Genomic DNA, 57671 nt, shown 5'->3' with positions numbered 1-57671 from the left:
TAGGGTGGGCAGGTTTCCTGCCCACGCGTCCAGCCAGCGTCTGCCAGCCGCAATAAAAAACGCGGCCAGGCGGCCGCGTTTTCGTTTGCCGTGCCGGAGCTTACCAGCTTAGCTTGAGCGTGTACTTGCCGGTGGAGCCGGTGGCGCCGCCGTAGTAATGCACGCGCAGGTAGAAGGCTGCCGTGGTCGTGCCCGTATTGGCGCGCGCGATCGCGTCGGTCGAACCTGCGCCGTTGGTGCTGCTTGCCAGCAGCGTGCCCGCGCTGTTGTACAGGTACAGGTCGTAGTCGGCGGTGCTGGTCCCCATCGCGAGCGTGGAACTGAGCGTCTTGCCGGCCGGGAGCTGCACCACGAAATAGTCGTCGTCGGTGGTCGAACCCATGGTGCCGTTCACCGTGGTGCCGCTGGTGGCCACCGCATTCGCGCTCGCCAGCGTGTTGTTCGGCTCGGCTTCGTTCTGGGTCGGCGTGGTGGTGGTCGAGCCGATGGCTGCCGTCACCGCGGCCGCTGCATCGACGATACCGGCGCCGCAGCCCGAACACGCGGCCGGGAAGGCGCGCGCGGTCGACTTGAGCTTGGCCTCCACGTCATCCGGGGTCAGGCTTGGATTCTTGGACAGCATCAGCGCCACGACGCCCGCCACATGCGGCGTGGCCATCGAGGTGCCCATGTAGTACGCGTAGCTGTCCGATGCCGGCGCGCGCGTGCCCGAGTTCAGCGTGGACAGGATGCCGGCGCCCGAGTCGCCGCCCGGCGCCGCCACGTCCACCAGCGTGCCGTAGTTCGAATACGAGGCCTTGCCGCCGCTGCGTCCCACCGCCGCCACCGCGATCACGCCCTGGCAGTTGGCCGGGGTCGCGTTGCTGACGTTGGTGTTCGAGTTGCCGGCCGCGACCACCACCACCGCGCCGCGCGAGCGCGCGCTGTTGATCGCGTTTTGCGTGGTGCTGTCGCAGGTGCCGCTGCCGCCCAGCGACAGGTTGAGCACGCGCGCCTTGTTGGCGTTGGCCGGCACGTTGGCCACGGCGCCGCCCGAGGTCCAGATGATGGCGTCGGCGATGTCCGAGGTGTAGCCGCCGCATTTGCCGAGCACGCGCGCAGGCACGATCTTGGCGCCGTAGGCCACGCCCGCCACGCCCACGCCATTGTTGGTGAGCGCCGCGATGGTGCCGGCCACGTGGGTGCCGTGCCAGCTCGAATTCTGGTCCTGGGCCGGCACGCCGCTGCCGCATTCGCCGGCCACGGTCCAGTCGCCCGGGTCGCTGGCATCGCTGTCGCGGCCGGTGCCGTCGTTGGCGATGGTGCTGCTGGTGATGAAGTCGTAGCCGGGCAGGATCTGGCCCTGCAGGTCGGCATGCGGACGGTAGCCGGTGTCGATCACGGCCACGTTGATGCCGGCGCCAGTCGATTTGTCCCAGGCTGCCGGCAAGCGCATGCCGGCGGTGGCTTCATACAGGTCCCACTGGTTGGTGTACTGCGGGTCGTTGGGGATGAACTGCGCGGTCAGGATGCGGTCCGGCTCGGCGTACTCCACGCTCGGGTCACGCTGCCCCAGCTCGGCCGCCAGCCTGGCGACATCCTCGAGCGCCAGCTTGCGCTCCAGCTGCATCACGTGGGCGCCGGTGCCGATCGTGTGCAACAGCTTCATCGACAAGCCGAACTGCTGGCCCGCACGGTCCAGGATGGCGCGGCGCGCGACGCTGATCGGCGCAGCCTGGGCCGGTCCCTTGCCGTTGGCGACGGAGTCCTTGTACTTGACGATCAGCCGGTCAGTCTGGGCGACGAACGGCACGCTGTGCGCGGGCGCAGCCTGCTGCGCGTGGGCCAGGCCGGCCAGCAAGCCGGTGCCGATCAGGGCAGCCGCGCAAAACTTCAACAATGACGGATGAAACCGGTTCATGAGACTCCTCGCTGTTACGTGCAGAAAACAGCGCAAAGCCTACAGCTCAATCCGCTTGCACGCGGGCAACTCAAGGTGGATTCGCGGCGATTGCAACAGAAAATTTTCCCGAGGTAACTGAACGATAACTCCGCCGCCTCGGGATTCACACGTCCGTCATGTAAACGCGACAAAATCTTTCCGTATGCCATCAGTTGTTATTCGGTAACTATATATGCATAACTATGGGCATTCGTTTCCAAAAAAATATTATTGTGCGTCACTAGACTTATTGCACAATTAACGCCTTACCAACCGGACAAAAGACCGGCCAACGGCAGTCCGTCCACCCGCGCGCCGCGCTTTCACTCAGAGGGAAAACTGCATGTCGAAGACTTTTTACAAGCTGTCGGACTCGGATTTTTTCCAGGACTGGAGCAACAGTAGCCTGATCACCACCGCCAACGACTGGAGCGGCGTCCCGTCCATCATGGGCTACCGCGGCGACGGCCTGGCATCGAGCGGCAAGGATGCGCGCCTGGTGACCGGCGACAGCACGGTGGTCAACGTGAACCCGGACCAGGCGAACCCGAACACCTACACCACGGGCGGCGTCACCGAATTTTCCAAACTGGCCGACCCCACCGTCGCGCTGCAGGGCTCGGGCACGGCGCAGGCGCCGAACCTGGTGCTGTACCTGGACGCTTCGAGCCGCCAGGACCTGCACTTCTCGGTGGACCTGCGCGACATCGACGGCAGCGGCGACAACGCCGTCCAGCAGATCGTGGTGCAGTACCGCGTGGGCGACAGCGGCGCCTGGACCAACGTCCCGGGCGGCTACGTGGCCGACGCCTCGACCGGCCCGTCGCTGGCCAACCTGGTCACCCATCTTGAGCTTGATCTGCCGGCGGCGGTGAACAACCAGTCGCAGGTCGAGATCCGTGTGCTGACGGCCGACGCGTTCGGCGCCGACGAATGGATCGGCGTGGACAACCTGAAGGTGACCAGCAAGGCGATGGCGCCCGATACGACGCCGCCGGAGCTGGCCTCCACCAGCCCGCTGGACGGCGCGATCGGCGTCGGCCCCAACGCCGACCTGGTCCTGAACTTCAACGAGCTGGTCACGCTGGGCAGCGGCAAGATCACCATCAGCGACGGCGCCGCCGACGTGCGCGTGATCGATGTGGCCGACGCCAGCCAGGTCAGCGTCAGCGGCCAGCAGCTCGTCATCAACCCGACCAGCGCGCTGAACATCGGCACCACCTACCACGTGAGCGTGGACGCCGGCGCGGTGCTCGACAAGGCCGGCAATGCCTACGGCGGCACCGGCAGCAACCCGATCGACTTTTCCACCGTCGCCGCGCTTACCCACACCTACGAAATCCAGGGCGCGGGCCACCGCTCGCCGATGGAAGGCGCGCTCGTCATCACGCGCGGCGTGGTCACCGCGATCGACCCCAGCGCCACCGCCGGCGGGTTCTGGATCCAGGACCAGCAGGGCGACGGTATCGACGCCACCTCGGACGCGCTGTTCGTGTACGCGCCGGGCAGCACCGTCCACACCGGCGACCTGGTACAGGTGTACGGCACCGTCACCGAATTCAAGGGCAAGAGCACCAACAACCTGACCATCACCGAAGTGTCGAACGTGCAGGATATCTCGGTGATCAGCAGCGGCAACGTGGTCGCCCCCACCGTCATCGGCGAAGGCGGCCGCCTGCCGCCCACGGAAGTCATCGACAGCGACAACTTCGGCGTGTTCAACCCGAGCCACGACGGCATCGACTTCTACGAATCACTCGAAGGCATGCTGGTCACGGCCAAGAACGTGCAGGTGATCGACGACACCTACCAGCAGGCGACCTACGTGGTGACCGACCTGGGCGCACACGCGACCGGCATGAACGACCGCGGCGGCATCACCCACGGCGCCACCGACGTCAACCCGGAACGCATCGAAATCTACGGCAACGGCGGCATCGCGGCGGGCGCGGACACGGCCTCGTTCGAGACCGGCGACCTGCTGGGGGACGTCACCGGCGTCATGTCCTACTACAACGGCAACTACGAGCTGATTCCCGTCGCCACCCCGACCGTGCAGTCGCGCATCGCGATCAGCAGCGAGACCACCGCGCTCAAGGGCGACACCGGCCACCTGACCGTTGGCGCCTACAATATGGCCAACATGGACCCGAACGACGCGCAGTGGAAGTTTGACGCGCTCGGCTATGACGTGGCGGTGAGCCTCGGCTCGCCGGACATCCTCGGTGTCGAGGAAGTCCAGGACAGCAACGGCACTGGCACCGGCGTGCTGTCGGCCGACGTGACCGTGGCCAAGCTGATCGACGCCATCGTCGCTGCCGGCGGCCCGCACTACGCCTGGGTGTCGGTGGACCCGACCAGCGAGAACTCGACCGGCGGCCAGGCCAACGGCAACATCCGCAACGTGATCCTGTATAACCCGGAGCACGTCAGCTACGTGGCCGGCTCGGTGCACCTGCTGTCCGATACCACGCCGGCCAATGGCGACTCGTTCGCCAACAGCCGCAAGCCGCTGGTGGCGGACTTCATGTTCCACGGCGAGGAAGTCACCTTCGTCAGCATCCACAACTACTCGCGCCTGGGCAGCGACGAGCTGTATGGCGTGGACCAGCCGCCGTACATCTCGGGCGACGCTCGCCGCACCGACCAGACCACGGCGGTGCGCGACTTCGTGCAGCAGATCCTGGCCACCAAGCCGGACGCGAACGTGGTCGTCGGCGGCGACTTCAACGGCCTGCAGTTCGAAACCTCGCTGACGCAGCTCGAGACCGGTGGGCTGACCAACCTGATCTGGAAGCTGGAGGCGACCGACCGCTACACCAGCACCTTCGAGGGCAACAACGAGCAGATCGACCACCTGCTGGTCTCGACCAACCTGTACGCCAGCGCGCAGTTCGACGACGTGCACGTCAATACCAACCTGCCGTACGACACCAGCCCGACCGACCACGACCCGGTGCTCTCGCGCCTGCTGATCAACCATGCGCCCACCACCGTTGCCGACACCAGCTACGGCACCGACGAGGACGTGGGCCTGTTGATCGACGCGCTGCACGGCGTGCTGGCCAACGACAGCGACATCAATGGCGACGCGATGAACGTGGCGCTGGTGAGCGGCCCGGCGCATGGCACGCTGGCGCTGCGCGCGGACGGCTCGTTCGAATACCACGCCGACGCCAACTACAACGGCGCCGACAGCTTCACCTACATCGCCAGCGACGCCTTCGGCGGCGCCTCGTCGGCAACCCTGGTACAGCTGGCCATCGCCTCGGTCAACGATGCGCCGGTGGCCGCCAACGACAGCGCCAGCGTGGCGGAAGACGCCGAGGTGACCATCAACGTGCTGGGCAACGACAGCGACGTGGACGGCGACGCGCTGTCGATCGTGCTGGCCGACGCCCACTCGGCGCTGGGCGCGACGCTGGTGCTGGACCACGGCCAGGTGCGCTACCTGGCCGACGCCGACGCGTTCGACCTGCTCGCCGCCGGCAAATCGGTGGTGGACAGCTTCACCTACACGGCCGACGACGGCCACGGCGGGCGCAGCGCGCCGGTCACCGTCAGCATCACGGTGACGGAAGCTGGCGACAACCAGGTCGTCAACGGCAGCAACAAGTCCGGCACCTTCACCGACACCGCCGGCCATGACACCGTGTACAACGGCGGCAACGGCGACGACGTGGCCATTGGCCTGGACGGCTCGGACTCGCTCCACGGCGGCAACGGCAAGGACGTGCTGTTCGGCGGCGCCGGCGCGGACTTCCTGTTCGGCGATAACGGCACCGACATCCTGGTCGGCGGCGCCGGCTTCGACACGCTCACCGGCGGCGAAGGCCCGGACACCTTCGTCATCACTGCCGATTCGGGCAAGGACAAGGTGCTGGACTTCAAGCCGCAGGTGGACACAATCGTGATCGGCTACGCCGGCACCGACAGCGCCACGGACGTGTCGGTGTTCATCAAGCAGGCGCACGTGGTGGACGGCTTCAGCTTCGCCGACGTGGACCTGGATGGCAACGGCAGCCTGGACGCGGTGGCAATCACGGGCGGCGCACTGGGAGGCAACACGGTGCTGCTGTCCGACTGGAGCGTCGCGACGCTGGTGGGCCAGGGCTTCCTGACCGCCGACCACCATGTGCGCGGCAACTGGCTGCTGGCTGCCGATGGTGGCGGCGGGGTGTTCTAAGCGTTAGCTTCCGAACGTCGTCCCCGCGCAGGCGGGGACCCATGCTGAGTTTGCCGGCTTGCGACACAGAGCTTGACGACGCACGGTGCCTATGGGTTCCCGCCTTCGCGGGAACGACGGTCTTAAGGGTAACGATATAAATAGTTTTCGCGGAAAGCGAAGATAAAAAAAGGCCGCGATGGAAATCGCGGCCTTTTCCATTCACGCTGTCAAAAGGCTCAGAAATTGCCCTTGAACTGCACGCCCCAGACACGCGGCTCGTTGGTGAAGCCGGTCAGGTTGTTGAAGTCGATGGCGCCGGTGATGCGGCGCTGGTCGAGGATGTTGCGGCCGAACGCTGCCACCTCGTACTTGCCAGCGTCCCAGGTGTAGCCCACGCGCAGGCCGCCTTCGGTCAGCGGCTTGCCCGAGAACTCGGCAGCCTCGTACAGGAAGAAGTTGATCTTGCTGCGGTACGCCCAGTCGGTGAACACGAAGAACTCGCCGTCGCCCATCGGGATGCCGTAACGCGCGGTGGCGTTGAGCATCCACTTCGGCGCCTGCGGCAGCGGGTTGCCGTCGATGACCACGCGGCCGGCGGCGTTGACCGGGTCCAGCACGGTGCATTGCGCGCACTTGTTGACCGACAGGCTCGGGTCGCGGATCTCGGTGAAGTTGTAGCTGCCGCCGGCAGTGACCTTCAGGCCAGTGGCGATGTTACCCTCGAAGTCGAACTCGACGCCGCGGCCACGGCTCTTGGCCGCGTTGATCAGCTTGGTGACGTTGGAATTACCGCCCACCACGGTCAGCTGCTGGTTCTTCACGTCGTAGTCGAACACCGAGAACGTGGCGCGTGCACGGCGATCGAACAGGTCGGCCTTGATGCCGCCTTCGATCGAGGTGATGGTCTCGGCGTCGGCCACGGTGATCGGCACCGACGAGTTGGCGGCGGCGATACTCGGGGCGCGGAAGCCGGTCGCCACGCGGGCGTACAGGTTCACGTCGCGATTGAGCTTGTAGGTGCCCGACAGGTCCCAGTTGACCTTGCTCTTGCTCTCGTCAACGAAGGACGGACCCACCTGCACCACGTTCTGCGCTTCGACGGTGTTGAAGTGCTTCTTGTCGTCGGTGTAGCGCACGCCGCCACGCACGGTGAAGTCATCGGTCAGCGCGTAGTTCACCGACGCGAAGGCCGCCCATGCGGTGTTCTTCTGGTGGCTTTCCAGGTGCGAGGTCTGGCCCCAGGTCACGCTGCTGTAGTTGTTGGTGCCGACCTTGCCGTCTTCGTTGAAGTAGTAGGTGCCGGCCTGCCAGCTCATCGGGCCAACCTGCTTGGACTCGACGCGGAACTCTTGCGTGTACTGGCGCAGGCCGTGCACGAAGCCGCCGGTCTCGACCTGGAACGGAATGAAGCCCGGGCCGGCCGGGGTGCCGCCGTCGATGTCGCCGCGGCTGAAGTAGTCGCCCACGTGCTCGTAGCCGGTGATCGAGTACAGCTTGACCGGGCCCAGGTCCCAGGTCAGGCGCAGGTTGCTGCCGTTGGTGTCCAGGTGCTGGAAGTTGCGGCCGTTGCTGACCAGGCTGCCCAGGTCCACGCCGTCGGCGAAGTCGTTGGTGCCCTTCTTGATCAGGTTGGCGCGGAACAGGCGCGCGCTGCCGGTGGTGGCGCGCTGGTGCAGGTTCAGCAGGGCGCTGAACGAGGCGTTCGGGGTGTACAGGAACTGCACGCGCTCGGCGTGTTCGTTGTAGCCATCGAGCTCGCCGGTCTTCTGGGTCTTGGCCACGTCGGCGTAGTTGTCGACGTAGTTGTCGCGGTGCTGGCGCAGGGTCGACACGCGCATGGCCCACTTGTCCGACAGCGGCACATTGACCGCGCCTTCGACGTTGGCGGTGCCGCGGGTGCCGTACGACAGGTTGTAGTAGCCCTCGAGCTTCTTCAGGTGCGGCTTCTCGGATTCGAACTTGACCACGCCGGCCGGGGTGTTACGGCCGAACAGCGTGCCCTGCGGGCCGGCCAGCACTTCGACGGCGGCCACGTCGAAGATCGGGAAGCCCTTGAGCATGGGGTTTTCCTGCACCACGTCGTCCACCACCAGCGAGACCGGCTGCGAGGCGAAGTTCGAGAAGTCGGTGTTGCCGTAGCCGCGGATGTAGAAGCGCGGGAAGGTACGGCCGTTGGACGATTCGACGTTCAGGCTCGGCACCTTGCCGGCCAGCAGGCGGATGTCGTCGCCGCCGGACACCAGCACATCGAGCTTCTCGCCCTTGATGGCGGTGACGGACACCGGCACTTCCTTGATATTCTCGGTGCGGCGCTGCGCGGTCACGGTGACTTGCTGCAGTTCCGGTGCGGCGGTGGTTTGGGCGACAGCCACGCCTACCGGCATGGCGGCAGTCACCGCCAGCAGTACGCGCTGGTGCATCCTGGACAACTTGATCATGGAGTTTCCCCTGGTTTTGTGTAAAAGGTGATGCGGTCGGTGTCTCCCACACTTCTCTTTTTTCCCGGCGCGGCGTCGAGCGACCGCGCGGACGGCTGCAAGCCGCCCCGGCACCTGGCATTTCTTAGCGATGTTTTAAGGTTGCCGGCTTTATAAGCCCGACATTTTGGGGGATGTGTATGTCACAGGGCAAGAAAAACCGGCCAGAAAAGTGCTTTTCGCAACACATTCTCGGCAGATCCTTGCAGTGGCCGAAAGACGGCCCGTAGGGTGGGCAGGTCTCCTGCCCACGCGTTCAACGCACGGCTATGCTGTCCGGCCTGTCATAAGCCGGCTGGACGCGTGGGCAGACAAGCTGCCCACCCTACGGTTCGATCAGGATCGCCCGGAAGTCGTTGACGTTGGTGCGCGTGGGGCCGGTCACGACCAGGTCGGACAGCCGCGCAAACAGGCTGTAGGCATCGTTGTTGGCCAGGATTGCGCGCGGATCGAGGCCGCAGCCGGCCGCGCGCGCCAGCGTGTCGGGGCCGATGACGGCGCCCGCATTGTCCTCGGTGCCGTCGATGCCGTCGGTGTCGCAGGCGATCGCATGCACACGGGGCAGGCCGTCCAGCGCGATCGCCAGCGCCAGCAAAAATTCGACGTTGCGCCCGCCGCGCCCGTTGCCGCGCACGGTCACGCTGGTTTCGCCGCCGGAGATGATCACGCAAGGCGCGGCCAGGGGCTGGGCATGCTCGACCACCTGGCGCGCAATGCCCGCGTGGACGATGCCGACCTCGCGCGCCTCGCCCTCCATGCTGGAAGAGAGCACCAGCGGCGTGTAGCCGGCCTCGCGCGCGGCCGCCGCTGCCGCATCCAGCGCCTGCTGGGCGGTTGCAATCACGCTGACGCTGTTGCCGGCCAGGCGAGGATCGTCCGGCTGCGGCGCGGCCAGTGCCGGATCCTGCAGCACGCGCAGCGCCTGGTCGGAGACGGCGATGCCGTACTTGTGCAGGATCGCCAGCGCGTCGTGCGCGGTGCTGCCATCGGGGACCGTGGGGCCGGACGCCACCACGGCCGGATCGTCGCCCGGCACGTCGGACACCACCAGCGTGACCACGCGCGCCGGCGCGCAGGCCAGCGCCAGCCGTCCGCCCTTGATCGCCGAGAGATGGCGGCGCACGCAGTTCATCTCGCCGATCGGCGCGCCGCTCTTGAGCAGTTGCTGGTTGAGCGCGCGTTTTTCGTCTGCCGTGATGCCGGGCGCCGGCATCGACAGCAAGGCCGAGCCGCCGCCCGAGATCAGGCAGATCACCAGGTCATCCGCGCCAAGGCCGGCGACCTGCGCCAGCATGCGCTCGGCCGCTTTGGCGCTGGCCGCGTCGGGCACCGGGTGGCCCGCTTCCAGCACCTCGATGTGTTCGGTGGGCGCGCCGTGGCCGTAGCGCGTGACCACCAGCCCGGACAGCTCGCCCTGCCAGTGGCGCTCGACGCCCTGCGCCATGCGCGCCGCTGCCTTGCCCGCGCCGATGACCACGGTGCGCCCCTTGGGCGGCGGCGGCAGGTGGCGGGCGACCAGTTCGAGCGGATCGACGGCGGAGACGGCGCGCTGGAACAGGTCCAGCAAAAGTTGGCGTGAAGCAGGCATGGTCATGGCGTGGGCGGTATCCGGAGCTTGATATTGGCACAAAAGGCCACGCTGCCGCGTAGCGCAGCGTTGCAGGCGACGATTTTTTCGAAAAACCCTTGCGCGCTTTTCAAAGGATAGGCTATGATTCGGCCTCTTCGTCGGACGTGATGACAAACGTCGATGACATCGAAGAACGTGAGCGGGCGCTTAGCTCAGTTGGTAGAGCGGAGCCCTTACAAGGCTTAGGTCGGGAGTTCGAGCCTCTCAGCGCCCACCAGATGTCATCAAGGATCGATGTACCGATCAGTAAAAACGGAGCGGTAGTTCAGTTGGTTAGAATACCGGCCTGTCACGCCGGGGGTCGCGGGTTCGAGTCCCGTCCGCTCCGCCAACATCCGAAAGGGCCTGGTTGCACACCAGGCCCTTTCTCTTTTTCCGCCCGTCTTTTTCAGGCCCGCTTGAGCACCGGGGGGCCCACCTCCACCCGGTTGCGCCCGCCGCTCTTGGCCGCGTACAGCGCCTGGTCGGCGCGGGCCAGCGCCGCCGTCAGCGCCTCGTTCGGCTCGACCAGCACCACGCCAATGCTCACCGTCATCCGGTGCGGCGTACCGGCCGCGCACAGCGGCGCGTCGATCACGGCCTGGCGCAGGCGCTCGGCCGCCAGCACCCCGCCCGGCAGGTCGGTGCCGGGCAGCGCCAGCGCGAACTCCTCGCCGCCCAGCCGGCCCATGATGTCGTGCTCGCGCAGCGTGGCGCGCGCCGTGTCGGCGAACAGCACCAGCGCCTCGTCGCCGGTGGCATGGCCGAAGCGGTCGTTGAGCTGCTTGAAGTGGTCGATGTCGAGCATCAGCAGCGCGATCGGCTTACGCAGCCGCAGCGCCAGCTGGCGCGCGCCTTCGGCCTGCTGGAAGAAGGCGCGGCGGTTGGCCAGGCCGGTCAGGAAATCGGTGGTCGCCAGCAGCGTCATCTGGTCGTCAGCCTTCTGCTTGCACAGCAGCAGGAAGCCGGCGCCGTTCACGATCATCATCAGGTAGGCCGCCAGCCCGGCCAGCGTGTGCAGGCCATTGGCGCCCAGCACTTGCGATGGATCGCTCAAGCCCGCCCAGCCGCCGGCGGCCATCGCCACGGCAAAGAGCGCGTCGCTGCCACCCATGATCTTTTGCAGCAGCGAACGCTTGCGCGAACGCGGCCGCAACAGCACGAATGCCATTGCCGCGGCGTACATGGCCGAGATCACGCAGGCCAGCCCGAGCAGCTGCACGTACGTGGCGCGATGGAAGCTCACGAACAGCATCACCAGCAGCGTCAGTGCCGTGGCCGGGCCGACGGCACGGCGCCAGCGTCCGCATTCGAAGTAGGTGCAATAGGCGGCCAATTCCATTGCAACGCCCGCCACGCAGCCAATGGCTTGCAGCGAATCGCCCCAGGGGCCGGGCGCCAGCCAGCCGATGAACTGGGTCACCCCAAGCATCAGCCGCGACCACATCCACAGGGCCAGCCCGTCCTGTGACGTACTGCCCCGAATGTAGCCGGCCATGAGCAGCGCGAATCCGACGTTGCCGATGCCCAGCGCTAAAATGATTGTACGAATATCTACCACGGCAATTCCTTCTGCCATCCGCCCGCCACTTGCCGAGCATCATGCCAAACAGATAACAGCTGTTTCCATCGGGAATTTATCTTACTCGGTTTTGACAATTGCTGTTGCACAATTTTGTTAAACAGGCGATTTCCCCCCTCCGCCGGGGGGATCCGGAAACGCTGGCGTTCAAAATCTTCGCTCAGGGCATACACGAGGGCGTGCGATGCAGCATAATTGACAACACTTCCCCTTTTGCAACGCGGAGCCACCGTGATACTCGGATTGCTGAAATCGCCGCCCATGTCGCCGCGCTTGCTGCGACTGAAGAACTCGGCCCTGTTCGGCTCCCTCAAGCCGCTCGAGCTCAAGATCGTCGATGGCCTGATGCACGAGCGCCGCTACCTGCCGGGCGAGATCGTGTTCGACGAGGGCGACGAAGGACAGGCGCTGTACCTGGTGATGAACGGGCGGGTGGCGATCCGCCGCGGCAGCGCGGGCGAGCGGCAGCATGTTGCCGATCTCGGCCCAGGCAACTTTTTCGGCGAACTGGCGCTGCTCAACGATGCGCCGCGCAACGCCCAGGCGCGCGCGACCGAGGACAGCGAGCTGGCCGTGTTCTTCCGCGCCGACTTCCTGTCGCTGATGGAAACCGACGCCGTCATCGGCTACAAGATTTCGCTGGCGCTGGCGCGGCAGATGGCGCAACGCCTGGGCGAGTGGAAGGGGCCGCCCGAGCTGCTCGAGACGCCGTAGGGCGACGCGCGCGACGGGACCAGTTCGCTTGCTTGTATGATGAGTTCCGTCGTTCAACCCGGATAAGAACATGGCAGGACGCAGTGAATACCTCGATTTTTCGAAAGGCATGCTCATCCTGCTGGTGGTGATCGGCCACAGCATCCAGTACGTCACCTACCAGCAAACCGGCTTCTGGAACGATCCCCTCTTCAAGACCATCTACATGTTCCACATGCCGCTGTTCATGGCCATTAGCGGCTACGTCTCCACGCCGGGCCTGGTGTCAGCCGGGGCGCTTGCGCTGGTGCGCGGCAAGGCATCCAGCTACCTCACGCCGGTGCTGGCCTGGGGCACGTTGTACCTGGCGCTGCTGGCCCTGCACGACGGCGCCGTGCTGACGAAAACCGTGCTGTTGCGGGAATTCCTTGGACGGCTCTGGTTCCTGTGGGCCTTGTTCGGATCGGTGGTGCTGATCGCGCTGGCACGCACATGCAGCCGCTACTGGGCTGGCGTCGTGGTCCTGATGTTCGCGGCGCTGCTGGCGGTGCCGGACATCGCGATTGTCCACCTCTTCAAATACACGTTCCCGTTCTTCGTGCTGGGCCATGTGACGGCGCTGGCCAAGCTGCGTGCGCCATCGCCGGCCAGGCTCGCGGCGCTTGCTGCGTTGACCGGGTTGGCCAGCGTCGCCTGCTTCGCGCTGTGGAACGAGGCGACCTACATCTACGTCTCGAAGATGGCGCTGACCGTGGCCAATCTTCCGAACATCGCGCTGCGCTATGTCGCCGGTGTCGTCGTCTCGATCTTCGCCCTGTGCGTTTTCCACGGCGCCTGGCGACTGCTTCCCGCGCCCGCGCGCCATGCCATGGCCGCCGCCGGCCGGGATACCCTGTACATCTACGTGGTGTCGATGTACGGTTTCATCCTCGCAGAGCAGTTGTCGAAGCAGTACCTGTCGCCCCCGCTCGACGCCGCTGCCGCCGCGCTGGTGTCGATTGCATCGGGATGCATCATCACCGCCGTGTGCTGGCTGATCGGCCGCCGCATCGCCGCGAGCCCCGCCGCCGCGAGGCTCCTGTTTGGAAAACGCACGAAGAGAAGGAGCCTGGAATTGGAAGAGCGTACCTTGCCGGATGAGAGAGTCACATGAAGCCTGAAGAGCGCGCCGGGCCGGTTGCCTGGGCCGGCATCGTCGCCACCACCAGCCTGCTGCTGGTGGTGCTGCAGCACACCTTGTGGCTGGTCCTGCCGTTCATCGTCGGCGGTGTGATGTACTACATGCTGCTCGATCCGATGCGGCGGCTGGTGCGCGCGGGCGTGAGCCGCAACGTCTCGGCCCTGCTCGTGTGCAGCGTCTTCTTCACGCTGGTGGCGCTGGCGCTGGCCGGGGTGTTCTCGTGGGCCGGGCCGGGCGACGCGTGGCAGGCGGCGATCGGGCGCTACGTGGACGGCGGGCTCTCATTCGTACGCTCCACGATCTCGGCGGTCGAAGCCAAATTCCCGGTCCTGCGGGGCATGCACCTGCGCGGCATCCTCAACCGCTCGATCCGTGCGCTCACCAACGACTTCCCGCAGCAGCACCTGGGCGCGTTCCTGCTGGCTGCCGCCGGCTGGCTGCCTTCGCTGCTGCTCGCGCCCTTCCTCACCTTTTTCTTCCTGCGCGACGGCGTCCGTTTCAAGAAATTCCTCGCGCGCGGCGTGCCCAACGCCTACTTCGAAAAGACGCTGTTCCTGATGCACCAGGTGGACCAGACCGCGCGCCGCTATTTTTCCGGCCTGCTGCGCCTGACGGTGCTGGACACGGCGGTGCTGGCGCTCGGGCTGTGGATCATCGGCGTATCCTCGCCGCTGCTGCTCGGGCTGATCTCGGCGCTGCTGGCATGGGTTCCATACGTCGGCTCCATCGCCGGCTGCGCGCTGGTGGTCGTGGTGACCTCGACCGACGCGCCGGGCAACCCGGCCATGGCCTATGGCGCGATCGCGGTGTTCGTGCTGGTGCGGCTACTGGACGACTTCGTGTTCATGCCGCTCACGCTCGGGCGCAGCCTGCGCATCCACCCGCTCGTGACGGTGCTGATGATCTTTATCGGCGGCGCGGTGGCGGGGGTGGTCGGGCTGATGCTGGTGCTGCCGCTGTTGGGTGTGGTGATGCTGGTGGGGGAGACGCTGGCGCGGCTGCTGACCAATCCGCGGCTGCGGGCGCGGCATCGCAATGCGCTGGCGCTGCGGACGAAGCAGGCCAGTGCGGATCTGGTTGTCTGATCTTACCCGTACGTGAAGCACGTCGTCCCCGCGGAGGCGGGGACCCATAGACCGCGTGATTGCACGCTCAGCATGGGTCCCCGCCTCCGCGGGGGACGACGGTTTTACAGCTAACGGGCTTATTTGCGGCCGGCCTTGGGCTTGGCCTTGATCGTCGACAGGATCGACGGCCGCACCTTGCCCACCGCAGATAGCGGCGGGGCCACGCTCACCGACACGCGCTCGCCCTTGCGCTGGCGCGGCGCCGGTTCCGGCCGTTCGGCGCGTCCCTTGCCCTGCGCCGGCGCGCGCGGCCGCTCGACGCCCGCCGGCATCGCGCGCTCGTCCTTCGGCTGCGTCGGCGGAATCAGGTGCTTCTCGCCATAGCCGATCAGGTCCCCGCGCCCCATCTTCACCAGCGCCTCGCGCAACAGCGGCCAGTTCTCCGGGTCGTAGTAGCGCAAAAAGGCCTTGTGCACGCGCCGGATCTTGCCACTGCGAGCGGTCTCGACCACCTCCGAATCCGCATCCACCTTGTGCAGCGGGTTCTTGCGCGTGTGGTACATCGTGGTCGCCATCGCCATCGGCGTGGGCGTGAAGGTCTGCACCTGGTCGAGCTTGAAGTTGTTCTTCTTCAGCCATAGCGCCAGGTTCAGCATGTCCTCGTCGGTGCAGCCCGGGTGCGCCGCGATGAAGTACGGGATCAGGTACTGCTTCTTGCCAGCCTCTTTCGAGAAGCGCTCGAACATGGCCTTGAACTCGTCGTAGGCGCCGATCCCCGGCTTCATCATCTTCGACAGCGTGTTCTGCTCGGTGTGCTCGGGCGCGATCTTGAGCAGGCCGCCGACATGGTGCGTGACCAGCTCCTTGACGTACTCGGGCGAGCGCACCGCCAGGTCGTAGCGCAGGCCCGACGAGATCTGGATCTTCTTGATGCCGGGGATGGCGCGCGCCTTGCGGTACAGCGAGATCAGCTTGCTGTGGTCCGTGCCCATGTTGGTGCAGATGGTCGGATACACGCACGACAGGCGGCGGCAGGTCTCTTCGATCTTCTTGTCCTTGCACGACAGGCGGTACATGTTGGCGGTCGGCCCGCCCAGGTCCGAGATGGTGCCGGTGAAGCCGCGGGTCTTGTCGCGCACGTGCTCGACCTCGCGCAGGATCGACGGCTCCGAACGGCTCTGGATGATGCGGCCCTCGTGCTCGGTGATCGAGCAGAAGGTGCAGCCGCCGAAGCAGCCGCGCATGATGTTGATCGAGAAGCGGATCATCTCCCACGCGGGGATGCGCGCGTTGCCGTAGCTCGGGTGCGGGCCGCGCGCGTACGGCAGGTCGTACACGCCGTCCATCTCGTCCATGGCCAGCGGCAGCGGCGGCGGGTTGATCCACACGTCGCGCTCGCCGTGCGCCTGCACCAGCGCGCGCGCGTTGCCCGGGTTCGATTCCAGGTGCAGCACGCGCGAAGCGTGCGCGTACATGATCGGATCGTCCTTCACCACCTCGTACGACGGCAGGCGCATCACGGTCTTGTTGTGCTTTTCCTTCGCTGCCGCCAGGCGCTCCTCGCGGCTCATGATCTTGATCGGCTTGACCTCGGGCTCGGCGGCCTTCTCGTCGGTCGCGCACGAGCGGTCCTGCGGGATCTCCTGGTACGGGCTGGGGATCGGGTCCACGCGACCCGGCACGTCCACGCCGGCGGAGGCCTGCACGGTCCAGTCGTCGCCCGGCAGCCAGCCCAGCGGCACCATGAAGGCGGTGCCGCGCAGGTCGCGGATGTCCTTGATGTTCTCGCCGGCGGCAAGGCGGTGTGTCAGCGCCACCAGCGCGCGCTCGGCGTTACCGAACAGGAGCAGGTCGGCCTTCGAGTCGGGCAGCACCGAGCGGCGCACCTTGTCCGACCAGTAGTCGAAATGCGCGATGCGGCGCAGCGACGCCTCGATCGAACCGACCACGATCGGCACGTCGGGATAGGCTTCGCGCGCGCGCTGGGCGTACACGGTCAGCGCACGGTCGGGACGCTTGTTGGGCTCCGCGTTCGCGGTGTACGCATCCTCCGACCGGATCTTGCGGTCGGCCGTGTAGCGGTTGATCATCGAGTCCATGTTCCCGGCCGTGATGCCGAAGTACAGGCGCGGCTTGCCCAGCACGCGGAACGCCTCTGCCGAATGCCAGTCGGGCTGGCTGATGATGCCGACGCGGTAGCCCTGCGCTTCCAGCAGGCGGCCGATCAGCGCCATGCCGAAGCTGGGATGGTCGATGTAGGCGTCGCCGGTGACGACGATGACGTCGCACTGGTCCCAGCCGAGCTTGTCCATCTCGGCATGGGACATCGGCAGAAACGGGGCGGCGGGCGCGCGGCTCGACCGCTTGGGAACGGACGCGAAAAGATTGGGTGGGGAGCTCATTGGCCGGCATTTTACCGGAAAACCGTTTTCCCAGTGCTCCCCGGACCGGGAAAACGGCTTACTTATCAATAACTTGTGGTTATTCAGATGCCCATCGTGGCGAGGATGCGGCCCAGTTCCTGCAGGGTCGGCTCCAGGTGCGGGTGGCGCACGGCAAAACGTGCCGTCAGTTCCTGCGCGCGGCTGGCCAGCCCGTAGGTGTTGCGGTCAGGGTCGTCGGCCTGCTTGTCGAGCAGGCGCTGGATGTCGCCGTCGAGCTGGCGCAGCAGCATCTCGAGCTCGTCGTCGGGCTGGCCGGCTTCGTTCAGGCTGCGGTGCAGCGCTTTCAGGTGGGCTTTCAGGGTCTCTTCGTTGGCGTTCGACATGGCATTCTCTAAAGTGGGGCAGATGAAGTATAGCGAAGATGACCATGGGTTGCCGAAATTTGGGGCCCGACAGCAGATTCAGCAGGCGGTCTTCACTTGATCAGCCAAGCAATGCAACAGCTTGATCGTCGCCAACAGCAAGACGCGCCTCTGGTACGAGAATATCTCCTTAAATTCCTTAGGGGAGACTTCTATGGCAGTTGATGCATACCTGTTCATTGAGAGCATTAAAGGCGAGTCGGCTGACTCGAACCACGTCGGCTGGATCGAAATTGCGAGTGCATCGTGGGGCGTCAAACAGCCCAAGAGCGCCACAGCGTCCACTGCGGGCGGACACACAGCCGAGCGCTGCGAGCACAAGAGTATCTCGCTCAGTAAGCTGACAGACCTCTCTTCTCCTATCCTTATGCAGACGTGTTCAGCGGGCCGGACCATCCCGAAAGCCCGGCTTGAATTCATGCGGGCCGACAGCGATGGCAAGCCGATCAAATACTACGAAGTCGAGCTCGAAAATGTGCTCATCGGAAGCATCGATCAGGTGATGCACCACGGGACGGGCTTGCACGACAGCTTCACGCTGAAGTTCGCAAAGGTCCGCTGGAAGTACACCCAACAAAAGATCAGCGGGGGCGCTGGTGGCAACACGGCCGGCGGATGGGATTTGGCCACGAACCGCTTCGCCTGACGAGGAGGCGTCATGGCGCGAATCTCACAGCTTCAACCAAAGGACTCTCGCGACTATTTCATGCTCCCTCAGGCCCCTGAGGACGCGGGCTATTACGTGTACGGAACGCCCAGTGGTGGCAAGTTCCAGTATGCGCATCCATCAATGATGACAATGCTCCTCTGGGTCGAGCGGGAGTGGGCAGCTGTCGACACTCGCAAGTTTGGCATTGGTAACATTAGCCAGGCGGACGCGGGCGCAACCTCTGAACACTCGTCCCACGTCGACGGGCTACAAGTCGACGTACGCGCGCTTCGCAAGGACGGTCTGCAACTACCGGTGACCTGGCATGATGCCGATTACGATCAAGAGGCGACCGGCAGGCTGATCGGCATTTTCTTCTCACACCCACTCGTGAAAAAGATCCTGTTCAACGATACCAGGGCCGATGCTCGCGTACGGACGTGGGTACATCACGACAACCACTTCCACGTGGAGCTTTGATGAGAAAATTGCTAGCTTTCCTCGGTACCTTCGCTCTTCCGCTCGCTTTTGCAGCAAGCACAGGCTCTCCTTGGTCCGCGAAGTACAAAAACCTGAACGCTTCTTATCTCATCTATTCCGGAGAGCCCGGCGAGCGTGCAGCCCCCTCGAAGACTGATCGAAAGATCGCCATTGCAGTCACGGGGGAGCCGGCGAAGGAGATTTTCGACTCACTCTATCCGGACGAAAAGGATGTCACTTGCACGTCCGAGGCTGGCGAACGGCTGCGGCGCAAGGGCGACGTGTGGTGCTCCTACCGCCCGAGCGACGGATACAAGTGCTTCATGGGCTTCAATCTTCGGAACGGCGAACCCCATTCCGGGGCGAGCTGCTAAGCAAAGAAAAAGCCCGCCAGCTTTGCAGCGGGTGGGCCCTGGTCACGCCGCTGGCGCTTACTCGCCAGTCAACCCACGGCGCTCCAGCAGCGGCTGGATGACCGGATCGCGGCCGCGGAACGAGCGGTACATTTCCATCACGTCGGCCGAGCCGCCACGCGAGAGCAGCATCTTGCGGAAGCGGTCGCCGTTCTTGCGCAGCAGGCCGCCGTTCTCCTTGAACCACTCGACGGTGTCGGCGTCCAGCTTCTCGGCCCACAGGTAGCCGTAGTAGCCCGACGAATAACCGCCTGAGAACACGTGCGAGAAGTATGTGGTGCGGTAGCGCGGCGGGACCAGCGGGAAGTCCACGCCCCACTGGTGCAGCGCGTTGGCCTCGAAGCCCAGCACGTCGGTCGGGATCTGGTCAGCCGTCAGCTGGTGCCAGCTCTGGTCCAGCATCGATGCGGCCAGGTACTCGGTGGTGCGGTAGCCTTCGTTGAACTTCTGCGAGGCGGTCACCTTGTCGAGCAGTTCCTTGGGCATCGGCGCGCCGGTCTGGTAGTGCTTGGCGTAGTTGGCCAGCACTTCCGGCCAGGCCATCCACATCTCGTTGACCTGCGACGGGAATTCGCCGACGTCGCGCGGCACGCGGGTGCCGGAAAAGCGCGGGTACTTCACGTTCGAGAACATGCCATGCAGCGCGTGGCCGAACTCGTGGAACATGGTGCGCACTTCGTCGTAGGTCAGCAGCGTCGGTTCGCCCGCGGCCGGCTTGGGAATGTTCAGGTGATTGGCGATCACCGGCCTGGTGCCCAGCAGGGTGTTCTGGTTGACGTAGGCGTTCATCCAGGCGCCGCCGCGCTTGTTCGAGCGCGCGTACGGGTCGTGCAGGAAGATGGCGAGCTGCTTGCCGTCGGCGTCGAACACGTCGAACACGCGCACGTCCGGGTTATACACCGGCAGGTCGTGGCGCTCCTTGAAGGTCAAGCCGTATTCCTTGTTCGCGGCAAAGAACACGCCGTTGAGCAGCACCGTGTTGTACTCGAAGTAGGGGCGCAGCTGGTTCTGGTCGAACGCGTATTTGGCCTGGCGCACCTTGTCAGTGTAGAAGTCCCAATCGTATGCGGTAGCCGCAAAGCCGCCCTTCTCGGCATCGATCACCTTCTGGATCTCGGCCGCTTCCTTCTTCGCGTTGCGCACCGCCGGCTTGGCGAACTCGCCCAGCAGCTTGTTCACGGCGTCGGTGTTCTTCGCGGTCTGGTCTTCCAGCATGTAGGCGGCGTGGCTCGGGTAGCCCAGCAGCCTGGCGCGCTCGGCGCGCGCCTTGGCCAGCTTGAGCACCAGATCGCGGTTGTCGAATTCGCCGCCGTGGCTGCCGCGCGCGAGCGACAGCGACAGCAGCTTCTCGCGGGTGGCACGATTGGTCAGCACGGCCAGCGGAGCCTGCTGGGTGGTGTTCACGACCGGCACCACGAACTTGCCGTCCATGCCGCGCTTCTTCGCCTCGGCAGCGGCGGCGTCGATCGCCTTGTCCGACATGCCGGCCAGCTCCTCGCGGCTGTTCACCACCAGCGCCGAGGCGTTGGCTTCCTTCAGCACGTTCTGGCTGAACTGGGTCTGCAGGCCCGCGATCTCGGCGTTGTAGGCCTTCAGCTTGGCCTTGTCGGCATCGGACAGCTGGGCGCCGGCGCGCACGAAGTCGGTGTGGTAGCGCTCGAGCAGGTATTTCGACTCGGCGTCCAGGTGCAGCTTGTCACGCTTGGCGTACAGGGTGTCGATGCGCTGGTACAGCTTGCTGTTCAGGCGGATCGCGTCGCTGTGCGCGGCCAGCATCGGCGCCAGCTTCTTGTCCAGCTTCTGCATGTCTTCGTTGGTGTTGCAGCCGACCAGGTTGTAAAACACGGACTGCACCCGATTCAGCAGCCGGCCCGACCGCTCCATCGCCACGACGGTGTTGTCGAACGTGGGCGCGGCCTTGTTGTTGGCGATCGCCTCGATCTCGGCGGCGTGCACGCGCATGCCTTCGACGAAGGCCGGTTCGTAGTCCTCGTTCTTGATCTTGTCGAACGCCGGATACTTGAACGGCAGGGTGCTCTCCTTGGCGAACGGGTTCGATGCCGGCAGCATCGAGGCCGGTTCGGCGTGGGCGAATTGGGCGGCGGCCATGGCGACGGCGGCGATGAGGATGTGGTTGCGGTTCATTGTCTCTTGTGGAGTGTTGTTGTCAAAGGGCGATCGGGGTCATCCGGTCATTCAGCGGCCAGGCCGCGGCGCAGCAGCAGCGGCTTGATGTCCGCATCGCGGCCGCGGAAGTTGTGGTAGGTCTCCAGTTCGTCCTGCGAAGAGCCGCGCGACAGCACCATCTTGCGGTAATAGTCGCCGTTCTTGCGCAGCAGGCCACCGTTTTCCTTGAACCATGCGGAGGTGTCGGCGGCCAGCTTTTCGCTCCACAGGTAGGCGTAGTAGCCGGCCGAGTAGCCCAGCGAGAAACTGTGCGAGAAATAGGTCGTGCGGTAGCGCGGCGGCACCGGCTCGTAGTCGGCGCCGGCGTTCTTCAGCGCCTGCGACTCGAAGAGCGGCACGTCGGTCGGGATCTGGCTGGGCGCCAGCTGGTGCCAGCGCTGGTCCAGGATCGCCGCCGCCGTGTACTCGGTGGTGATGAAGCCCATGTTGAAGGTCTTGGTCGCCAGCACCTTGTCGAGCAGGTCCTTCGGCATCGATGCGCCGGTCTGGTAATGCTTGGCGTAGTGGGCCAGCACTTCGGGCCAGGTGGCCCACATTTCGTTCTGCTGCGACGGGTACTCGACGAAGTCGCGCGCGGTGTTGGCGCCGGCGAAGGTCGGGTACTTCACGTTCGAGAACATGCTGTGCAGCGCGTGGCCGAACTCGTGAAAGGCGGTGGTCACTTCGTCGAAGGTCAGCAGGGTGGGCTGGCCAGCGGGCGGCTTCGGTATGTTCAGGTGATTCGCGACCACCGGATAGGTGCCCAGCAGTTTGGACTGCGAGACGTACTCGTTCTCCCACGCGCCACCCTGTTTGTTCGGGCGCGCGTAGTAGTCCAGGATGAAGATCGCCAGCTGCTTGCCGTCGGCGTCGAACACGTCGAACGTGCGCACGTCCGGGTCGTACACGGGCAGGTCGTGGCGCTCCTTGAAACTGATGCCGAACTCCTTGTTGGCCGCGTAGAACACGCCGTTCAGTACGACGTTGTTCAGCTCGAAATAAGGTTTGAGCTGGCTTTCGTCGAACGCGAATTTCTGCGATCGCACCTTATCCGTATAGTAGGACCAGTCCTGCGGGCCGGCCTGGAAGCCGCCGTGTTCAGCGTCGATCACTTTCTGGATTTCGGCCGCCTCGCCGTGCGCGTTGGCCTCTGCCGGCTTGATCACGTCGGCCAGCAGCTTGTTGATCGCCTCGGGATTCTTTGCCGTTTCGGTTTCGACCGAGTAGGCCGCGAAATTCGGGTAGCCGAGCAGCGCTGCCTTTTCGGCGCGCAGCTTCACCAGGCGCAGCACCAGCTCGCGGTTGTCGAATTCGCCGCCGCGGCTGCCGCGCGCGAGCGATGCCGCCAGCAGGCGTTCGCGCACCGCGCGGTTGGTCAGTTCGGCGAGCGCCGCCTGGCCGGTGGTGTTACCGAGGACGAGCACGAACTTGCCATCCAGGCCGCGCTTCTTCGCCTCTGCGGCAGCGGCATCGACCTGCGCGTTGGACAAGCCATCGAGCTCGGCGCGCGTGTCCACCACCACCGCCGAAGCATTGGCTTCCTTGAGCGTGTTCTGAGAGAACCTGGACTGCAACGCGGCGATCTCGCCGTTGTAGGCCTTGAGCTTTTCCTTGTCCGCCGCTCCCAGCCTGGCGCCCGCGCGCACGAAGTCGCGGTGGTAGCGCTCGAGCAGGTGCATCGACTCGGCGTCCAGCCCCAGGCTGGCGCGCTTGTCGTACAGCGCCTTGACGCGCGCCCACAGCTTGTCGTTCAGGTAGATGGCGTCGTGGTGCGCGGCCAGCTTGGGCTGGATCTCGCGGTCGATCGCGTCCAGCTTGTCGTTGGTGTTGGCCGTCTGCAGATTCGAGAACGTGGTGCCCACGCGCGTGAGCAGCTGGCCCGAGCGCTCGAGTGCGACGATCGTGTTGTCAAAGCTGGGCGGCCGCTTGTTCGCCGCAATGCCGGCCACTTCGCGCAGCTGCTCGCGCATGCCGGCTTCGAACGCGGGCATGAAGTGCTCGTCCTTGATTTTGTCGAACGCTGGGTAGTGCAGCGGCAGTGTGCTGGGCCTGGCGAAGGGGTTGGCGGCGTCGAGCACGGGACCGGCTGCGACAGGGGCGGCGACCGCTGCATGCGCGAGCGCGAGGCTGGCTGCAACGATGAGCAGTTGTGGACGTTTCATGGAGTCTCTCGCGAACGCTGTTGTCATGCTGCCAAGCGAACCCGGCAGGCGGATGCGCGCAAGATCATAGCAGGCTTATTGCTCAGTCGTCACAAGGAAAAGGTATGCATGTCAGCGCGTAAGGACACCGGATAGCAACAGCTTTACGGTGCGAACCAGAGGCGCACCAGTGCCATCGTCAGCGCGAACAGGTAGCCGTAGGCGAAGCTGTCGAGCCGCACCACGACCTGCTCGCGGCGCCGTCGCCAAGCCCCCACCAGCAGCATCACGGCGCCGGCGAACACCGGGGTCAGCGCCAGGTTGGCGATGCGCAGGTGCAGCCCGGCGATCAGCGGCGGAACGAGGAAGACACTGACGAGGCCCACCAACGCGCCCAGGATGACGTAGCCAATGGCCGCCATCCACGGCGTGGGCTCGCGCTTGAATGCCTCGGTGGTGCAGCGCAGGCCGAATTCGGCCAGCACTTGCCCGAACACCTCCACAATGAACTCCAGTGCAAGCTGCAGCAGCATCTCGAATATCGCTTCCATCGCCACTTGCAGAGTTACTAATAACTCAACTATAACGTCCTGTCGGCAAATATTGAACATTTGTCGGGATAATGGCTTGACCCTCACGCAACGTGAGGCACCAGACTGGGTTCACCGTGGAAGACAGGAGGAGTTCGATGCTGAAAGTGGGTGAGCTGGCCGAGCGCGCGGGCCTGACGGTGCGCACGCTCCATCACTACGACAGCATCGGGCTGCTGCGGCCTTCCGCGCGTTCCGATGCCGGCTACCGGCTGTACGACCGTGACGACGTGGCACGCCTGCAGCAGATCCAGGCGCTGCGCAGGTTCGGCATGGCGCTGGCCGACATCGGGGCTTACCTGGACAGTCCGGATGCCTCGCCGCTGGCGGTCATCGAGCGCCAGCTGGCCTCGCTCGATCGCCAGATCGGGGAAGCCACCCGCATGCGCGAGCAGCTACTGCGCGTACGGGCCCAGCTTGCGCGCGGCGAGGCTCCCGAGCTGTCCACCTGGCTAACCACTCTGGAGCAGATGACCATGTACGACAAATACTTTTCGCAAGCCGAGCTGCAGCAACTGCGGCTCGTCCAAGCCAAGGATGCAAAGATGGACTGGCAGGCACTTGTCAGCCAGGTGCGCACGCTGATGGAACAAGGGGTAACGCCCGACAGCGCCGAGGCCAGGCAGGTCGCGCGGCGCTGGCTGGAGATTCTCGACCGCGACACCGGCGGCAACCAGGACTTCGCCAGCAAGCTTGACCAGATGCTGACGAACGAACCAAAGGCGCGGCAGGAGACCGGCATCTCGATCGAGCTGCGCGCCTACATGATCGCCGCGATCGGCGAACTGCGGCTGGAGGTGTATGGCAAATACCTGCCGCCGGAGGTCATCGCACAGATGCGCCGCCACCACGCCAGCCGCGGCGGCGAATGGCCTGCGCTGTTTGGCCGGATCCGGGAGCAAATGGCGGCCGACCCGTCGGCGCGTGCGCCCGCATCGAAGGAGCTGGCGCGCCAGAAGGCGGAGCTGTTCTTCGACATGGTCGGCACCGATCCGGCGACCGTCCCGTTGTTCCGCAAGGCGATCGCGTCAGAACCCCTGCTGCGGATGGGCGTGGGAATGACCGACCAGATGGTAGCCTGGCTGCAGGCGGCCGACGCGGCGCCCTGATCGCGGCGGCGCCTTGCGTGATAGGATGCGCGCCATGCCTATCACCTTGCACGAATCCTATGACGTGATCGTCGCCGGCAGCGGCCCCGGTGGCGCCAGCACAGCGCGCGAGCTGGCGCGGCGCGGCCTGCGCGTGCTGGTGCTGGAGCAGGGCAGCGCGGCGCCGCTGAAGGGCACGCTGGCGCAGATGGCCGCCATCGCCGCCGTGCCGGGGCGCGGCGCGTTCTTCCACAGCGACGCCTCGCTGATGGTCAGCGGGATCACGGCCGGCGGCAGCTCGGCGATCAACTTCGCCACCGCCGCGCCGCCGCCCGCGGCCATGTTCGCCGCGCACGGCATCGATTTGGCGCCGGCGCTGGCCGAGCTCTCGGCCGAGCTGCCGATGGCGCCACTGCCCGACAACCTGGTCGGCCCGATGGCCACGCGCATGATGCAGGCCGCGCGATCGCTGTCGCTCCCGTGGCGCAAACTGGACAAGATGATCCGCCCGCAAAGCTGCCGCAGCGGCTGCTGGCGCTGCGTATACGGCTGCCCGTTCGGCGCCAAGTGGACGGCGCGCGACCTGCTGGACGAAGCCTGCGTGCACGGGGCGCAGGTGGCGGACCGCGCGCAGGTACAGCGGGTGCTGGTCGAGAACGGCCGTGCGGCCGGAGTCGAGGCCACCATCGGCGGCCGGCCGCGCACGATCAGGGCGCCGCTGGTGGTGCTCTCGGGCGGCGGCGTGGGCAGCCCGCGCATCCTGCACCGCTCCGGACTGGGGCCGCGCCGCGCGCCGTTCTTCAGCGATCCGGTGGTGGCGGTGATGGGCACGGTGGACGACATCGACGGCGGCGCCGAAGTGCCGATGGCGGCCGGGATGGTGCTGCACGACGAGGGCATATCGCTGGCCGACCTGACCTTGCCGCGCCCGATGTACCAGGCGTTCGCGGCCCAGGTCGGCCGGCTGGACCGGCTGTTCGCGCACAGCCGCACCCTGAGCATGATGGTCAAGATCCGCGACGAGATCGGCGGCGCGGTCGGCCCGCGCTGGGTCAGCAAGCGGCTGGGGGACGTTGAGCGCGCCCGCTTCGCGCGCGGCATTGCGCTGGCGGGCGATATCCTGCGCCAGGCCGGCGCGCGCGGCATCTTCAAGACCTGGCACTTCGCCGCGCACCCGGGCGGCAGCGTGCGCATCGGGCACGGCGTGAACAGCGACCTGCGCACCGCCACCGCCGGCCTGTACGTGTGCGACGCCTCGGTGATCCCGGACCCGTGGGGCCTGCCGCCCACGCTCACCCTGCTATGCCTGGGCAAGCGCCTCGGCCAGCACCTCAGTAGTGGGGCGGCCGCTCGTTGACCGGCTGCTGCCCGGCTTCCTGCAGGTTGCGCACGTGGTCGGCCAGCTTGGCCAGCATCGCCTCGAGCTGGTCGATGCGGCGGCCTTGCTGGTAAATGGTCTGGTTCAGCGTCTCGACCAGGTCTTCCTGGTGCGCGAGCTTGATTTCGATATCGACAAAGCGGTCTTCGTGATCCACGGCGCTGTTCCTGGCTGCAAAGTGCGCATTATGCCAGCCGGCGCAATCAAGCCCCGGTCCAGGGTGTGTAGTCGATGCCGTTCTGGATCGTGCCGATGACCTGGGCCTGGTTCTCCGGGCTTTCGCTGAACATCGCCAGCACTTCCGCGCGCGAGGCCTTGTGCACGTTGTCGAGCCACCACTGGTAGCCCGCGCCCTCGGGCTCGCGGTGCAGCACGTGGTGGTAGAGCTGGGTGACGAAGTACTCGTCCGACGGGTCCTTCATGTACAGGTCCACTGCTTCCTTGTTGGCCAGCACCAGGCCGGACACCTGGTTCAGGGTGTAGCCGTGGTCCATCGCGTTGAGCCAGTAGGCGTAGCCGCCGGCGTCCGGGGTGCGGTCGAACGCGGCCTGGTACATGCGGTACACCTTGCCGGCGGCGCCGTCGATGTCCAGCGCCAGCCACTTGCCGTCGCTGAACTGGACGCGCTCGACGTTGACCAAGGTGTCGCGGCCGCCGTCGCCAGCATTGTCCTGGACCGCGTAGCCGTACACCTGCCTGGTCACCGTGAAGTTCGCGCGCGGCGCGCCGTACACGACGACGTCGAGCCCTTCCCTGCCGTCGATCCCGTTGTCGCCCGCACCGGCCGCGATCACGTTGGCGCCGGCGTCGCCGGTGGTGTTGAGCGTGCTGTTGATCGTGAACGTGATGCGCTCCGCCGAACTGGTCGCGTTGTCCGCCGCGTCCACCGACACCACCGCCAGCGTGTAATTGCCGTTGGGCAAAGCGCCGGGGTTGATGGCGAAGGTGTTGCTCAAGACAGCCGTGCCGCGCGCGATCTCGGTGCCGTCCGGCACGCGCACCAGCTGGATCATCGTGCCCGCTTCCGCCGTGCCGGTGAAGGAGGGCGCGTTGCTGCCCTGCGCCAGCGACAGCTGGCCGGTCGGCATGACCGGGGCGTGCGCGTCCACATTGAAGCTGACCGGGGCGCTGGCGGACGAGGTGTTGCCGGCGGCGTCGGTGGCGGTCGCGTACACCGCATAGTTGTTGCCGTCGGCCAGGGGATCGGTCGTGATCGTCCACAGCCCGCTGGCATCGACCTGGGTGCTGCCGATCAGCGTCTTGCCGTTGTACAGCTTGACTGTGGAGCCGGCCTCGGCCATGCCGGTCACCAGCGGCGTGCTGCCCAGCGCATAGCCATTGGCGTTCTTGGCCACGCTCAGCGTCGGCGCAGCCGGGGGCGTGGTGTCGGCCGCAACCTGGGCGCGCTGCACGCTGTTGTCGCCCAGGAACTTGAGGTATTCGACCGAGGTCAGGGTGTCGGTGCCCTCGTAGGCCGAGCCGGCGACCACCAGCGCGCCGCTGTCCAGCTGCGAGATCCGGTAGTCGCTGCGGCTGCCGCGGAATACCACGGTGTCGGTGCCGTCGCCGCCGTTGATCTGGTCGTTGCCGCCATCGCCTTCGAGGGTATCGTCATAGGGGGTGCCGGTCAGCACATCGTTGCCGTTGGTGCCGGTGAGGTAGCGCGCACCGGTGGTCGAGTTGATGCCCAGCGCGCCGCGCAGCCCGTCGCCGCCGTACAGCCAGTTCAGCGCGGCGATGTCGTACTGGTTGTAGTGCTGGTAGGTGCCGCCGGCCTCGGTGTACGCCATCAGCGTGTTGGCCGTGTTGTCCTGCGCCGCCGGCAGGTTGGGGCTGTCGTCGAACGGATGCTTCAGGCCCAGTGCATGGCCAAGCTCGTGCAGCAGCGTCTGGTAGCCGGGCAGGCCCGGGGTCAGGTCGCTGTTCTGCGCGTAGAACTCGTTGTTGTCGAGATAGATGTAGGCCGTCGCGTCGTACTTCAGCTCGCCGGTAGCGTCGGGGCCATAGCTGCTGTGCCAGCTGCACAGGCCGGTTGTGTACGAATTGTCGGTGATGTCGATATTGCAGAAGTGCAGTTGGGCGTCGCCACTGGTCGTTTCGGTGAACGTGATGCCCGTGATCTTTTGCAGCTCGGCCAGGGCATAGCGCACCCAGCTCTGCTGCGCGGCGCTGAATGCCTGCTGGCCGCTCCTGCCGTCCTCGTTGCCGGCGGTGACCGAGAAGGTGTACAGCAGCGTGTTGCCGGCAGGTGTCAGGAAGTTCCAGTCCGGCCCCTGGTCGAGCAGTGCGTCGATGTAGTTGTAGCCGGACAGCGGGGTGTTGAGGTCGTTAACGGTTGGCATTCTTATGATCTTCGTTCGATGGCGACAGGAATTCTTTCCGTGACGATGTCACTCGTGGGAAAGTATTTCTTGCACGTCACGAAGTCAAATAAGAATTCCAATCGTGCGCGGGTATTGCAAATTGACCATGGTGAACACGCAACATCCTGATCATATGTGCGTTTCCTAACCGACACTTCACCCGTTTGATCACCCGGGCGCGGGTACTTTCGGGGTGTTGAGCAACGCCTTCAGGTTGGCCAGGCGCTCCTTCGGGCTGAGCACTTCGTGCTCCTTGGGTGGCGCATCGCCGACGTCGAGCGCCATCTCCTTGATGAAGCGCGACACGTCACAGTGCACGAGCTCGCCGGCGCGCTTGCGCTTCTTGCACCAGGTGATGTGCAGCGTGCGCTGGGCGCGCGTGATGCCCACGTACATCAGCCGCCGCTCTTCCTGGATGCGCGCGGCGATGAACTCGACCGAATCGTCGGGGTCGCCCTTGTGCGGCAGGATGCCCTCTTCGCAGCCGACCAGGTACACGTGCGGGTACTCCAGGCCCTTGGATGCGTGCAGGGTGGACATGCGCACCGCGTCCGGCTCCTCGTCCTGGCCTTCCAGCATCGACATCAAGGCCACCATCTGGGTCAGCTCGAGCAGGTTCTTTTCCTCGCCGCTGCGGTCGCGCCCGCCCATGCCGCGCTCCTTGAGCCAGTTGGTGAACTCGAGCACGTTCTGCCATTTGCTTTCGGCGGCGCGGTCGTCGAAATTCTCGTACAGGTAGTGCTCGTAGTTAATCTCTTTCATCATGTCGTCGAGCACTGCCGCAGCGTTCTCGCCGCTGCCGGACGGGCCGGGCCGGCTGGCGCGCGATTCCAGGCCGATGATGAAGTTGCAGAACTGGCGCAGCGGGATCAGCTGGCGGTCGGCCAGCTTGGCTTCGATGCCGCCCTTCATCGCCGCCTCGAACAGCGAGCAATTCCACTGCAGCGAGAATTCGCCCAGCGCCTCCAGCGTGGCCATGCCCACGCCGCGCTTGGGCGTGGTGATGGCGCGGATGAAGGCCGGGTCGTCGCCTTCGTTGGCGATCAGGCGCAGGTAGGCGATGATGTCCTTGATCTCGGCCTTGTCGAAGAAGCTCTGGCCGCCCGAAATCGTGTACGGGATGCGCTCCTTGCGCAGCGCCTGCTCGATCACGCGCGCCTGGTGGTTGCCGCGGTACAGGATCGCGTAGTCCGACCACTTGTTCTTGCGCTGGAAGCGCTCGGACGAAATCATCATCGCCACCTGGTCGGCTTCCTGCTCGTCGTTTTGCATCGCCAGCACCTTGATCGGCTCGCCCAGGCCGTGCTCGGACCACAGCGATTTCTCGAACAGCTTGGGGTTGTTCGAGATGACCGCGTTGGCCGCCTGCAGGATGCGCGTGGTGGAGCGGTAGTTCTGTTCGAGCTTGATGACCTTCAGGTCCGGAAAATCGGTCTGCAGCGTCTTCAGGTTCTCCACCGAGGCGCCGCGCCAGGCGTAGATGGCCTGGTCGTCGTCGCCCACCGCGGTGAACATCGGCTTCTTGCCCAGGCCCGTCACCATCAGCTTGACCAGCTCGTACTGGCAGGTGTTGGTATCCTGGTACTCGTCCATGAGCAGGTAGCGCAGGCGGCGCTGCCAGCGGTCGCGGATCGATTCGTTGTTGCGAAACAGCTCCACCGGCAGCCGGATCAGGTCGTCGAAGTCCACCGCCTGGTAAGCCTGCAGCGTGGCCACGTAGCTGCGGTACACGCGGGCCGACAGCGCCTCGTCCTCGTCGCGCGCGTTCCTGATGGCGTCTTCCGGATCGACCAGGCCGTTCTTCCACAGGCTGATCGCGTTCTGGATGCGGCGGATTTCCTGCTTGTCCGTGGTCACGGCCAGGTCGGAGACGACGGTGTAGCAGTCGTCGCTGTCCATGATCGAGAAGCGGTCCTTGAGCCCCACGTCGGCCGCCTCCTGGCGCAGGATCTTCACGCCCAGCGAGTGGAAGGTCGACACCGTCAGCTGCTTGGCCTGCTTGGGCTGCTTGAGCAGCTTGGCCACCCGCTCCTGCATTTCCAGCGCGGCCTTGTTGGTGAAGGTGAGCGCGGCAATGTTCTTCGGGTCGTAGCCGCAGTGCTCGACCATGTACACGATCTTCTGGGTGATCACGCGCGTCTTGCCCGAGCCGGCGCCGGCCAGCACCAGGCACGGGCCGTCGAGATAAAGCACGGCTTCGCTCTGCGGACCGTTCAGGCCGAATTTTGGTGCGTTGGACATGGGAAACAATTTGACGGGGACAGCAGGGGATTGTAACGAAGCTTTTGCCGTCGCGCCAAAGTGGACAGGATGTATACTCGGCAGATTGGCGCTTTTGGCAATGGAGAGACTTCGATGAAACGACTGGTGTGCCTGCTCGCCGCCCTGGCGGTGGCGCCGCTTGCCTGGTGCGGCGAGGTACAGGTGGCGGTCGCCTCCAATTTCACCGCGCCGATGCAGAGAATCGCCACCGAATTCGCGCGCGACACCGGGCACAAGGCCGTGCTGGCATTCGGCGCGACCGGCACGTTTTACGCGCAGGTCAGCAATGGCGCCCCGTTCGAGCTGCTGCTGGCGGCCGACGAAGAAACCCCGGCGCGGCTGGAGCGCGAGCACCTTGCCGCGCCCGGCACGCGCTTCACCTACGCCATCGGCAAGCTGGTGCTGTGGTCGGCACGCGCGGGCTTCGTTGACGCCGAGGGCCGTGTACTGGCGTCCGGCAACTTCCGGCACCTGGCCATCGCCAATCCCAAAACCGCCCCATACGGCGCGGCGGCGGTGGCCACGCTGCAGCGGCTTGGGCTGTTCGACACCGTGCAGCCGCGGCTGGTGCAGGGCGAAAACATCGCCCAGGCGCACCAGTTCGTCGCCACCGGCAACGCCGAGCTCGGATTCGTCGCACTGTCCCAGGTGTACCGCGACGGCAAACTGACGGCGGGATCGGGATGGATCGTCCCGCCTCGGCTGCACGCGCCGATCCGCCAGGATGCGGTGGTCCTCGCCAAAGGCCAGGCCAACCCGGCCGCGAAGGCGCTGGCCGCCTACCTGAAGTCGGACAAGGCGCGCGCGATCATCGCATCGTTCGGCTACGACTGAATGCACGTGCTGGCCGACCCCGCCCCAGTCTGGCTGACGCTCAAGCTCGCGTCCGTCGTCACGGCGCTGCTGCTGGTGCTGGGCACGCCGATTGCGTGGTGGCTGGCGCGCACGCGCTCGCGCATGAAAGGCGTGGTGGGCGCGGTGGTCGCCCTGCCGCTGGTGCTGCCGCCGACCGTGCTCGGTTTCTATCTCCTGCTCGCCCTCGGCCCCAGCGGGCCGGTGGGACGCCTGACCGAGTCGCTCGGACTGGGCGTGCTGCCGTTCACCTTTGCCGGGCTGGTGGCGGGCTCGCTGTTCTATTCGATGCCGTTCGTGGTCCAGCCCTTGCAGAACGCGTTCGAGGCCATCGGCCAGCGGCCGCTGGAAGTGGCAGCCACCTTGCGCGCCAGTCCCTGGGATACGTTCTGGTCGGTAGCGGTGCCGCTCGCGCGTCCCGGCTTTTTCACCGCCGCGATCCTCGGCTTTGCGCACACGGTCGGCGAGTTCGGCATGGTGCTCATGATCGGCGGGAACATCCCGGGCAAGACCCGCGTGGTGTCGGTGCAGATCTACGACCATGTCGAAGCGATGGAGTACGCACAAGCGCATTGGCTGGCCGCCGGCATGCTGGCCTTCAGCTTTGCGGTGCTGCTGGCGCTGTACGCGTTCAACGCGAAAAACCAGGTGGGCGGCGCGCGATGAGCACGATTCGCGCCAGGCTGAACATCGAACGCGACGGCTTTTCGCTGGCGGTCGATCTGGCCTTGCCGGGACAGGGCGTGACGGCGCTGTTCGGCCACTCGGGCGCCGGCAAGACGACCGTTCTGCGCGCCATCGCAGGGCTCGAGCGCGCGCCCGGCGGCTTTGTCGCGTTCGACGACGACACCTGGCAGGACGAGGCGCGCGGCGTGTTCGTGCCGCCGCACTGCCGCGCGCTCGGGTACGTGTTCCAGGAAGCGAGCCTGTTCCCGCACCTGTCCGTGCGCGCCAACCTGGAGTTTGGCCAGAAGCGGGTGCCGGCGCGCGAACGCCGCTTCGACCTGGCCCAGGTGGCCGAGCTGTTCGGGCTGAGCGAGCTCCTGGCGCGACGCCCGCAGCACCTGTCCGGCGGCGAACGGCAACGCGCGGCGATCGCCAGGGCGCTGCTGGCATCGCCGCGGCTGCTGCTGATGGACGAACCGCTGGCGTCGCTCGACCTGCAGCGCAAGCGCGAGATCCTGCCCTACCTCGAGCGCATGCACGATGCGCTGTCGATCCCGATCATCTACGTGAGCCATTCGGCGGACGAGGTGGCGCGGCTGGCCGACCACATCGTGCTGCTGCAGGCCGGACGGGTGGCGGCCAGCGGCACGCTGACCGAAACGCTGGCCCGCACCGACCTGCCGGGCGCTTTCGGCGACGACGCCGGCGTGGTGTTCGAGACGGTGCTGGCCGCGCACGAGGAAGACGAACTGTCGCGCCTCACCTTCGACGGCGGCAGCCTGTACGTGGCCCGCCGCCGCGAAGCGCTGGGCAGCCGCCTGCGCTGCCGCATCCACGCGCGCGACGTCAGCCTGGCGCTGGAGCGCCCGCGCGCGACCAGCATCGTCAACGTGCTGCCGGCGCTGGTGACCGCGACCGCCGCCACCGACACGCCGGGTCACGCGCTGGTGCAGATGCGCATCGGCTCGGCCCCGCTGCTGGCGCGCATTACCGAGCGTTCGCGCCGCGAGCTGGGCATCGTCGCCGGCATGCAGGTGTGGGCACAGGTGAAGGGCGTGGCCCTGCTCAACTGAAGCTGCGCGTCAGAGAAAGCGCGCCGCGTATTGGCCGAACAGGTCTTCGATATGCGGCGCGTAGCGCGCCAGTTCGGCCTCGGCGGCTGGCGACTGCCAGTCGTCCTTCCAGGTGATGATCTCGCGCGCCGCCACCTGCGCCGTGCCGATCGCGGCGCCGTCGCGGCGGTAGTCGCACACGACGCCCCAGGGGAAGTCGCGGCGGTATCCCTTGCGCGCGTTGCCCAGCCCAAAATCGACAAGCACACGCTCGTCGATCACGCACGCCGCGTGGCCTTCGACCTGCCCGGGTTTGGCGTAGCCGGGCGCGCCGAGCAGGTAGTTGCTGCGCTCGTGTGCCACTTCGGCATAGCAGGTCACGATGCGCGCCTGCTGGCCATGCGCGGCGGCGATGCGGCGCACCAGCGACGCCATCAGGAAGCACACGCTGCCGAAATTGTGCAGGTATAGCCAGCCAAGATCGTAGATGCGGTCGTACAGCAGGCGGGCGAACGCGCCCAGCTGCGGGTCGGCTGAGGCGATGAGCAGCTGCTGGCCGCGCAGGTCTTCGCGCACGATGAACAGACTGTCGAAGGTGCGGCCGTACTCGTCCAGCAGTGCCACGAAATCGGACGTGGGGCAGACCTCCCCCAGTTCGCCAAAACCGACGAGCCGGGCCTGCGCCATCAGCTCGAGGTGGGCCAGCACCTCTTCGCGCGCGTGCGGCAAGCCGGCGGCAATCCTGTCCACGTCGAGCGGCAGGCCGGCGGCAATGTCGTTGCCAAGCTTGAGGAACAGGTCATAGCCAACCAGCGAAGCGGTCAGCGGTATGTGCGTGACCACCCAATTGCGGACCTGCGCCACACTTTGCAGCATGGGAACGACTCGTTGTATTTGCATCTTGGACAACGGAAAAGACGTGAACACCCTGAGTGTGGCAGTTGCTGCGGGGACTTGCTATGCAAGGAATGTTTTTAACTGTAAAAAAGTGTTACAGGCGCGCTGGCACGGGGGTGCCGCCATGGGTTACCATCGTCTCTTCGCCGCCACAGCGGCGGCCATGCGAGACCTGCCCCATGAAATTTGAACACCTCATCGAAATCAACGATCCGCTCAATCCGCTGATCGACACCATCACCCGCGAGCAGCTGTGGCGCGGGCTGGTGCTGCGCGCCGAGTCCCCCGGGATGTTCGTGCCGCACCTGGACGAATGCACGATCAGCGAACGCGAGGCGGGCAGCTTTACGCGCCGCCTGCGCTACGGCGAGCTGGAAATCCGCGACCGCGTGCTGCTCACGCCGCTGAAAGAGGTGCGGGTGGAGGTGCCGGCGCAGGGCGAGATCGCCGCGTCCCTGCTGACCATGACGATCGAGGCGCCGTCCGAAGGCGTGCTGTTCGTGCGCTTCCGTTACGACGACGGGCTGGGCGAGGCGCGCGACGAGGTCAACAAGATGTACGACGAATTCAAGAAGTCGGCCTACCAGGAGGCCGATCTCGACACCATCCGCATCGTGCGCCAGCTGGCGGCGGAAGGGAAGCTGGACACCAGCCTGCTCAACTGATCATCAGTTGTAGGGTGGGCAGGTTCTCCTGCCCACCCTAGGTGTTACGTTCCCGGTTCCGAGTCGGCGGCATCGGTCTCGCTGGCGCCGCGCTCGATGTTCGTGGCAAGGTCGCGCAACGCGGTGCGCACGCCTTCCTCGATCACCGGGTGGTAGAACGGCATCTCCAGCATCTGCCCCACTGTCATGCGCGACTGGCAGGCCCAGGCCAGCAGGTGCGCCAGGTGCTCGCCGCGCGGCGCCGCCATTTCCGCCCCCAGAAACCGTCCGGTGCCGTATTCGCCGTACACCCGCAACAGCCCCCGGTTTTGCAGCATGACGCGGCTGCGGCCCTGGTTCTCGAACGAGACCTGGCCCACCGCGAACTTGGGCTTGCCCGGCGCGGACAGCGTGCGCCAGCTGGCGCCCAGCGTGGCGATGTTCGGTTCGGTGAAGGCGATGACCAGCGGCGTGCGCCGCAGGCCGGGACGCACGTCCGGGTAGCGGCCGGCGTTGTCGCCGGCGATCTTGCCGTGGTCGGCGGCCTCGGGCAGCACCGGGCGCTCGTTGTTGGCGTCGCCGGCGATGAAGACAGGGCTGGCGCCACACTGCATCGTCAGCGGGTCGAACACGGGAATGCCGTCGGCGCCGCGGGCCAGGCCCGTGTGTTCCAGGCCGATGCCGTGCACGTTGGGCGTGCGGCCGCTGGCCATCAGCACGTACTGGAAGCGCTCCGTCGTTTGCGTGCCCGATGCGTGGCGCACCGTCAGCGCCACCTCGGCGCCGTCCTGTACCGCGCCCACCACCTCGGTTTGAAAGCGCAGGTCGATTTCCTCGCGCAGCGCGCGCCCGGCGGCCTGCACCACGACCGGATCGGTCAGCTGCGCCACCCGTTCGCCGCGCGCAAACACGGCCACGCGCACACCCAGCCGCGCCAGCGCCTGGCCCAGTTCCAATCCGATCACGCCGCTGCCGATCACCGCCACCGAGGCCGGCAGGTCGTTCCAGTAGAACACGTCGTCGCTGGTGATGATGCCGGGGCCCACGCCTTCGAGCTGGGGCAGGCGCACCGGGGTAGAGCCGGTCGCGATCACGACGCGGCGGCAAGCGACCTCGGTGTGGTCGTCCACCACCAGCGTGTTTGGCCCGGTGAAGCGCGCGTGGCCACGCAGCTTGTCGGCGGCAGGCATGTGCTCCACGCTGTCGAGCACAAAGCCGACGAAGCGGTCGCGCTCGCGGCGCACGCGCTCCATCACGGCGCGGCCGTCGATGCGGCTTTGGTCGGCGTGCACGCCAAAGCCGCTGGCGGCCTGCATCATGTGCGCCGCCTCGCTGGCCGCAATCAGCAGTTTGCTCGGCATGCAGCCCACGCGCGCGCAGGTGGTGCCGTAAGGTCCGCTCTCGATCATCACCGTGCTGGCGCCCTGCGCCTTGGCGGCACGGTAGGCGGACAGGCCCGCGGTGCCGGAACCGATCACGGCCACGTCCACGCTCAGTTTGTTCATGTTGTTCTCCCGTTCTGCTCGAAGGCCACGATACGCCTTTTTGCGCAGGCTTGCCGGAGAGGGTCAGATGTCGAGCGGATCGACCTCGAGCGACCAGCGCACGCGCGTCTTCATCGCACGCAGGTCGGCCATCCACGCCTTGAGGAAGGCTTGCAGCGCGGGGCGTGAGTTCGATTCCACGAGCAGCTGGGCGCGCTCCATGTTGTGCACGCGTGTCATGGTCATCGGGATCGGGTCGTTGATGAAGACTGCTTCGCTGACCAGCAGATCGCGCGCCGCTTCCAGAAAGGCGGTGGCATCGGCCAGCTGGCGCGCTTCGGCGCGCAGCAGCGCCTGGTACATGAAGGGCGGCAGCGCGGCCTGCTTGCGCTCGGCCAGCAGCGATCCGGCGAAGCGCTCGTAGTCGTGGTTGACCACGGCCGCGTACAAGGGATGGGTGGCGTAGCGGGTCTGGATCAGCACTTCCGATTCGCTGGCGCCTTCACCGCGGCCAGCGCGCCCGGCGCGGCCGGCCACCTGCATCAGCTGCGCGAACAGGCGCTCGCTGGCGCGGTAGTCCTGCGAGAACAGCGCGGTGTCGGGATTGAGCACGCCAACCAGCGTGAGCTTCTTGAAGTCGTGGCCCTTGGCGACCATTTGCGTGCCGACCAGGATGTCCACCTCGCCGCGGTGCACGCTGTCGAATGCGGCCTGGGCGCTGCCCTTGCGGCGCGTGGAGTCGGCGTCGATGCGCAGGATGCGCGCCTCCGGGAACATGGCCTGCAGGCCCTCCTCGACGCGCTGGGTGCCGCGCCCGAGCGGTTGCAGGTCCACGTTGCCGCAGTCCGGGCAGGCGCGCGGGATGCGCAGCTCGAGGCTGCAGTGGTGGCAGCGCAGCCGGTGCTCGGGCTTGTGCAGCACCATGAACGAGCTGCAGCGCGTGCAGTTGCTGATCCAGCCGCAGGCTTCGCAGGTGATCACGGGCGCGTAGCCGCGCCGGTTCAAGAACAGCAGCGACTGCTCGCCGCGCTCCATGCGCTGGCGCAGCGCCGCCACCAGCTGGTTGGACAGGCCTTCGCGCGGGCGGTCGCGCTCGGTGTCCACCAGGCGCACGCGCGGCAGCACCGCGTCCTTGACGGCGCGCTCGCGCAGCTCCAGCTTGCGGTAGCGGCCCGACTGCGCATGGTGCCAGGTCTCCAGCGACGGCGTGGCCGAGCCGAGCACGATCGGGATGCCCAGCTGGTGCGCGCGCCACACCGCCAGGTCGCGCGCCGAATAGCGCAGCCCTTCCTGCTGCTTGTACGACGGGTCGTGCTCTTCGTCGATGACGATGAGCTTGAGCCTGGGCAGCGAGGCCAGGATCGCAAGGCGCGTGCCGAGCACGATGCGCGCCCTGCCCTCGTGCGCGGCGAGCCAGTGCAGCATGCGCTCGCCTTCGGACAGGCTGCTGTGCAGCGTGGCGACCATCACGCCGGGAAAGCGCGCGCGGATGTTCCCTTCGAGCTGGGGCGTGAGGTTGATCTCGGGGACCATGACCAGGATCTGGGCGTCGGGTTCGCGCGCCAGCACCTGGGCGCAGGCCTGCAGGTACACCTCGGTCTTGCCGCTTCCGGTGACGCCGTACAGCAGCATCGGCGCGAAGCCCTGGGCGCTGCCGATGGCGTCGGCCGCAAGCTGCTGGGCCGGGTTCAGCACCGGCATGCCGGCGGGTGCGGGGTCGTGCGCGGCTTCCTGCTTCGCCAGCTTCTTGATGGCGCGATCGAGCGGCACCGTGGTGCCCACGCGCAGGTTCTTGGGCAGGCCGGGCAAGGCGACCTCGCCCAACGGGCGCTGGTAGTAGTCGGCAGCGAACTGCGCCAGCGCCAGCCAGGTTGGCGAGAGCGGCGCCAGCTGGGCGCGCACCGCAATGGCGTCCTTCAGTTTTTCCGGCGGCACGTCGGATTCGCGCTTGACCGCGACGATCAGGCCCACCGTCTCGCGCCGCCCAAAGTCCACCAGCGCCAGCTGGCCGACCTGCGGCTCCTCGCCAGGGGCGCATGGCCAGCGGTAGTCGAACCAGCTGTCGAGCGGCGTGTCCAGGGCGACTTGTAGGATGCAGTAGGACAATCTAGGCCTTGCTGGCGGTGGTTGTGGAAAACTTTGTGGACAATGGGGGCTTGACCCGCGATGAAGTTTACGTTAGCTCAAGATTGGATTTTCCCGTGTGCAAATTCTAGAGCAATTTTTCCTTTATTATCAACGGGTTGGTATTTTATCTGCGCCAGCCCTACGATGTGCTGTATGCCGCCCAATCGTTGTGCATAAGTGACCCCGGGCAGTGCATAAAATATCTCGCAACGCAGCAGAAAGCTCATCCAACACTTCAAGTTTCGCTGTAAACCCCGGTAAACCAAGGACTTTTTGGTCGAATCGACAAGCCCCTGTTGATAACTTTGTGAACAAAACACTGAAAAATTCTTCGGATCCGAGGATGCCACAAGCAAATTTGGCTAGAGGAAAACCTCTAAAACTAAAAATTCCTGTAGATTCAATCGCTTACAGCACCCAATGATCACTGGACATTTCCACAGCAACTTTTCTTGCACTTGCGCAACGTGTGAACAAGTGTGAGTTTCACACTGTGAACATGAGGTCGGTTCAGGCCGCGCGCTGGCGTCGGCTGAAGTCGTGGACCGCCTCGACCATGGCGCTGACCGACTCCGGCGGCGTGAACTGCGAAATGCCGTGACCCAGGTTGAACACGTGCCCGTGCCCGGCCGAAGGCGTGCCGTAGGCGGTGAGCGAGCGCTCGACTTCGGCACGGATCTGGTCCGGCTGCGCGAACAGGATCGCAGGGTCCAGATTGCCCTGCAGGGCCACGCGGTCGCCGGCCAGCGCGCGCGCGCGGCCCAGGTTGACGGTCCAGTCCAGCCCCAGCGCGTCGGCGCCGATGCCGGCCATCTCGTCCAGCCACAGGCCGCCGCCCTTGGTGAACACGATCGCCGGAATGCGCACGCCGTCCTTCTCGCGCTGCAGCTGGCTGACCACCTGCTGCATGTAGCGCAGCGAGAATTCCTGGTAGGCGCCATCGGCCAGCGCCCCGCCCCACGAGTCGAAGATCATCACGGCCTGCGCGCCGGCGTCGATCTGGGCGTTCAGGTAAGTGGCCACGGCCTGGGCGTTGATGTCGAGGACGCGGTGCATCAGGTCCGGGCGCGAATACAGCATCTTTTTGATGGTGTGGAATTCACGCGAGCCGCCGCCTTCGACCATGTAGCACGCCAGCGTCCACGGGCTGCCGGAAAAGCCGATCAGCGGCACGCGGCCATCGAGCTCGGTGCGGATCTGCGTGACCGCCTTGAACACGTAGTCGAGCGAGGCCATGTCCGGCACCGCGAGCGCGTTCACCTGTTCCTCGGTGCGCACCGAGCGCTCAAATTTGGGGCCTTCGCCCTCGGCGAAATACAGGCCCAGGCCCATCGCATCGGGTACGGTCAGGATGTCCGAGAACAGGATCGCGGCATCCAGCGGATAGCGGTCGATCGGCTGCAGCGTCACCTCGGTGGCATAGTCGGGATTGGTGGCCAGCCCCATGAACGACCCTGCCTTGGCGCGCGTTGCGCGGTACTCCGGCAGGTAGCGCCCGGCCTGCCGCATCAGCCACACCGGGGTGTAGTCGGTCGGCTGGCGCAGCAGGGCGCGCAGGAAGGTGTCGTTCTTGAGCGGGGCGAATTGTGGCATGGCAGACAATAAAAGGCGTGGGGAAAGCAGCTATTATCGCATCCCCGGACGCGCACTTATAATGCAGTTCCAGCCAACCGATTTCGCCCCTTCCCATGACCGCCTCGAACCGCAAACAGGCCGCGCCGTGCGGCACCTGGAGTTCCCCGATCACCGCCCACGTCGTCGCTGCCGGCGCCGCGCCGCTGTCGCAGGTCATGCTCGACGGCGCCGACGTGTACTGGCTGGCGGGCCGCGCCAGCGAAGGCGGCCGCAACACGCTGCTGCGCCAGCGCGCAGGCGCCGTGGAAGAAGTCACGCCCGCCCCCTTCAACGTACGCACCCGGGTGCACGAATACGGTGGCGGCGCGTTTGCCGTTGCCGGCGGCGGCGTGTGGTTCTCGCATTACGCCGACAGCTGCCTGTACCGCATTGGCGCGGACGGCGAGCCGGCGCCGGTCTGCGCGGGCGGCACCCTGCGCTACGCCGACTTCGTTGCCGATGCGCCGCGCAAACGCCTCGTTGGCGTGCGCGAGGATCACGGGGCCGGGCACGCCTACCCGGTCAATACGATCTGCGCGATCGGCTTTGACGGGCGCGAGACCGTGCTCGTGGACGGCAACGATTTCTATGCCGCGCCGCGCATCTCGCCCAACGGGCGCCAGCTGGCCTGGCTGTGCTGGGACCACCCGCGCATGCCGTGGCAAGGCACCGAGCTGTGGCTGGCCGACATCGCGGGCGACGGCAGCCTGCTTAACGGCCGGCTGGTGGCCGGCGGGCCGGGTGAGTCGATCTGCCAGCCGGAGTGGTCGCCGTCCGGCGTGCTGCATTTCGTGTCGGACCGCACCGGCTGGTGGAACCTGTACCGGTTCGACGGTGGCGTGGTGGCCGCGCTGTGCCCGCGCGAGGCCGAATTCGGCAGCCCGCACTGGACCTTCGGCGGCTCGATGTACGGCTTTCGCTCGGCGTCCGAGATCATCTGCACCTACATTGAACAGGGCGTGAGCAAGCTCGCGCGCCTGGTCGACGGGCGGCTTTGCCCGATCGACCATCCTTACCAGGAGATCCGCGAGCTGCGCGTTTGCGGCGATACGCTGGCGATCCTGGGCGGTGCGCCGACCATTGCGCTTGAACTGGCGCGCATCGACCTGGCCCGCGGCACGCGCGAGGTACTGGCGCGGTCGATTGCCAACGTGCCGGACGCCGGCTACCTGTCGGTGCCGCAAACCATCAGCTACCCCAGCGCCAACGGCCGTACCGCGCACGCATTTTTCTACCCGCCGGCCAATGCCGACTTTGAACCGGCCGCCGGCGAAAAGCCGCCGCTGATCGTGATCGGGCACGGCGGGCCGACCGGCATGGCCAGCAGCACGCTCAAGCTCGCAACCCAGTTTTGGACCAGCCGCGGCATCGCCGTGCTGGACGTGAACTACGGCGGCAGCACCGGCTTTGGCCGCGCTTATCGCGACGCACTCGAAGGCCAGTGGGGCGTGGTGGACGTGGAGGACTGCGTGGCCGGCGCGCGCTACCTGGCCGACCAGGCACTGGTGGACCGCGAACGGCTCGTCATTCGCGGCGGCAGCGCGGGCGGGCTCACGACGCTGTGCGCGCTCACCTTCCACGACGTGTTCAAGGCCGGCGCCAGCTACTACGGCGTGTCCGACCTGGCGGGGCTGGACGCGGACTCGCACAAGTTCGAGTCGCACTACAACGAGTACCTGATCGCGCCCAAAGGCGAGGCCGATGCCGTGTACGCCGAACGTTCGCCGATTCACCACACCGACAAGCTCAAGCGCCCAATGATCTTTTTCCAGGGCCTGGACGACAAGGTCGTGCCGCCGCAGCAATCGGAGGTGATGGTGCAGGCGCTGCGCACACGCGGCGTGCCGGTGGCGTACATCACGCTCGAAGGCGAGGGGCACGGTTTCCGCAAGGCCGACAGCATCGTGCGCACGCTCGAGGCCGAGCTGTACTTCTACCTGCGCATCTTCGGCATTCCCATCCCGCAGGGCCTGGCGCCGGTGGCGATCGAGAACCTGGCTGCATGAGTACAAGGGAGGCGTTCGAGGCCTGCAGCGCGCGGCAGAAAAACATCCTTGCCTTGCTCGCGCTGACGGGCGAGCCGATGGGCAGGAGCCGCCTGTTCAGCCACGTCACTTCGCTTGACGCGTTCGCATCGGAAGACGATCTTGCCGCGGACCTGGCGCGGCTGCAGGCGCTGGGCCTTGCCAGCATGGTGACGGGGCGCGGCGTCGTCGCCGCGCTTGACGCCACCTGGCCGGCGATCGACCAGGTGCTCAGGGAGCGGCGGCTGGACGAGTTCCGCGAGGTGTACGCGCAAATGATGCCGCTGCGACTGGACTGGCAGGGCACGCCGATGCTGCGCAGTTATCGGCAGGGCCTGGCCTTGCTGCGCCTGGCGCTGATCGGCGGCGAGGGGCCAAAGATCGTGGGCCCGCTGCTGGCCGCATGCCTGCGCTGCCACGAGGCCGCCTACCTGCACCCGCTGGTGGAGATCTGCGCCCGGCCTTTCGAACCTGCGCTGCTCGACCGCATCAATCCGGCCCTGCGCGACGACGTGCTGGCCGTCCTCGTCAAGAACGTCCAGCGCGAACCGGCCGCCGCACCGGCCATCCGCGAGCATGCCATCGACTACGTGGCGCAGGGCGGCGCCTCCATGGCGCTGCGGGTGGCGCTGGCCGAGCAGCTGCTGCTGTGCGCTCGCCTGTCCGAGATGGAAGCCCTGCTGCACGACCTGGACGATTCGGCCGACCTGTTTTTCCGCGGCCTGCTGCTCCTGCTGCGCGACGAGCTCGAACCTGCACTGGACACGCTGGACAAGGCGCTCAAGGCGTTGCGCCGCGAGACCGGCAAGCGCAAGGCCATCTTCGAAGGGATTGGCGGCCACCTCTACGCGACGGCCATGATGAGAAGTGGCGCGGCCAAACACCAGAAGGCGCTCGACGCCTACCTCGACACGGCTACGCGCGCGGTGCAGAGCCACGACACGGCGGTGTACCAGCAGCTGTCGATGCTGCGCCAGATCCGCGGCGGCCTGGTTGACGCCGAGGTGCTCGCCTCGCGCAACTGGGAAAGCGCGCTGCAGCCCTTCATGTTCCGCGCCCTGCTCCACTTCTGGCTTGGCGTGCCGCTGTCCGCCGACCGACGCGCGCAGGCCGAACAGAACATCGAACTGGCGCGGCAGGCGGGCTTCGACTTCATCGCGGCGCAACTGGCATCGGTGCTGGGCGGCCTTGGCGCGGTGGGGCGCGAGCGCGAGGCGATCGAGCTGCGCCAGCGGCACCGATTTTCTGACATGGCACTGTGGTTCGAGCGCGAACAGCCGTGGGAACGCCAGCTCAACGCGCTCATCAGCCTGCAGGCCGAGGCCCCGGCCGCGCCGGCGGAGCAGGAATCGCGGCTGGTGTGGCTGATCGCCTACGACCCGCACCTGGGCGTGCGCGACATCGAACCGCGCGAGCAGAAGCGCGACGCGCAAGGCAACTGGACACGCGGGCGCGCCGTGGGCCTGAAGCGCCTGGTCGAAGAGGCGGCCACGCTCGACTTTTTGACCGCGCAGGACATGCAGGCAGCCAGCGCCATCGGCGGTTACCGCTACTACGGCAGCGGCGTGCGCTACGAGTTCGACCTGGACAAGGCGCTGGCCGCGCTGGCCGGCCACCCGCTGCTGTTCTGGATGGATGCGCCAGGCACGCGGGTGGAGCTGCTGCCGGGCGAGCCGGAGCTGCTGGTCAGGGCCGGGAACGGCAAGGTCACGATCATGCTGCAGCCGCCGCTGCGCGAGCAGCGCGGCGAGGTGGTCATCACGCGCGAGACGCCCACGCGCCTGCGCATCGTGCGCATCAAGGAAGAGCACCGGCGCATTGCGGCCATCGTCGGCGATGGCCTGGTGGTGCCGCTGGAAGCCGAACGGCAGGTGCTGAAAGCCATCGGCGCGGTGTCGTCGATCGTGACGGTACAGTCCGACATCGGCAGCAGCGCCGCGGACATTGAACAGGTGCCAGCCGACGCGCGCCTGCACGTGCATCTGCTGCCCTACCAGCAGGGCCTGCGCATGCAGGTGCTGGTGCGCCCGCTGCCCGACGCCGGCCCTTACTACCGGCCCGGAGAAGGCGCCGAGAGCGTGATCGCGGACGTATCCGGCGTGCGCATGGAAGCGCGGCGCGACCTGAACGGCGAGCGCGACGCCGAGCGCGCGCTGGTCGGCAGCTGCCACGCGCTCGAACACGCCGAATTCGAACATGGCGAATGGCTGCTGGCCCAGCCGCTGCGCTGCCTGGAACTGCTGGCCGAGCTGCAGGACCTGGACGCCGGCAAGGTCGTGGTGGCGTGGCCGGACGGGCAGTCGTTCAAGGTGAGCAAGCGGGTCGAGGCCAAGTCGGTGCGCATCAACATCAAGCGCGACAAGGACTGGTTCGCGGCCGAGGGCAGCCTGGTGGTGGACGAGAACAAGGTGCTGGACCTGCGCGCCCTGCTCGAGCGCCTGCGTGAAGGCGACGGCCGCTTTGTCGCATTGGGCGAGAACGAGTTCGTGGCGCTGTCGGCCGAGCTGCACCGGCGCCTGATGGACCTGGCCGGCTTTGGCGAACTGAAAGGCGACGGCGTGCGCGTGCACGCGCTGGCCAGCTTTGCGTTGGAAGAACTGGCGCGCGAGGCGGGCAGCGTGAAGACCGACAAGGCATGGCGCGAGCACCTGTCGCGCATGCAGGAGATCGAAACCTTCGTGCCCAGGCTGCCGGGCACGCTGCAGGCGGAGCTGCGCGACTACCAACTCGACGGCTTCAACTGGCTCGCCCGGCTGGCGCACTGGGGCGTGGGCGCGTGCCTGGCCGACGATATGGGGCTCGGCAAGACGCTGCAGGCGCTGGCCCTGATCCTGTCGCGCGCGCCGGATGGTCCGGCGCTGGTGGTTGCGCCGACCTCGGTGTGCACCAACTGGATCGCCGAAGCGGCGCGCTTTGCGCCGACGCTGAACGTGAAGCTGTTCGGCCCCGGCGAGCGCGCGCCGATGCTGGACGAAGCCGGCCCGTTCGACCTGATCGTGGCCAGCTACGGCCTGCTGCAGCTGGAAGCGCCGCTGTTCGCGAACCAGCGCTGGCACACCATCGTGCTGGACGAAGCCCAGGCCATCAAGAATGCGAACACGCAGCGCTCGAAAGCGGTGATGGCGCTGCAGGGCGACTTTCGCATGGTCGCCACCGGCACGCCGCTGGAGAACCACCTGGGCGAGCTGTGGAACCTGTTCAGGTTCATCAACCCTGGCCTGCTGGGCACGGCCGACCAGTTCCAGCTGCGCTTTGCCGGCCCCATCGAAAAGGCGCAGGACAAGCGGGCCGAAAGCAGCGCCCGCGCGCGCCTGCGTCGCCTGACCCAGCCGTTCATCCTGCGCCGCACCAAGGCGCAAGTGTTGGCCGAACTGCCGCCGCGCACCGAGATCGTGCTGCCGGTCGAGCTGTCGGAACAAGAGCGGGCGCTGTACGAATCGCTGCGGCGCGAGGCGCTGGACAAGCTGGCTTCGCTCGAAGCGCCACAAAGCCAGAAGGCGATCGCGATCCTGGCCGAGATGATGAAGCTGCGCCGCGCCTGCTGCAATCCGGAGCTGGCCGCGCCCGGCCTTGGCATCGCAAGCAGCAAGCTGGCCGCATTCGCGCACCTGCTCGACGATCTGCTCGAGAACCGCCACAAGGTGCTGGTGTTCAGCCAGTTCGTCGATCACCTGTCGCTGATCCGCAAGCACCTGGACGAGCGCGGCATCGCGTACCAGTACCTGGACGGCGCCACGCCCATGCAGGAGCGCAAGCGGCGCGTGGACGCGTTCCAGGCCGGCGAAGGCGACGTGTTCCTGATCAGTTTGAAAGCCGGCGGCGTGGGCATCAACCTCACTGCGGCCGATTATGTGATCCACATGGACCCGTGGTGGAACCCCGCGGTCGAAGACCAGGCTTCGGACCGCGCGCACCGCATGGGCCAGCAGCGGCCCGTGACCATCTATCGGCTGGTCGCGCGCGGCACGATCGAGGAAGGCATCGTCGAACTGCACCAGCACAAGCGCGAGCTGGCCGACAGCCTGCTCGAAGGGACCGACGCGGCGGCGCGCATGTCGCCGCAGGACATGCTGGCGATGCTTGGCCAGGGCCTGGCACGCTGACCTGGCCGGCGCCGGCGCTGGCGCGGCGGCGCGTTCCATGTGATGATGCGGTTTTTGCGGACCCGGCAGTTCGGGGCTCCGCGCGTAACTACAAGGCCGCAGAGATGATGAAAACGAAGATCGCCCTGGCCGTGCTGCTGTCCACCTTTGCGCTGGCGCCCGCGAGCGCCGCCAAGCATGGCAAGGCAGCCAAGGCCAAACCAGCGAAGGTCGCCAAAGCCAAGGCGTCCGGCAAATCGACGAAGCACGGCGCCGCGAAAGCCAGCATGGCAAAGGAGAGTGCCCCGAAGGCGGCACCCGCGAAAGCGGTGGCAGTGCAGCCGGCAGCCGAGCGCTGGCCCGACCGGCAGTTCGACAACCTGTCCATGCAGTTCCTGACCGCGCTGTGGCGCATCGACCCCGAGGGCGCGATCGAAGTGGGCAAGTTCGACACCGCCGCCCGCGTGTCCATTCCCGACCGCGAGACGCGCGCCAAGCGCCTGGCCTTTACCGACGAATGGCTGGAGAAGCTGCGCGCATTGAAGTCCGAACGGCTATCGGCCAAGCAGCGCACCGACCAGGCGCTCCTGATCAACAAACTGGAGAACGACCGCTGGCGCCTGACCACGTTCAAGGAGTTCGAGTGGAACCCGGCGCAGTACAACGTGGCGCAATCGCTCGACCTGATCATGAACACCGAGTACGCGGCCAAGCCCCAGCGGCTGCGCACGATCCTGAAGCGCCTGGCGCGCGTGCCCGACTACTACCGCGCGGCGCAGTCGTCGATCGTCAATCCGACCCACGAGCACACGCTTCTGGCGCTGGCGCAGGCGCCCGGCACGCTGGTGGTGCTGGCCGACCTGGGCAAGGCGGCGCAGGATGACACCAGCCTCACGCCGCAGGAAAAGGCGATCTTCGCGCAGCGTGTGGCCAATGCGGGCAGCGCGCTGCTGGCGTGGGTGGAGTACCTGGCGGACCTGGACAAGTCGCAGCAGCAGATGCAGCATGCGCGCTCGTTCAGGATCGGCAAGCAGCTGTATGAGCAGAAGTTCGCGCTCGAGATCCAGTCGTCCAGCACGGCCGAGCAGACCTACCGCAAGGCGCTGGCCGCGCGTGACGAGCTCCTGGCGCGCATGGACACGCTGGCCGATCAGCTGTGGGCCAAGACCATGGGCAGCGCAGCCAAGCCCGAGGACCGCATCAAAAAGATCGGCATGGTGATCGACAAGCTGTCCGAGCACCACAGCACGCGCGAGAACTTCTTCCCCGAGATCCGCCGCCAGATCCCGCTGCTGCAGGAGTGGGTGACCTCGCATAACCTGCTGGCGCTGGACCCGAAGAAGCCGCTGGAAGTGCGCGAGACGCCGATCTACCAGCGTGGCGTGGCAGGGGCCAGCATCGATGCGCCGGGGCCGTATCGCCCGCGTGACAAGACCTGGTACAACGTCACGCCGATGGACGGCATGAGCGCGGCCCAGGCCGAGAGCAGCCTGCGTGAGTACAACGACTGGATGCTGCAAATCCTGAACATGCACGAGGCGATCCCGGGCCACTACGCGCAGCTGGTGTACGCGAACCGCTCGCCGTCGCTGGTCAAGTCGCTGTTCGGTAACGGCGCCATGGTCGAGGGCTGGGCGGTGTATGGCGAGCGCCTGATGCTCGACGCCGGCTATGGCGACAACGCGCCCGAGATGTGGCTGATGTGGTGCAAGTGGAACCTGCGCAGCGTGACCAACACCATCCTCGACTACAGCGTGCACGTGCTGGGCATGACGCAGGAGCAGGCGCTGGACCTGCTGGTGCGCCAGGCCTTCCAGACGCGCCAGGAAGCCGAGGAGAAGTGGCGCCGCGTGCAGCTGTCGTCGGTGCAGCTGACCAGCTATTTCAGCGGCTACAGCGACATCATGGAACTGCGCGAGAAGCGCAAGCAGGCACTGGGCGAGCGCTTCGACCTGCGCCAGTTCAACGAGCAGTTCCTCAGCTACGGCAACGCGCCGGTGCGCGTGATTGGCGAGCTGATGCAGCAGCAGTAGTACCACGTCGTCCCGTCGCACGACGGGACCCATGCTGAGTTTGCCGGCGCTGCGGCTTCGTTATGCTCAGCATGGGTCCCGATCTGGGTCGGGACGACGGCTTTTGGGCTTGCCTCAAGGCCCTGCTTGCGTCCGGACAAGCGGGAAATGTTTTCTGGTGGATACGATACCCAAGGTCTCCCGCCAAACATTTCCGAAAGGTATCTCATGAAGCCGCCCCGGATCGCCTGCCTGTTCCTTCCCATGCTGCTGGCCGCCTGCGCCACCACCCCGTCGATCGGCTCGTCGGGCGCAAAGACCGTCGCCACCGGCGCGGCAGCGGGCGCGACTGGCGAAAACGTCAACAGCCAGCTCGAACACTGCCCGCAATCCCTGGGCACGCTGTCAATCATGGAAGAGGCCAGCCAGCCCTGGTTGCAGCAGATGTCGGCCGACTACCGGCTGCGCAGCACGGTGCCGCTGCTGCGCATGATCGTCCAGCAATCGAACTGCTTCGTGATCGTCGAGCGTGGCCAGGCGATGGCCAACATGCAGACCGAGCGTGCGCTGATGCAGGGCGGCGAGCTGCGCCGCACCAGCAACTTCGGCAAGGGGCAGATGGTCGCGGCCGACTACACGATGACACCGTCGATCACCTTCAGCCAGAAGGACACGGGCGGCGTCGGCGGCCTGTTGGGCGGGCGCATTGGTTCGGTGGCCTCGCTGCTGACTGGGGCGATGAAATCGAATGAGGCCTCGACCATGCTGTTGCTGGTGGATAACCGCTCCGGCATCCAGCTGGCCGCCGCTGAAGGCAGCGCGCGTAACTGGGACATCGGCATGATGGGGACCTTCTTCGACCGCGGCGTGGCGGGCGTGAACGGCTTTTCGAGCACGCCGCAGGGCAAGGTGCTGGCGGCATCGTTCATGGATTCGTACAACCAGATGGTGCGCGCCGTGCGCAATTACCGGGCGCAATCCGTTGCCGGCGGTTTGGGCAACGGGGGGATGCTCAGGACGAACTGAGCCAGGCGGGCCTGCATACCGTTGTTGAACGCGTGGGCGGGAGACCCGCCCACCCTACGCTCAGGCGGCCTCTTCCGGCGACCGCGTGGCCCGCACAAAAATCGGCGCCACCAGCATGCCCAGCTCGTACAGCAGGCACATCGGGATCGCGAGCGACAGCTGGCTGACGATGTCCGGCGGCGTCACGATGGCTGCGACCACGAAGGCGCCGACCACCACGTAGGGGCGGATCGAGCGCAGCTTCTGCAGGCTGACGATGCCCATGCGCACCAGAATCACCACCACCACCGGCACCTCGAACGTGGCGCCGAAGGCCAGGCACATGGACATGACGAAGTCGAGGTAGTTGTCCACGTCCGGCGTGACGGCGATCGAGGTGGGCGCGAACTCGCTGATGAAGTGGAACACGCGCTTGAACACGAACACGTAGCAGAACGCCACGCCCAGCACGAACAGCAGCGACGACGAGATCACCAGCGGCAGCACCAGCCGCTTTTCGTGCGCGTACAGGCCCGGCGCGACGAACGCCCAGATCTGGTAGAACACCCACGGCAGCGCGATGATCAGGCCCAGCAGCAGCGTGAGCTTGAACGGCACAAAGAACGGCGCCACCACGCCGGTCGCGATCATCTTGGACCCGACCGGCAGCGACTCGATCATCGGGGTGGCCAAAAAGTCGTAGATTTGCGCCGGCCCCGGCCACAGCAGCAGGACCAGGCAGACGAGGGCAACGCCGATCATCGCCTTGACCAGGCGGTCACGCAGCTCGATCAGGTGGGAAATGAAGGACTCTTCGCCCGAGGCTTGGTCGGTCATCTAGAAAAACGATCTGTTGGATTTGGCGGCGGGGCGGTACTTGCGCACGCGCGCGGCGCCCGACATCACCCGGCCACGCACGCCGTTGCGGCTCTTGTACCAGGCCGGAATGGCGGAGCTGCGCACCAGCTTTTTGCGGCGGAAGTCGCGCGCCTTGCGCTCGAGGTCGGTGACGGTGGCAGACGGCGGAGGTGGTGCGGCCGGAGCGTCGCCGCGCCAGGCCGATTCGACCTCGCTGATGCTGCTGGAGACGCTTTTCTCGACCTCGTCCTTGAACGACTGCGCGGTCTGCTCGACATCTTTTTGCAGGTTGCGCAACTCCTCCAGCTCGATTTCCCGGCTGACTTCGGATTTGACCTCGTTCAGGTAACGCTGGGCGCGACCGTACAAGGTGCCGGCCATGCGCGCCACCTTGGGCAGCTTTTCAGGGCCGATCACCACCAGCGCCACCACGCCAATCAGCGCGAGCTTGGAAAGACCGAGATCGATCATGGAACGCGGTCAGGTATCAGTGACGAGTCTTTTCGCGCGTTTCCACGTCGATGGTCGTCTGGTCAGCTACCTGCTGCGGCGGCTGCGGCTGGGCCGGCTGGCTGGCAGCCGGCTGCTTTTCCTCGTCGTTACGCATGCCGTCCTTGAAGCCCTTGACGGCCTTGCCCAGGTCGGAACCCACGTTACCCAGCTTCTTGGTGCCGAAGATCAGCACTACCACCACCAGCACGATCAGCCAGTGGCCAATACTTAACGAACCCATTGTTTTCTCCTTGCAAGGGCGCATCCCGCCCAAGAACCAACCGACAGTATAAGCGATGCGCTGCTGCCGTGGACAGAACCGGGGTTAAGTTCCGAGTCCGCGCCACGGACGCGGGCCGCCATACACGTGCAGGTGCAGGTGATAAACCTCCTGGCCGCCGTTCGGGCCGCTGTTGATCAGCGTCTTGAAGCCGCCGCTGCGGTTGCCGTCGGCATCTTGCTGCACGGCGATACCATGCTCGGCGGCCAGCTTGGGCGCCAGCGCCAGCATTTTGCCCAGCAGGGCGGCGTGGCTGTCGTTGCAGTCCGACAGCGTGGCGATGTGTTGTTTTGGGATCACCAGCAGGTGCACCGGGGCGGCCGGGTTGATGTCCTTGAAGGCGAGCAGGTCGTCGTCTTCATAGACCGTGGTGGAGGGAATTTGTTTTGCGGCGATCTTGCAGAAGATGCAGTTGTCCATGTTGTCCTCCGTGCGTCGTCCCCGCGAAGGCGGGGACCCATGCTGAGCGTGCGGTATGGCGACGGCAACTTTGTCGCGAACTCAGGATGGATTCCCGCCTGCGCGGGAATGACGTTGTTTAATGTTTCGTCATTCCTTGCGCGATGCTTTTTCTTCCAGGCCCGACAGCCCTTCGCGCCGGGCCAGCTCATCCAGCACCTGCTGCGGGGTCAGGCCGAAATTGGCCAGCATGACCATCGAATGGAACCACAGGTCGGCGCATTCGTACAGCACCTTGGACGCGTCGCCAGACACGCGCGCGTCCTTGGCCGCCATCACGGTCTCGGTGGCTTCCTCGCCGATCTTCTTGAGGATGGCGTCGTCGCCCTTGGCGAACAGCTTGGCCACATACGACTTGGCCGGGTCGCCGCCGTTCTCGATCTTGCGCGATTCGATCACCTGCGCAATGCGCGCCAGGGTTGTGCTCATGTTATTTCTTCGGGTTGGTATAAATCATTTCCGGATCGCGCAGCACGGGCTCCACCGTGTGCCAGTCGTCGCCCTCGAACTTCTGGAAGAAGCACGAATGGCGGCCGGTATGGCAGGCGATGCCGCCGGCCTGCTCGATTTTGAGCAGCACCACGTCGTCGTCGCAGTCCAGGCGAATCTCGAGCACCTTCTGCACGTGGCCGGACTCCTCGCCCTTGTGCCACAGCTTCTTGCGCGAGCGGCTCCAGTACACCGCCTCGCCCAGCTCCACCGTTTTGGCAAGCGCGTCGCGGTTCATCCAGGCGAACATGACCACGTCGCCGGTCGCCACTTCCTGGGCGATCACCGGCACCAGGCCGTGCTCGTCCCACTTGATCTTCTTGAGCCACTTGGCGTTCGCCGCCGCGGTCGATGGTGCCATCGTTGTTCCTTCAGTCCAGCCGCACCGGGATGCCGCGCTCGCGCATGAAGCGCTTGGCTTCGCCGACCGTGTGCTGCCCGTAGTGGAAGATGCTGGCGGCCAGCACCGCGTCGGCGTGACCCTTGGTGATGCCGTCGGCCAGGTCCGCAAGGCCGCCCACGCCGCCGGAGGCGATCACGGGAATGCCGACCGCGTCGGAGACGGCGCGGGTCAGGCCCAGGTCGAAACCGGACCTGGTGCCGTCGCGGTCCATGCTGGTCAGCAGCAGCTCGCCAGCGCCCAGCTCTTCCATTTTGCGTGCCCATTCGACGGCGTCGAGCCCGGTCGGGTTGCGCCCGCCGTGGGTGAACACTTCCCACTTGCCGGGCGCGACCTGCTTGGCGTCGATCGCCACCACGATGCACTGCGCGCCGTGCTTTTGCGAAGCGTCGTACACCAGCTGCGGGTTCTGCACGGCCGAGGTGTTCATCGACACCTTGTCGGCGCCGGCGTTGAGCAGGCGCCGCACGTCCTCGACCTTGCGCACGCCGCCGCCCACGGTGAGCGGAATGAACACGGTCGATGCCACCGCTTCGATGATCGGCAGGATCAGGTCGCGGCCATCGCTGGACGCGGTAATGTCGAGGAAGGTGATTTCGTCCGCGCCCTGCTCGTCGTAGCGGCGCGCGATCTCGACCGGGTCGCCGGCGTCGCGCAGCTCGGTGAAGTTGACGCCCTTGACCACGCGGCCGCCGGTCACGTCCAGGCAGGGGATGATGCGTTTTGCAAGCATAAGCTTAGGCTTCGGTGCCCTCGGTCAGTTCGTCGGCGCGCTGCTGCGCGCTGGTCAGGTCGAGCGTGCCTTCGTAGATCGAACGGCCGCAGATGACGCCCTCGATGCCTTCGTCCTGCACGGCGCACAGGGCCTCGACGTCGGACAGGTTGTGCACGCCGCCGGAGGCGATGATCGGCACCTTGACCGCCTTAGCCAGCTTGACGGTGGCGTCGATGTTCACGCCGGCCATCATGCCGTCGCGGCCGATGTCGGTGTACACGATCGACTCCACGCCGTAGCCCTCGAACTTCTTGGCCAGGTCGATGACCTCGTGGCCGGACATCTTGCTCCAGCCGTCGGTGGCAACCTTACCGTCCTTGGCGTCCAGGCCGACGATGATGTGGCCCGGGAAGGCGCCGCAGGCGTCGTGCAGGAAGCCCGGGCTCTTGACCGCCGCGGTGCCGATGATGATGTAGCTGATGCCGTCGTCGAGGTAGCGCTCGATGGTGTCGAGGTCGCGGATGCCGCCGCCCAGCTGGACCGGGATCTCGTCGACCTCGTTCTCGACGGCGAAGTCCTGCACCACCTTGAGGATCGACTTGACCGCCGCTTCGTTCTTGGGCTTGCCGGCAAAGGCACCATTCAGGTCCACCAGGTGCAGGCGGCGCGCGCCTTTCTTCAGCCAGTGCAGCGCCATCTCGGCGGGATCTTCGGAAAACACGGTGGCGAGGTCCATGTCGCCCTGTTTCAGGCGAACGCAGTGACCGTCTTTCAGGTCGATGGCGGGAATCAGCAGCATGGTCGTTGACGTTGGGTTGGACAGGTTGGGATCAAGGATTCCAGTGGACGAAATTGCGATACAGGCGCAGGCCGGCGGCCGCGCTTTTCTCGGGGTGGAACTGGGTGGCGACGACATTGTCCTTCGCCACCGCGCAGCAGAACGGCGCGCCGTAGTCGGTCTCGCCGATCGTATCGGCCGGATCTTCCGGCACCGCATAGTAGCTGTGCACGAAGTAGAAATAGCTGTCGTCAGGGATGCCTTCCCACAGCGGGTGCGCGCGCACCTGCTTCACGCGGTTCCAGCCCATCTGAGGGACCTTGAACCGGGAGCCGTCCGGCTGCAACTTGCCGTCCAGCGCGAAGCGCACCACGCGGCCCGGCAAGAGGCCCAGGCCCGGCGTGTCGCCTTCCTCGCTGAGGTCGAACAGCATCTGCTCGCCCACGCACACGCCCATCATCGGGCGCGATTTGGCGGCGCGCAGCAGGGCTTCTTCGACCCCTGACTCGCGCAGGCTCTTCATGCAGTCGCGCATGGCGCCCTGGCCGGGCAGCACGATGCGGTCCGCCCTGTCGATGGTGGCCACCTCGCCCGAAATGACGACGCTGGCCTCGGGCGCGACCGCGGACAAGGCCTGCGCCACGGAGCGCAGGTTACCCATGCCGTAGTCGACCACTACTATCTTGTTCATATCTGAAAAATCCGGGGGCCGGTGTCTGGTTACAGGCTGCCTTTGGTGGACGGAATGGTGCCAGCGGCGCGTTCGTCAAGCTCGGTGGCCATGCGCAGCGCGCGGCCGAAGGCCTTGAACACGGTCTCGCACTGGTGGTGCGCGTTCTGGCCGCGCAGGTTATCGATGTGCAGGGTCACGCCGGCATGGTTGACGAAGCCGCGGAAGAATTCGCCGGTGAGGTCCACGTCGAAGGTGCCGATCATGGCGCGCGTGAACGGCACGTGCAGCTCCAGGCCCGGGCGACCGGAAAAATCGATCACCACGCGCGAGAGCGCCTCGTCCAGCGGCACGTAGGCATGGCCGTAGCGGCGGATACCCTTCTTGTCGCCGACCGCCTTGGCCACGGCCATGCCCAGCGTGATGCCGGTGTCCTCGACCGTGTGGTGCGCGTCGATATGCAGGTCGCCAACCGCCTCCACCTCGAGATCGATCAGGCCATGGCGGGCAATCTGGTCGAGCATGTGGTCGAGGAAGGGCACGCCGGTGTTCAGCTTTTGCTTGCCGGTGCCGTCGAGGTTGATCGCGACGCGAATCTGCGTCTCGTTGGTGTTGCGCGTGATTTCAGCGGTACGGCTCATGTTGGAAATGCTCTGTCAGTTCAACTCAGCGATGCCTTCAGGGCATTCAGGAATACGGAATTCTCTTCCGGCGTGCTGACCGTGACGCGGATGCAGCCGGACAGCAGTTTGCCCATTTTACTCAAATTTTTGATCAGCACCCGATCCGCGAGCAGTTTGTCGACAGTCTTATCCGCATCGGGTACCCGCACAAGCAGGAAATTGGCGGCCGACGGGAACACCTGCACGCCCGGCAGAGCCGACAGTTCGCGCTGCAGCCGGGTGCGTTCCTCGTTCAGGCGCGCGGCCTGTTCGTCGAGCACGCCGACGTGGTCGAGCGCGAACTCGGCCGCGGCCTGGGTCAGCACGTTGACGTTGTAGGGCGGGCGCACCTTCTCGAACTGCGCCAGGAGTTCCGGCGCGGCCGACATGTAGCCCAGGCGGATGCCGGCCAGGCCCAGCTTGGACAGGGTGCGCATCACGATCATGTTCGGGTGCTGCGGCAGGCGGCCCATGAAGCTCTTGCGGGCAAACGGCTGGTAGGCCTCGTCCACCACCAGCAGGCCATGTTCGCCCTGGGCTTCGGCGATGCGCACCACGTCGGCGTCGTCCGGCAGGTTGCCGGTCGGGTTGTTCGGATAGGCCAGGTACACCACCACCGGCTTGTGCTCGGCAATCGCGGCCAGCATGGCCGGCATGTCGAGCGTGAAGTCTTCCTTGACCGGCACGCTGACGAAGTCCATGCCGGTCAGGCGCGCGCTGCGCTCGAACATCACGAACGACGGGTACGGCGCCAGCACCACGGCGCGGCGGTCCTGGCGCGCGAGCGCGGTGTCGATGATGCTGATCAGTTCATCGGAGCCGTTGCCGAGCAGGACGTCGAAGCCTTCCGGCACGCCCATCCTGGCGCATACGCGCTCCTTGAGCGTGGCGTACGAGGCCAGCGGATAGCGGTTGATGACCACCTCGGCCAGGCGCTCGCCCAGTTCGCGGCGCAGCTCGCGCGGCAGCTCGTACGGGTTTTCCATCGCGTCCAGCTTGATGTAGCCGCTGGCGTCGGGCACGTGGTAGCCCTTCTCGGCGCGCACGTCGGCGCGAATGGTGTTGGCGATCAGGTTGTCGAGAAAGCTCATGCCGTTCCCTCCTTTTGTAGCGGCGCGGCCTTGGCCGCGGCCTTGCGTTTCCTGGCGACTGCCGGCGCCATGTCGGGCGCGGCCAGCCGCGCTTCGATGATCTCGCAGTAGGCGGGATTCAGTTCAAAACCGGTGAAATTGCGGCCAGTTCGCTTGGCCGCGAGCGCGGTGGTGCCGCTGCCCATGAACGGGTCGAGCACCACGCCGCCTTGCGGGCACGAGGCCTTGACCATGCGCTCGATGATCTCGAGCGGCTTTTGGGTCGGGTGGTCGGCGCGCTCGGGATGCTCGCGGTGCAGGCGCGACACGCTCCACACGTCCTTGGGGTTGTAGCCCACTTCCAGCCACTTGGCGCCAACGAAGATGGAGCGCGAGCGCGCCTTCTTGGTCTCGGGGTCGTACGGGATGCGCACGGCGTCCAGGTCGAAGTAGTAATCGCGGCGCTTCACAAAAAAACCAATCGTGTCGTGCACCGACGAGAAGCTGCGCGTGCTGCCGCCCATCGAGGGCACGCGGCGGTCCCAGATGATCTCGTTCATCATCGTCATGCGCTTTTTCAGCATCACGAAGATCTCCGGCGCAAAGCGCCAGGTCAGGAAGATGTACAGGCTGCCGTTGGGCTTGAGCTTGGGGAGCGCGGTATCGATCCACTGCTCGGTCCAGGCCAGGTAGTCCTCCACGCTTTGCTGGTCCGAGGCGTTGCCGTAATCCTTGCCGAGGTTGTAGGGCGGGTCGGTCAGGATCAGGTCGATCGAAGCATCCGGGATGCGCGCCATGCCGGCCAGCGCATCCTCGCAGAAGACCTGGTTGACCCAGCCCGCACTCATGAGGCGGGCTTCAGGCGCAGCTCCGCGCTCCTGGCGTGGGCCTGCAGCCCTTCGCCGTAGGCCAGTTCGGCGGCCACGCGCCCCAGCACCTGGGCGCCCGCTTCGCTCACATTGATGACCGAGGAGCGCTTCTGGAAGTCGTACACGCCCAGCGGCGACGAAAAACGCGCGGTGCGCGAGGTCGGCAGCACGTGGTTCGGGCCGCAGCAGTAGTCGCCCAGCGACTCGGACGAGAAGCGGCCGAGGAACATGGCGCCGGCGTGGCGGATCTTGTCGGCCCACTGCTGCGGGTGCTCGGCCGAGATTTCCAGGTGCTCGGCGGCGATGGCGTTGGCGATCGCGCAGGCTTCGTCCATGTCGCGCACCTTGATGAGCGCGCCGCGGTCCGACAGCGAGGTCTCGATCGTGGCGCTGCGCGGCATGGCCGGCAGCAGCTTGTGGATGCTCGCCTCCACCTT

The 57671-nt window shown here is 66.1% G+C and carries 47 protein-coding genes and 2 tRNA genes (1 of these 49 running past the window's edge); 19 read left to right on the top strand and 30 right to left on the bottom strand.

Annotation, left to right across the window (positions count from 1 at the left end; translation table 11 throughout):
- Positions 1–100 precede the first annotated feature (100 nt).
- Positions 101–1900: a S8 family peptidase gene (locus NX773_RS19045; protein WP_258857867.1), complete on the bottom strand. Its 1800-nt coding sequence runs from the start codon at positions 1898–1900 to the stop codon at positions 101–103.
- 364 nt (positions 1901–2264) lie between these two features.
- Here NX773_RS19045 and NX773_RS19040 point away from each other — a divergent pair, with 364 nt between their 5' ends.
- Positions 2265–6107, top strand: a complete 3843-nt coding sequence (locus tag NX773_RS19040; RefSeq protein WP_258857866.1) for a cadherin-like domain-containing protein — start codon at positions 2265–2267, stop codon at positions 6105–6107.
- A gap of 218 nt (positions 6108–6325) precedes the next feature.
- Here NX773_RS19040 and NX773_RS19035 read toward each other — a convergent pair whose 3' ends face one another.
- Complete coding sequence (locus NX773_RS19035) at positions 6326–8527, bottom strand: TonB-dependent receptor (RefSeq protein ID WP_258857865.1); 2202 nt, start codon at positions 8525–8527, stop codon at positions 6326–6328.
- A gap of 364 nt (positions 8528–8891) precedes the next feature.
- On the bottom strand, positions 8892–10160 hold the full coding sequence (locus NX773_RS19030) for a glycerate kinase type-2 family protein (RefSeq protein ID WP_258857864.1): 1269 nt from the start codon (positions 10158–10160) through the stop codon (positions 8892–8894).
- Between the two features lie 177 nt (positions 10161–10337).
- Here NX773_RS19030 and NX773_RS19025 point away from each other — a divergent pair.
- Positions 10338–10413: transfer RNA gene (locus NX773_RS19025), tRNA-Val, on the top strand.
- Between the two features lie 37 nt (positions 10414–10450).
- Positions 10451–10527, top strand: a tRNA-Asp gene (locus NX773_RS19020).
- A gap of 57 nt (positions 10528–10584) precedes the next feature.
- Here NX773_RS19020 and NX773_RS19015 read toward each other — a convergent pair.
- Positions 10585–11736, bottom strand: coding sequence for a GGDEF domain-containing protein (locus NX773_RS19015; RefSeq protein WP_258857863.1), 1152 nt, complete (start codon positions 11734–11736; stop codon positions 10585–10587).
- A gap of 252 nt (positions 11737–11988) precedes the next feature.
- Between NX773_RS19015 and NX773_RS19010 the strand changes: the two genes are divergently transcribed.
- The 3 genes from NX773_RS19010 (at position 11989) to NX773_RS19000 (ending at position 14715) form a co-directional block, all read left to right on the top strand.
- Complete coding sequence (locus NX773_RS19010; RefSeq protein WP_258857862.1) at positions 11989–12471, top strand: cyclic nucleotide-binding domain-containing protein; 483 nt, start codon at positions 11989–11991, stop codon at positions 12469–12471.
- Positions 12472–12541: 70 nt separating this feature from the next.
- Positions 12542–13603: an acyltransferase family protein gene (locus NX773_RS19005; protein WP_258857861.1), complete on the top strand. Its 1062-nt coding sequence runs from the start codon at positions 12542–12544 to the stop codon at positions 13601–13603.
- Positions 13600–14715, top strand: a complete 1116-nt coding sequence (locus NX773_RS19000) for an AI-2E family transporter (RefSeq protein ID WP_258857860.1) — start codon at positions 13600–13602, stop codon at positions 14713–14715. Before NX773_RS19005 ends, NX773_RS19000 begins: the two co-directional genes overlap by 4 nt.
- Before the next feature lie 119 nt (positions 14716–14834).
- Here the strand turns inward: NX773_RS19000 and NX773_RS18995 are convergent, their stop codons facing one another.
- Together NX773_RS18995 and NX773_RS18990 are read right to left on the bottom strand one after the other, a co-directional pair.
- A complete protein-coding gene (locus NX773_RS18995; protein ID WP_258857859.1) occupies positions 14835–17099 on the bottom strand; it encodes a YgiQ family radical SAM protein in 2265 nt (754 codons plus the stop codon).
- Between the two features lie 83 nt (positions 17100–17182).
- Positions 17183–17464, bottom strand: a complete 282-nt coding sequence (locus NX773_RS18990) for a DUF4404 family protein (RefSeq protein ID WP_258857858.1) — start codon at positions 17462–17464, stop codon at positions 17183–17185.
- A 193-nt stretch (positions 17465–17657) separates the two neighbouring features.
- Between NX773_RS18990 and NX773_RS18985 the strand changes: the two genes are divergently transcribed.
- The 3 genes from NX773_RS18985 to NX773_RS18975 are packed head-to-tail and all read left to right on the top strand — an operon-like array spanning position 17658 to position 19006.
- Entirely contained in the window at positions 17658–18149 is a 492-nt protein-coding gene (locus tag NX773_RS18985) for an Hcp family type VI secretion system effector (RefSeq protein ID WP_258857980.1), read from the top strand.
- A 12-nt stretch (positions 18150–18161) separates the two neighbouring features.
- Positions 18162–18632, top strand: a complete 471-nt coding sequence (locus NX773_RS18980) for a penicillin-insensitive murein endopeptidase (protein WP_258857857.1) — start codon at positions 18162–18164, stop codon at positions 18630–18632.
- Positions 18632–19006, top strand: coding sequence for a hypothetical protein (locus NX773_RS18975; RefSeq protein WP_258857856.1), 375 nt, complete (start codon positions 18632–18634; stop codon positions 19004–19006). The genes NX773_RS18980 and NX773_RS18975 overlap by 1 nt, the downstream gene beginning before the upstream one ends.
- Positions 19007–19063: 57 nt before the next feature.
- On the opposite strand, the gene NX773_RS18970 is transcribed toward NX773_RS18975, so the two are convergent.
- The 3 genes from NX773_RS18970 to NX773_RS18960 all read right to left on the bottom strand — a co-directional run bounded on the left by NX773_RS18970 (position 19064) and on the right by NX773_RS18960 (position 23903).
- Positions 19064–21190, bottom strand: coding sequence for a M3 family metallopeptidase (locus NX773_RS18970; RefSeq protein WP_258857855.1), 2127 nt, complete (start codon positions 21188–21190; stop codon positions 19064–19066).
- Positions 21191–21237: 47 nt separating this feature from the next.
- Positions 21238–23373, bottom strand: a complete 2136-nt coding sequence (locus tag NX773_RS18965; RefSeq protein WP_258857854.1) for a M3 family metallopeptidase — start codon at positions 23371–23373, stop codon at positions 21238–21240.
- A 143-nt stretch (positions 23374–23516) separates the two neighbouring features.
- On the bottom strand, positions 23517–23903 hold the full coding sequence (locus NX773_RS18960; protein WP_258857853.1) for a hypothetical protein: 387 nt from the start codon (positions 23901–23903) through the stop codon (positions 23517–23519).
- 137 nt (positions 23904–24040) lie between these two features.
- Between NX773_RS18960 and NX773_RS18955 the strand changes: the two genes are divergently transcribed.
- Together NX773_RS18955 and NX773_RS18950 are read left to right on the top strand one after the other, a co-directional pair.
- A complete protein-coding gene (locus NX773_RS18955) occupies positions 24041–25051 on the top strand; it encodes a MerR family transcriptional regulator (RefSeq protein ID WP_258857852.1) in 1011 nt (336 codons plus the stop codon).
- A gap of 34 nt (positions 25052–25085) precedes the next feature.
- Entirely contained in the window at positions 25086–26387 is a 1302-nt protein-coding gene (locus NX773_RS18950; RefSeq protein WP_258857851.1) for an FAD-dependent oxidoreductase, read from the top strand.
- Here the strand turns inward: NX773_RS18950 and NX773_RS18945 are convergent.
- From NX773_RS18945 to NX773_RS18935, 3 genes are all read right to left on the bottom strand, one after another.
- The gene (locus NX773_RS18945; RefSeq protein WP_258824204.1) at positions 26362–26565 is read right to left on the bottom strand and encodes a SlyX family protein; all 204 of its coding nucleotides are present in this window, start codon (positions 26563–26565) and stop codon (positions 26362–26364) included. The genes NX773_RS18950 and NX773_RS18945 overlap by 26 nt on opposite strands.
- Positions 26566–26611: 46 nt before the next feature.
- On the bottom strand, positions 26612–28750 hold the full coding sequence (locus NX773_RS18940; protein ID WP_258857850.1) for a DUF4214 domain-containing protein: 2139 nt from the start codon (positions 28748–28750) through the stop codon (positions 26612–26614).
- 189 nt (positions 28751–28939) lie between these two features.
- Positions 28940–31012, bottom strand: coding sequence for a UvrD-helicase domain-containing protein (locus NX773_RS18935; protein WP_258857849.1), 2073 nt, complete (start codon positions 31010–31012; stop codon positions 28940–28942).
- Between the two features lie 114 nt (positions 31013–31126).
- On the opposite strand from NX773_RS18935, the gene modA reads away from it, so the two are divergent.
- The 3 genes from modA to modC are packed head-to-tail and all read left to right on the top strand — an operon-like array spanning position 31127 to position 33624.
- A complete protein-coding gene (gene modA, locus NX773_RS18930) occupies positions 31127–31867 on the top strand; it encodes a molybdate ABC transporter substrate-binding protein (protein WP_258857848.1) in 741 nt (246 codons plus the stop codon).
- Positions 31868–32551, top strand: coding sequence for a molybdate ABC transporter permease subunit (gene modB / locus NX773_RS18925; RefSeq protein WP_258857847.1), 684 nt, complete (start codon positions 31868–31870; stop codon positions 32549–32551). It begins immediately after the preceding gene.
- A complete protein-coding gene (gene modC / locus NX773_RS18920) occupies positions 32548–33624 on the top strand; it encodes a molybdenum ABC transporter ATP-binding protein (protein ID WP_258857846.1) in 1077 nt (358 codons plus the stop codon). The genes modB and modC overlap by 4 nt, the downstream gene beginning before the upstream one ends.
- Before the next feature lie 9 nt (positions 33625–33633).
- Here the strand turns inward: modC and NX773_RS18915 are convergent, their stop codons facing one another.
- Positions 33634–34479 carry a hypothetical protein gene (locus NX773_RS18915; RefSeq protein ID WP_258857845.1) on the bottom strand — a complete coding sequence of 282 codons (846 nt, stop codon included), beginning with the start codon at positions 34477–34479 and terminating at the stop codon, positions 33634–33636.
- Positions 34480–34679: 200 nt separating this feature from the next.
- On the opposite strand from NX773_RS18915, the gene NX773_RS18910 reads away from it, so the two are divergent.
- Positions 34680–35165 (top strand): SRPBCC family protein, encoded by a 486-nt coding sequence (locus tag NX773_RS18910; RefSeq protein WP_258857844.1) that lies wholly within the window; start codon positions 34680–34682, stop codon positions 35163–35165.
- 44 nt (positions 35166–35209) lie between these two features.
- Here NX773_RS18910 and NX773_RS18905 read toward each other — a convergent pair whose 3' ends face one another.
- The 4 genes from NX773_RS18905 to hemE form a co-directional block, all read right to left on the bottom strand.
- The gene (locus NX773_RS18905; RefSeq protein WP_258857843.1) at positions 35210–36649 is read right to left on the bottom strand and encodes a dihydrolipoyl dehydrogenase; all 1440 of its coding nucleotides are present in this window, start codon (positions 36647–36649) and stop codon (positions 35210–35212) included.
- Positions 36650–36712: 63 nt separating this feature from the next.
- Positions 36713–38734 carry a primosomal protein N' gene (locus tag NX773_RS18900; RefSeq protein ID WP_258857842.1) on the bottom strand — a complete coding sequence of 674 codons (2022 nt, stop codon included), beginning with the start codon at positions 38732–38734 and terminating at the stop codon, positions 36713–36715.
- A gap of 77 nt (positions 38735–38811) precedes the next feature.
- Entirely contained in the window at positions 38812–38982 is a 171-nt protein-coding gene (locus tag NX773_RS18895; protein ID WP_258857841.1) for a hypothetical protein, read from the bottom strand.
- A 283-nt stretch (positions 38983–39265) separates the two neighbouring features.
- Positions 39266–40348: a uroporphyrinogen decarboxylase gene (gene hemE, locus NX773_RS18890; RefSeq protein WP_258857840.1), complete on the bottom strand. Its 1083-nt coding sequence runs from the start codon at positions 40346–40348 to the stop codon at positions 39266–39268.
- A gap of 95 nt (positions 40349–40443) precedes the next feature.
- On the opposite strand from hemE, the gene NX773_RS18885 reads away from it, so the two are divergent.
- The 4 genes from NX773_RS18885 (at position 40444) to NX773_RS18870 (ending at position 49513) form a co-directional block, all read left to right on the top strand.
- Positions 40444–42375 carry a S9 family peptidase gene (locus tag NX773_RS18885; protein ID WP_258857839.1) on the top strand — a complete coding sequence of 644 codons (1932 nt, stop codon included), beginning with the start codon at positions 40444–40446 and terminating at the stop codon, positions 42373–42375.
- Positions 42372–46496 carry a DEAD/DEAH box helicase gene (locus NX773_RS18880; RefSeq protein WP_258857838.1) on the top strand — a complete coding sequence of 1375 codons (4125 nt, stop codon included), beginning with the start codon at positions 42372–42374 and terminating at the stop codon, positions 46494–46496. Before NX773_RS18885 ends, NX773_RS18880 begins: the two co-directional genes overlap by 4 nt.
- Positions 46497–46600: 104 nt before the next feature.
- Complete coding sequence (locus tag NX773_RS18875; protein WP_258857837.1) at positions 46601–48508, top strand: DUF885 domain-containing protein; 1908 nt, start codon at positions 46601–46603, stop codon at positions 48506–48508.
- A gap of 207 nt (positions 48509–48715) precedes the next feature.
- The gene (locus NX773_RS18870) at positions 48716–49513 is read left to right on the top strand and encodes a CsgG/HfaB family protein (RefSeq protein ID WP_258857836.1); all 798 of its coding nucleotides are present in this window, start codon (positions 48716–48718) and stop codon (positions 49511–49513) included.
- Positions 49514–49573: 60 nt separating this feature from the next.
- Here the strand turns inward: NX773_RS18870 and tatC are convergent, their stop codons facing one another.
- The 13 genes from tatC to hisD form a co-directional block, all read right to left on the bottom strand.
- Positions 49574–50329 carry a twin-arginine translocase subunit TatC gene (gene tatC, locus NX773_RS18865; RefSeq protein WP_258857835.1) on the bottom strand — a complete coding sequence of 252 codons (756 nt, stop codon included), beginning with the start codon at positions 50327–50329 and terminating at the stop codon, positions 49574–49576.
- The gene (tatB, locus tag NX773_RS18860; RefSeq protein WP_258857834.1) at positions 50330–50821 is read right to left on the bottom strand and encodes a Sec-independent protein translocase protein TatB; all 492 of its coding nucleotides are present in this window, start codon (positions 50819–50821) and stop codon (positions 50330–50332) included.
- Between the two features lie 16 nt (positions 50822–50837).
- Entirely contained in the window at positions 50838–51083 is a 246-nt protein-coding gene (tatA, locus tag NX773_RS18855) for a Sec-independent protein translocase subunit TatA (protein ID WP_258857833.1), read from the bottom strand.
- Positions 51084–51167: 84 nt separating this feature from the next.
- Positions 51168–51542 carry a histidine triad nucleotide-binding protein gene (locus tag NX773_RS18850; RefSeq protein WP_258857832.1) on the bottom strand — a complete coding sequence of 125 codons (375 nt, stop codon included), beginning with the start codon at positions 51540–51542 and terminating at the stop codon, positions 51168–51170.
- A 129-nt stretch (positions 51543–51671) separates the two neighbouring features.
- Complete coding sequence (locus NX773_RS18845) at positions 51672–52010, bottom strand: phosphoribosyl-ATP diphosphatase (protein WP_258857831.1); 339 nt, start codon at positions 52008–52010, stop codon at positions 51672–51674.
- Position 52011: 1 nt separating this feature from the next.
- Positions 52012–52431 carry a phosphoribosyl-AMP cyclohydrolase gene (hisI, locus tag NX773_RS18840; protein ID WP_258857830.1) on the bottom strand — a complete coding sequence of 140 codons (420 nt, stop codon included), beginning with the start codon at positions 52429–52431 and terminating at the stop codon, positions 52012–52014.
- A gap of 10 nt (positions 52432–52441) precedes the next feature.
- The gene (gene hisF / locus NX773_RS18835) at positions 52442–53203 is read right to left on the bottom strand and encodes an imidazole glycerol phosphate synthase subunit HisF (protein WP_258857829.1); all 762 of its coding nucleotides are present in this window, start codon (positions 53201–53203) and stop codon (positions 52442–52444) included.
- 4 nt (positions 53204–53207) lie between these two features.
- Positions 53208–53984, bottom strand: coding sequence for a 1-(5-phosphoribosyl)-5-[(5-phosphoribosylamino)methylideneamino]imidazole-4-carboxamide isomerase (hisA, locus tag NX773_RS18830; RefSeq protein WP_258857828.1), 777 nt, complete (start codon positions 53982–53984; stop codon positions 53208–53210).
- Positions 53985–54015: 31 nt separating this feature from the next.
- Entirely contained in the window at positions 54016–54654 is a 639-nt protein-coding gene (gene hisH / locus NX773_RS18825; RefSeq protein ID WP_258857827.1) for an imidazole glycerol phosphate synthase subunit HisH, read from the bottom strand.
- Between the two features lie 29 nt (positions 54655–54683).
- Positions 54684–55274 (bottom strand): imidazoleglycerol-phosphate dehydratase HisB, encoded by a 591-nt coding sequence (gene hisB / locus NX773_RS18820; RefSeq protein ID WP_258857826.1) that lies wholly within the window; start codon positions 55272–55274, stop codon positions 54684–54686.
- A gap of 20 nt (positions 55275–55294) precedes the next feature.
- Positions 55295–56386: a histidinol-phosphate transaminase gene (gene hisC, locus NX773_RS18815; RefSeq protein WP_258857825.1), complete on the bottom strand. Its 1092-nt coding sequence runs from the start codon at positions 56384–56386 to the stop codon at positions 55295–55297.
- On the bottom strand, positions 56383–57213 hold the full coding sequence (locus tag NX773_RS18810; RefSeq protein ID WP_258857824.1) for a DNA-methyltransferase: 831 nt from the start codon (positions 57211–57213) through the stop codon (positions 56383–56385). Before NX773_RS18810 ends, hisC begins: the two co-directional genes overlap by 4 nt.
- Positions 57210–57671 carry the 3' end of a histidinol dehydrogenase gene (gene hisD / locus NX773_RS18805; RefSeq protein ID WP_258857823.1) on the bottom strand. It continues 861 nt past the right edge of the window, so only the last 462 of its 1323 coding nucleotides appear in the window; its start codon lies off the right edge, out of view; it ends in the stop codon at positions 57210–57212. Before hisD ends, NX773_RS18810 begins: the two co-directional genes overlap by 4 nt.

This window comes from Massilia solisilvae (assembly GCF_024753215.1).
GTDB lineage: Bacteria > Pseudomonadota > Gammaproteobacteria > Burkholderiales > Burkholderiaceae_D > Telluria > Telluria solisilvae.
The sequence above is the reverse complement of the archived record's forward strand: the minus strand, read 5'-3'. Positions and strand labels throughout refer to the sequence as shown.

Excerpts from the sequence above, each read along its gene's own strand:
- NX773_RS19045 (WP_258857867.1), bottom strand. The coding sequence starts at position 1,900 with ATGAACCGGTTTCATCCGTCATTGTTGAAGTTTTGCGCGGCTGCCCTG.
- NX773_RS19040 (WP_258857866.1), top strand. The coding sequence starts at position 2,265 with ATGTCGAAGACTTTTTACAAGCTGTCGGACTCGGATTTTTTCCAGGAC.
- NX773_RS19035 (WP_258857865.1), bottom strand. The coding sequence starts at position 8,527 with ATGATCAAGTTGTCCAGGATGCACCAGCGCGTACTGCTGGCGGTGACT.
- NX773_RS19030 (WP_258857864.1), bottom strand. The coding sequence starts at position 10,160 with ATGACCATGCCTGCTTCACGCCAACTTTTGCTGGACCTGTTCCAGCGC.
- NX773_RS19005 (WP_258857861.1), top strand. The coding sequence starts at position 12,542 with ATGGCAGGACGCAGTGAATACCTCGATTTTTCGAAAGGCATGCTCATC.
- NX773_RS19000 (WP_258857860.1), top strand. The coding sequence starts at position 13,600 with ATGAAGCCTGAAGAGCGCGCCGGGCCGGTTGCCTGGGCCGGCATCGTC.
- NX773_RS18995 (WP_258857859.1), bottom strand. The coding sequence starts at position 17,099 with ATGAGCTCCCCACCCAATCTTTTCGCGTCCGTTCCCAAGCGGTCGAGC.
- NX773_RS18990 (WP_258857858.1), bottom strand. The coding sequence starts at position 17,464 with ATGTCGAACGCCAACGAAGAGACCCTGAAAGCCCACCTGAAAGCGCTG.
- NX773_RS18985 (WP_258857980.1), top strand. The coding sequence starts at position 17,658 with ATGGCAGTTGATGCATACCTGTTCATTGAGAGCATTAAAGGCGAGTCG.
- NX773_RS18980 (WP_258857857.1), top strand. The coding sequence starts at position 18,162 with ATGGCGCGAATCTCACAGCTTCAACCAAAGGACTCTCGCGACTATTTC.
- NX773_RS18975 (WP_258857856.1), top strand. The coding sequence starts at position 18,632 with ATGAGAAAATTGCTAGCTTTCCTCGGTACCTTCGCTCTTCCGCTCGCT.
- NX773_RS18970 (WP_258857855.1), bottom strand. The coding sequence starts at position 21,190 with ATGAACCGCAACCACATCCTCATCGCCGCCGTCGCCATGGCCGCCGCC.
- NX773_RS18965 (WP_258857854.1), bottom strand. The coding sequence starts at position 23,373 with ATGAAACGTCCACAACTGCTCATCGTTGCAGCCAGCCTCGCGCTCGCG.
- NX773_RS18960 (WP_258857853.1), bottom strand. The coding sequence starts at position 23,903 with ATGGAAGCGATATTCGAGATGCTGCTGCAGCTTGCACTGGAGTTCATT.
- NX773_RS18955 (WP_258857852.1), top strand. The coding sequence starts at position 24,041 with ATGCTGAAAGTGGGTGAGCTGGCCGAGCGCGCGGGCCTGACGGTGCGC.
- NX773_RS18950 (WP_258857851.1), top strand. The coding sequence starts at position 25,086 with ATGCCTATCACCTTGCACGAATCCTATGACGTGATCGTCGCCGGCAGC.
- NX773_RS18940 (WP_258857850.1), bottom strand. The coding sequence starts at position 28,750 with ATGCCAACCGTTAACGACCTCAACACCCCGCTGTCCGGCTACAACTAC.
- NX773_RS18935 (WP_258857849.1), bottom strand. The coding sequence starts at position 31,012 with ATGTCCAACGCACCAAAATTCGGCCTGAACGGTCCGCAGAGCGAAGCC.
- modA (WP_258857848.1), top strand. The coding sequence starts at position 31,127 with ATGAAACGACTGGTGTGCCTGCTCGCCGCCCTGGCGGTGGCGCCGCTT.
- modB (WP_258857847.1), top strand. The coding sequence starts at position 31,868 with ATGCACGTGCTGGCCGACCCCGCCCCAGTCTGGCTGACGCTCAAGCTC.
- modC (WP_258857846.1), top strand. The coding sequence starts at position 32,548 with ATGAGCACGATTCGCGCCAGGCTGAACATCGAACGCGACGGCTTTTCG.
- NX773_RS18915 (WP_258857845.1), bottom strand. The coding sequence starts at position 34,479 with ATGCTGCAAAGTGTGGCGCAGGTCCGCAATTGGGTGGTCACGCACATA.
- NX773_RS18910 (WP_258857844.1), top strand. The coding sequence starts at position 34,680 with ATGAAATTTGAACACCTCATCGAAATCAACGATCCGCTCAATCCGCTG.
- NX773_RS18905 (WP_258857843.1), bottom strand. The coding sequence starts at position 36,649 with ATGAACAAACTGAGCGTGGACGTGGCCGTGATCGGTTCCGGCACCGCG.
- NX773_RS18895 (WP_258857841.1), bottom strand. The coding sequence starts at position 38,982 with ATGAGCTTTCTGCTGCGTTGCGAGATATTTTATGCACTGCCCGGGGTC.
- hemE (WP_258857840.1), bottom strand. The coding sequence starts at position 40,348 with ATGCCACAATTCGCCCCGCTCAAGAACGACACCTTCCTGCGCGCCCTG.
- NX773_RS18885 (WP_258857839.1), top strand. The coding sequence starts at position 40,444 with ATGACCGCCTCGAACCGCAAACAGGCCGCGCCGTGCGGCACCTGGAGT.
- NX773_RS18880 (WP_258857838.1), top strand. The coding sequence starts at position 42,372 with ATGAGTACAAGGGAGGCGTTCGAGGCCTGCAGCGCGCGGCAGAAAAAC.
- NX773_RS18875 (WP_258857837.1), top strand. The coding sequence starts at position 46,601 with ATGATGAAAACGAAGATCGCCCTGGCCGTGCTGCTGTCCACCTTTGCG.
- NX773_RS18870 (WP_258857836.1), top strand. The coding sequence starts at position 48,716 with ATGAAGCCGCCCCGGATCGCCTGCCTGTTCCTTCCCATGCTGCTGGCC.
- tatC (WP_258857835.1), bottom strand. The coding sequence starts at position 50,329 with ATGACCGACCAAGCCTCGGGCGAAGAGTCCTTCATTTCCCACCTGATC.
- tatB (WP_258857834.1), bottom strand. The coding sequence starts at position 50,821 with ATGATCGATCTCGGTCTTTCCAAGCTCGCGCTGATTGGCGTGGTGGCG.
- tatA (WP_258857833.1), bottom strand. The coding sequence starts at position 51,083 with ATGGGTTCGTTAAGTATTGGCCACTGGCTGATCGTGCTGGTGGTGGTA.
- NX773_RS18850 (WP_258857832.1), bottom strand. The coding sequence starts at position 51,542 with ATGGACAACTGCATCTTCTGCAAGATCGCCGCAAAACAAATTCCCTCC.
- NX773_RS18845 (WP_258857831.1), bottom strand. The coding sequence starts at position 52,010 with ATGAGCACAACCCTGGCGCGCATTGCGCAGGTGATCGAATCGCGCAAG.
- hisI (WP_258857830.1), bottom strand. The coding sequence starts at position 52,431 with ATGGCACCATCGACCGCGGCGGCGAACGCCAAGTGGCTCAAGAAGATC.
- hisF (WP_258857829.1), bottom strand. The coding sequence starts at position 53,203 with ATGCTTGCAAAACGCATCATCCCCTGCCTGGACGTGACCGGCGGCCGC.
- hisA (WP_258857828.1), bottom strand. The coding sequence starts at position 53,984 with ATGCTGCTGATTCCCGCCATCGACCTGAAAGACGGTCACTGCGTTCGC.
- hisH (WP_258857827.1), bottom strand. The coding sequence starts at position 54,654 with ATGAACAAGATAGTAGTGGTCGACTACGGCATGGGTAACCTGCGCTCC.
- hisB (WP_258857826.1), bottom strand. The coding sequence starts at position 55,274 with ATGAGCCGTACCGCTGAAATCACGCGCAACACCAACGAGACGCAGATT.
- hisC (WP_258857825.1), bottom strand. The coding sequence starts at position 56,386 with ATGAGCTTTCTCGACAACCTGATCGCCAACACCATTCGCGCCGACGTG.
- NX773_RS18810 (WP_258857824.1), bottom strand. The coding sequence starts at position 57,213 with ATGAGTGCGGGCTGGGTCAACCAGGTCTTCTGCGAGGATGCGCTGGCC.